The 57671-nt window shown below is 73.8% G+C and carries 50 protein-coding genes (1 of these 50 cut by a window edge); 32 read left to right on the top strand and 18 right to left on the bottom strand.

The genetic code is table 11. The features are described 5' to 3' along the window. Positions 1–28: 28 nt before the first annotated feature. The 4 genes from AB0L29_RS14500 to AB0L29_RS14485 form a co-directional block, all read right to left on the bottom strand. On the bottom strand, positions 29–1003 hold the full coding sequence (locus tag AB0L29_RS14500) for an acyl-ACP desaturase (RefSeq protein ID WP_365826893.1): 975 nt from the start codon (positions 1001–1003) through the stop codon (positions 29–31). 214 nt (positions 1004–1217) lie between these two features. Next, positions 1218–1994, bottom strand: a complete 777-nt coding sequence (gene ddaH, locus AB0L29_RS14495) for a dimethylargininase (RefSeq protein WP_365826891.1) — start codon at positions 1992–1994, stop codon at positions 1218–1220. A gap of 376 nt (positions 1995–2370) precedes the next feature. Next, a complete protein-coding gene (locus AB0L29_RS14490; RefSeq protein ID WP_365826889.1) occupies positions 2371–4662 on the bottom strand; it encodes an excinuclease ABC subunit UvrA in 2292 nt (763 codons plus the stop codon). 10 nt (positions 4663–4672) lie between these two features. Continuing rightward, complete coding sequence (locus tag AB0L29_RS14485) at positions 4673–6298, bottom strand: ABC-F family ATP-binding cassette domain-containing protein (protein ID WP_365826887.1); 1626 nt, start codon at positions 6296–6298, stop codon at positions 4673–4675. Between the two features lie 311 nt (positions 6299–6609). On the opposite strand from AB0L29_RS14485, the gene AB0L29_RS14480 reads away from it, so the two are divergent. Both AB0L29_RS14480 and AB0L29_RS14475 read left to right on the top strand, forming a co-directional pair. After that, complete coding sequence (locus tag AB0L29_RS14480; RefSeq protein WP_365826885.1) at positions 6610–7281, top strand: GPP34 family phosphoprotein; 672 nt, start codon at positions 6610–6612, stop codon at positions 7279–7281. Positions 7282–7342: 61 nt separating this feature from the next. After that, positions 7343–8182 carry an isocitrate lyase/phosphoenolpyruvate mutase family protein gene (locus AB0L29_RS14475; RefSeq protein ID WP_365826883.1) on the top strand — a complete coding sequence of 280 codons (840 nt, stop codon included), beginning with the start codon at positions 7343–7345 and terminating at the stop codon, positions 8180–8182. A gap of 81 nt (positions 8183–8263) precedes the next feature. On the opposite strand, the gene AB0L29_RS14470 is transcribed toward AB0L29_RS14475, so the two are convergent. Continuing rightward, positions 8264–8680, bottom strand: coding sequence for an SsgA family sporulation/cell division regulator (locus tag AB0L29_RS14470; protein ID WP_365826881.1), 417 nt, complete (start codon positions 8678–8680; stop codon positions 8264–8266). A 627-nt stretch (positions 8681–9307) separates the two neighbouring features. On the opposite strand from AB0L29_RS14470, the gene AB0L29_RS14465 reads away from it, so the two are divergent. The 3 genes from AB0L29_RS14465 to AB0L29_RS14455 all read left to right on the top strand — a co-directional run bounded on the left by AB0L29_RS14465 (position 9308) and on the right by AB0L29_RS14455 (position 11132). Then, the gene (locus AB0L29_RS14465; protein ID WP_365826879.1) at positions 9308–9634 is read left to right on the top strand and encodes a plasmid stabilization protein; all 327 of its coding nucleotides are present in this window, start codon (positions 9308–9310) and stop codon (positions 9632–9634) included. Between the two features lie 362 nt (positions 9635–9996). Continuing rightward, positions 9997–10734 carry an endonuclease V gene (locus AB0L29_RS14460; protein ID WP_365826877.1) on the top strand — a complete coding sequence of 246 codons (738 nt, stop codon included), beginning with the start codon at positions 9997–9999 and terminating at the stop codon, positions 10732–10734. A gap of 251 nt (positions 10735–10985) precedes the next feature. After that, positions 10986–11132, top strand: a complete 147-nt coding sequence (locus tag AB0L29_RS14455; RefSeq protein ID WP_365826875.1) for a hypothetical protein — start codon at positions 10986–10988, stop codon at positions 11130–11132. A gap of 25 nt (positions 11133–11157) precedes the next feature. Here the strand turns inward: AB0L29_RS14455 and AB0L29_RS14450 are convergent, their stop codons facing one another. Beyond that, positions 11158–12336 carry a saccharopine dehydrogenase NADP-binding domain-containing protein gene (locus tag AB0L29_RS14450; protein ID WP_365826874.1) on the bottom strand — a complete coding sequence of 393 codons (1179 nt, stop codon included), beginning with the start codon at positions 12334–12336 and terminating at the stop codon, positions 11158–11160. Between the two features lie 353 nt (positions 12337–12689). Between AB0L29_RS14450 and AB0L29_RS14445 the strand changes: the two genes are divergently transcribed. From AB0L29_RS14445 to AB0L29_RS14435, 3 genes are read left to right on the top strand one after another with little or no spacing between them, the layout of a single operon-like run. Continuing rightward, positions 12690–13832: a CaiB/BaiF CoA-transferase family protein gene (locus AB0L29_RS14445; protein WP_365826872.1), complete on the top strand. Its 1143-nt coding sequence runs from the start codon at positions 12690–12692 to the stop codon at positions 13830–13832. A gap of 34 nt (positions 13833–13866) precedes the next feature. Further along, the gene (locus AB0L29_RS14440) at positions 13867–15081 is read left to right on the top strand and encodes an acetyl-CoA C-acetyltransferase (protein WP_365826870.1); all 1215 of its coding nucleotides are present in this window, start codon (positions 13867–13869) and stop codon (positions 15079–15081) included. Positions 15082–15122: 41 nt separating this feature from the next. Next, positions 15123–17306 (top strand): 3-hydroxyacyl-CoA dehydrogenase NAD-binding domain-containing protein, encoded by a 2184-nt coding sequence (locus tag AB0L29_RS14435; RefSeq protein WP_365826868.1) that lies wholly within the window; start codon positions 15123–15125, stop codon positions 17304–17306. Here the strand turns inward: AB0L29_RS14435 and AB0L29_RS14430 are convergent. Further along, on the bottom strand, positions 17292–17996 hold the full coding sequence (locus AB0L29_RS14430) for a MerR family transcriptional regulator (protein WP_365826867.1): 705 nt from the start codon (positions 17994–17996) through the stop codon (positions 17292–17294). The two genes, AB0L29_RS14435 and AB0L29_RS14430, sit on opposite strands and share 15 nt — an antisense overlap. Positions 17997–18283: 287 nt before the next feature. Between AB0L29_RS14430 and AB0L29_RS14425 the strand changes: the two genes are divergently transcribed. After that, positions 18284–19750: an amino acid permease gene (locus AB0L29_RS14425; protein WP_365826865.1), complete on the top strand. Its 1467-nt coding sequence runs from the start codon at positions 18284–18286 to the stop codon at positions 19748–19750. A gap of 272 nt (positions 19751–20022) precedes the next feature. Here the strand turns inward: AB0L29_RS14425 and AB0L29_RS14420 are convergent, their stop codons facing one another. Together AB0L29_RS14420 and AB0L29_RS14415 are read right to left on the bottom strand one after the other, a co-directional pair. After that, positions 20023–20928 carry an arginase family protein gene (locus AB0L29_RS14420; protein ID WP_365826864.1) on the bottom strand — a complete coding sequence of 302 codons (906 nt, stop codon included), beginning with the start codon at positions 20926–20928 and terminating at the stop codon, positions 20023–20025. A gap of 215 nt (positions 20929–21143) precedes the next feature. Beyond that, positions 21144–22637, bottom strand: a complete 1494-nt coding sequence (locus AB0L29_RS14415) for a M1 family metallopeptidase (protein ID WP_365826862.1) — start codon at positions 22635–22637, stop codon at positions 21144–21146. Positions 22638–23335: 698 nt separating this feature from the next. On the opposite strand from AB0L29_RS14415, the gene AB0L29_RS14410 reads away from it, so the two are divergent. Continuing rightward, a complete protein-coding gene (locus AB0L29_RS14410) occupies positions 23336–25060 on the top strand; it encodes a BCCT family transporter (RefSeq protein WP_365826860.1) in 1725 nt (574 codons plus the stop codon). Between the two features lie 13 nt (positions 25061–25073). Here the strand turns inward: AB0L29_RS14410 and AB0L29_RS14405 are convergent, their stop codons facing one another. Continuing rightward, the gene (locus AB0L29_RS14405) at positions 25074–26024 is read right to left on the bottom strand and encodes an FAD-dependent oxidoreductase (protein ID WP_365826858.1); all 951 of its coding nucleotides are present in this window, start codon (positions 26022–26024) and stop codon (positions 25074–25076) included. A gap of 66 nt (positions 26025–26090) precedes the next feature. Between AB0L29_RS14405 and AB0L29_RS14400 the strand changes: the two genes are divergently transcribed. Then, positions 26091–27113: an oxidoreductase gene (locus AB0L29_RS14400; protein ID WP_365826856.1), complete on the top strand. Its 1023-nt coding sequence runs from the start codon at positions 26091–26093 to the stop codon at positions 27111–27113. 60 nt (positions 27114–27173) lie between these two features. After that, positions 27174–28814: an ABC-F family ATP-binding cassette domain-containing protein gene (locus AB0L29_RS14395; protein ID WP_365826854.1), complete on the top strand. Its 1641-nt coding sequence runs from the start codon at positions 27174–27176 to the stop codon at positions 28812–28814. Positions 28815–28965: 151 nt separating this feature from the next. Here AB0L29_RS14395 and AB0L29_RS14390 read toward each other — a convergent pair whose 3' ends face one another. The 4 genes from AB0L29_RS14390 to AB0L29_RS14375 all read right to left on the bottom strand — a co-directional run bounded on the left by AB0L29_RS14390 (position 28966) and on the right by AB0L29_RS14375 (position 33168). Next, a complete protein-coding gene (locus AB0L29_RS14390; protein ID WP_365826852.1) occupies positions 28966–29535 on the bottom strand; it encodes a putative glycolipid-binding domain-containing protein in 570 nt (189 codons plus the stop codon). Positions 29536–29601: 66 nt separating this feature from the next. Next, the gene (locus AB0L29_RS14385; protein WP_365826850.1) at positions 29602–31962 is read right to left on the bottom strand and encodes a Tex family protein; all 2361 of its coding nucleotides are present in this window, start codon (positions 31960–31962) and stop codon (positions 29602–29604) included. A 103-nt stretch (positions 31963–32065) separates the two neighbouring features. Then, the gene (locus AB0L29_RS14380; protein ID WP_365826848.1) at positions 32066–32197 is read right to left on the bottom strand and encodes an LPFR motif small protein; all 132 of its coding nucleotides are present in this window, start codon (positions 32195–32197) and stop codon (positions 32066–32068) included. A gap of 101 nt (positions 32198–32298) precedes the next feature. Then, entirely contained in the window at positions 32299–33168 is an 870-nt protein-coding gene (locus AB0L29_RS14375; RefSeq protein WP_365826846.1) for a hypothetical protein, read from the bottom strand. A 113-nt stretch (positions 33169–33281) separates the two neighbouring features. On the opposite strand from AB0L29_RS14375, the gene AB0L29_RS14370 reads away from it, so the two are divergent. Continuing rightward, on the top strand, positions 33282–34241 hold the full coding sequence (locus AB0L29_RS14370; RefSeq protein ID WP_365826844.1) for a GlxA family transcriptional regulator: 960 nt from the start codon (positions 33282–33284) through the stop codon (positions 34239–34241). 11 nt (positions 34242–34252) lie between these two features. Continuing rightward, positions 34253–34888, top strand: coding sequence for a DJ-1/PfpI family protein (locus AB0L29_RS14365; RefSeq protein ID WP_365826842.1), 636 nt, complete (start codon positions 34253–34255; stop codon positions 34886–34888). Here the strand turns inward: AB0L29_RS14365 and AB0L29_RS14360 are convergent. Beyond that, positions 34875–35654, bottom strand: coding sequence for an enoyl-CoA hydratase-related protein (locus AB0L29_RS14360; protein WP_365826840.1), 780 nt, complete (start codon positions 35652–35654; stop codon positions 34875–34877). The genes AB0L29_RS14365 and AB0L29_RS14360 overlap by 14 nt on opposite strands. Positions 35655–35805: 151 nt before the next feature. Here AB0L29_RS14360 and AB0L29_RS14355 point away from each other — a divergent pair, with 151 nt between their 5' ends. Continuing rightward, a complete protein-coding gene (locus AB0L29_RS14355; RefSeq protein ID WP_365826838.1) occupies positions 35806–36387 on the top strand; it encodes a DUF308 domain-containing protein in 582 nt (193 codons plus the stop codon). Positions 36388–36618: 231 nt separating this feature from the next. Beyond that, the gene (locus AB0L29_RS14350; RefSeq protein ID WP_365827036.1) at positions 36619–37125 is read left to right on the top strand and encodes an ATP-binding protein; all 507 of its coding nucleotides are present in this window, start codon (positions 36619–36621) and stop codon (positions 37123–37125) included. 517 nt (positions 37126–37642) lie between these two features. Here the strand turns inward: AB0L29_RS14350 and idi are convergent. From idi to galE, 3 genes are all read right to left on the bottom strand, one after another. Beyond that, positions 37643–38236 (bottom strand): isopentenyl-diphosphate Delta-isomerase, encoded by a 594-nt coding sequence (gene idi / locus AB0L29_RS14345; protein ID WP_365826837.1) that lies wholly within the window; start codon positions 38234–38236, stop codon positions 37643–37645. A 280-nt stretch (positions 38237–38516) separates the two neighbouring features. After that, positions 38517–39455, bottom strand: a complete 939-nt coding sequence (locus AB0L29_RS14340; RefSeq protein WP_365826835.1) for a cation diffusion facilitator family transporter — start codon at positions 39453–39455, stop codon at positions 38517–38519. A 157-nt stretch (positions 39456–39612) separates the two neighbouring features. Next, entirely contained in the window at positions 39613–40584 is a 972-nt protein-coding gene (galE, locus tag AB0L29_RS14335) for a UDP-glucose 4-epimerase GalE (RefSeq protein WP_365826834.1), read from the bottom strand. 286 nt (positions 40585–40870) lie between these two features. Between galE and AB0L29_RS14330 the strand changes: the two genes are divergently transcribed. The 16 genes from AB0L29_RS14330 to dxs form a co-directional block, all read left to right on the top strand. After that, complete coding sequence (locus AB0L29_RS14330; protein ID WP_365826832.1) at positions 40871–42685, top strand: DUF5941 domain-containing protein; 1815 nt, start codon at positions 40871–40873, stop codon at positions 42683–42685. After that, complete coding sequence (locus tag AB0L29_RS14325; protein WP_365826831.1) at positions 42682–43443, top strand: phosphocholine cytidylyltransferase family protein; 762 nt, start codon at positions 42682–42684, stop codon at positions 43441–43443. The genes AB0L29_RS14330 and AB0L29_RS14325 overlap by 4 nt, the downstream gene beginning before the upstream one ends. After that, positions 43431–44492: an iron-containing alcohol dehydrogenase family protein gene (locus AB0L29_RS14320; RefSeq protein ID WP_365826829.1), complete on the top strand. Its 1062-nt coding sequence runs from the start codon at positions 43431–43433 to the stop codon at positions 44490–44492. Before AB0L29_RS14325 ends, AB0L29_RS14320 begins: the two co-directional genes overlap by 13 nt. Further along, the gene (locus AB0L29_RS14315; protein WP_365826827.1) at positions 44470–45249 is read left to right on the top strand and encodes a CDP-alcohol phosphatidyltransferase family protein; all 780 of its coding nucleotides are present in this window, start codon (positions 44470–44472) and stop codon (positions 45247–45249) included. Before AB0L29_RS14320 ends, AB0L29_RS14315 begins: the two co-directional genes overlap by 23 nt. After that, positions 45246–46142 (top strand): glycosyltransferase, encoded by an 897-nt coding sequence (locus AB0L29_RS14310; RefSeq protein WP_365826825.1) that lies wholly within the window; start codon positions 45246–45248, stop codon positions 46140–46142. The genes AB0L29_RS14315 and AB0L29_RS14310 overlap by 4 nt, the downstream gene beginning before the upstream one ends. Before the next feature lie 99 nt (positions 46143–46241). Then, positions 46242–47171, top strand: coding sequence for an ABC transporter permease (locus AB0L29_RS14305; protein ID WP_365826823.1), 930 nt, complete (start codon positions 46242–46244; stop codon positions 47169–47171). Then, complete coding sequence (locus AB0L29_RS14300) at positions 47164–47940, top strand: ABC transporter ATP-binding protein (protein WP_365826821.1); 777 nt, start codon at positions 47164–47166, stop codon at positions 47938–47940. Before AB0L29_RS14305 ends, AB0L29_RS14300 begins: the two co-directional genes overlap by 8 nt. A gap of 360 nt (positions 47941–48300) precedes the next feature. Further along, positions 48301–49203: a squalene synthase HpnC gene (gene hpnC / locus AB0L29_RS14295; RefSeq protein WP_365826819.1), complete on the top strand. Its 903-nt coding sequence runs from the start codon at positions 48301–48303 to the stop codon at positions 49201–49203. Beyond that, positions 49200–50153 carry a presqualene diphosphate synthase HpnD gene (hpnD, locus tag AB0L29_RS14290; protein WP_365826817.1) on the top strand — a complete coding sequence of 318 codons (954 nt, stop codon included), beginning with the start codon at positions 49200–49202 and terminating at the stop codon, positions 50151–50153. The genes hpnC and hpnD overlap by 4 nt, the downstream gene beginning before the upstream one ends. Next, entirely contained in the window at positions 50153–50299 is a 147-nt protein-coding gene (locus tag AB0L29_RS14285; protein WP_365826815.1) for a DUF6380 family protein, read from the top strand. Before hpnD ends, AB0L29_RS14285 begins: the two co-directional genes overlap by 1 nt. Beyond that, the gene (hpnE, locus tag AB0L29_RS14280; RefSeq protein WP_365826813.1) at positions 50299–51726 is read left to right on the top strand and encodes a hydroxysqualene dehydroxylase HpnE; all 1428 of its coding nucleotides are present in this window, start codon (positions 50299–50301) and stop codon (positions 51724–51726) included. Before AB0L29_RS14285 ends, hpnE begins: the two co-directional genes overlap by 1 nt. 74 nt (positions 51727–51800) lie before the next feature. After that, positions 51801–52865 (top strand): polyprenyl synthetase family protein, encoded by a 1065-nt coding sequence (locus AB0L29_RS14275; RefSeq protein WP_365827034.1) that lies wholly within the window; start codon positions 51801–51803, stop codon positions 52863–52865. A gap of 143 nt (positions 52866–53008) precedes the next feature. Further along, a complete protein-coding gene (gene shc, locus AB0L29_RS14270; protein WP_365826811.1) occupies positions 53009–55033 on the top strand; it encodes a squalene--hopene cyclase in 2025 nt (674 codons plus the stop codon). Beyond that, positions 55034–55675, top strand: a complete 642-nt coding sequence (locus AB0L29_RS14265; RefSeq protein ID WP_365826809.1) for a 1-hydroxy-2-methyl-2-butenyl 4-diphosphate reductase — start codon at positions 55034–55036, stop codon at positions 55673–55675. 5 nt (positions 55676–55680) lie between these two features. Further along, positions 55681–56703, top strand: coding sequence for an adenosyl-hopene transferase HpnH (hpnH, locus tag AB0L29_RS14260; RefSeq protein WP_365827032.1), 1023 nt, complete (start codon positions 55681–55683; stop codon positions 56701–56703). Between the two features lie 144 nt (positions 56704–56847). After that, positions 56848–57671, top strand: partial view of a 1-deoxy-D-xylulose-5-phosphate synthase gene (gene dxs, locus AB0L29_RS14255; RefSeq protein ID WP_365826807.1) — the beginning only. It continues 1072 nt past the right edge of the window; the window shows 824 of its 1896 coding nt (coding positions 1–824); it begins with the start codon at positions 56848–56850; the stop codon falls past the right edge of the window.

The raw sequence follows: 57671 nt of genomic DNA, 5'->3' as shown, positions 1-57671 counted from the left end.
GGCCGCTCCGCCCCGCCCCTGCCGGAGGTCAGTTGCCGGCGCGGGCCGCCATCCGGGCCTTGCGCGCGGCCAGCTTCTCGTCGAACTTCGCCGCCTCGGCGTCCAGCCCGCTCATGTACAGGCCGAGTTCCTCCTGGGCCTGGCGGCCCTCGGGGCCCAGCCCGTCGATCTCCATGACCTTCAGGAAGCGCAGCACGGGCTGGAGCACGTCGTCGTGGTGGATCCGCAGGTTGTAGACCTCGCCGATCGCCATCTGCGCGGCGGCCCGCTCGAAGCCGGGGATGCCGTGGCCGGGCATCCGGAAGTTCACCACGACGTCCCGCACCGCCTGCATCGTCAGGTCGGGCGCGAGCTCGAACGCCGCCTTGAGCAGGTTCCGGTAGAAGACCATGTGGAGGTTCTCGTCGGTGGCGATGCGGGCCAGCATGCGGTCGCAGACCGGGTCGCCGGACTGGTGCCCGGTGTTGCGGTGCGAGATGCGGGTGGCCAGTTCCTGGAAGGCGACGTAGGCGATCGAGTGCAGCATCGAGTGCCGGTTGTCCGACTCGAAGCCCTCGCTCATGTGCGCCATGCGGAACTGCTCCAGCTTGTCCGGGTCGACCGCGCGCGAGGTGAGCAGGTAGTCCCGCATCACGATGCCGTGCCGGCCCTCCTCCGCCGTCCAGCGGTGCACCCAGGTGCCCCAGGCGCCGTCCCGGCCGAAGAGGGTGGCGATCTCGTGGTGGTAGCTGGGGAGGTTGTCCTCGGTGAGCAGGTTCACCACCAGCGCGATCCGGCCGATCTCGGTGACCTTGGACTGCTCCTTGTCCCAGGCCTCGCCGTCCTCGAAGAAGCCGGGGAAGTTGCGGCCGTCGCTCCACGGCACGTACTCGTGCGGCATCCAGTCCTTGGCGACCTGCAGATGTCGGTTGAGCTCCTTCTCGACCACTTCCTCCAAGGCGTACAGCAACCGGGCGTCGGTCCAGACGGAGGGGCTGCCGAGGTGCGGGGAAGCGATCGTCATGGGAACTCCAGGGGGACGAGTGACAGGGAACGGCCCGGCGAGCGGCGCCGGGAACCTACGCAATCGTAGGCTACGAATCCGTAGGTTACGAGTCCGTAGGTTAAGGGTGTCGTAAAGACCGCTGATCAGCCGGTATTGCGCGGAGAGTCGCCCGATGCGCCACCGGCCCCGGACCCGCAGGTCTCAAGGGCCGGACGGGGCGGGGACCGGCCGGTCAGGCGTACAGCTCCCGCAGTCGCACCGAGAGACATGTCACACAGCCCTCGAGCTTCTCGAACTCGCTGATGTCCACGACGACCGGCTCGTACCCGAGGTCCGTGAACAGTTCGGCGGTCCTCGGCGCGCTCGCCGCCATCAGCAGCTTGCCACCGCCGAGCAGCACGACGTGGGCCCCCGACTCCTCGGGCACCGGCAGGAAGCGCGCGAACAGCGACGGGGCGTCCAGCTTCGGGAGGTGCCCGATGACCGTCCCGTCCGGCAGCGCCGTGACCGCCGTCTTCAGGTGCAGCACCTTGCCGACGGGCACGGGGACGACCCGCGCGCCCAGCGGTTCGAAGGCCGCCCGCAGCTGCTGGACGCCGGCCGCGTTGGTGCGGCCGCCGCGGCCGACGTAGACCGTGTCACCGACCTTCAGCACGTCACCGCCGTCCAGCGTGCCGGGCTCCCGGATCCGGTTCACCGAGCAGCCGAGACCGGCCACGACCTCCTCGACCCCCGCGGTCTCCGCGCGCCGGGACCCGGCACCGGGCCGCGCGATCAGCGCCACGTTCCTGTACATCACCACCGTGTCCTCGACGAACACCCCGTCGGGGCAGTCGTCGGCCGGGCCGACCTCGATCGTCTCCCAGCCGTGGGCGCGCAGCGCCGCCACGTACGCCTCCCACTGCGCCACCGCGAGGCCGGTGTCGACCCCCGTCCGTTCGATGTGTGTCACCAGGCCTTCGGCCAGGCGGGGACCGGGGCGGCGGACGAGGGCCTTCTTGCTGGGCACGGGCGGGACTCCGTATCGACGGGATTCAAAGGGAATCGACGGGACAGGTCGGGGACGGCGCCGACGGTGCCTGCGTCACCGGCCGGACCCCGTCGACGGTCGGCGGACCATCATGCAGGGCCGTTCCGGTCGAGGCCACCTCCGGGGGACGCGGCCGGGGGCGCGGCCGGGGCCGGCGGGCGGGGAGCGGCGGCGCACGGGGCGCCGGCCGGGACCGGGACGCGCGGGCGGGCGCGTCCCGGTCCGCCGGGGACACGGGTGTCCGGATGCCCCCGGCGGACACCTGCGGACCGGACCGGGCTGGGCCGGACCGGGCCGGGCTCGACGCGGCGCGGCGCGCCCGTGCGGCCCGGCCCCGGTGCCCGCGGGGGCCGTCTCACCGGCCGGGGCCGGCGGCGGTGCCCGTCACGGCCCGCCTCAGGTGCTCACCCGTGAACGACCCCTCGGCGTCGAGGAGCCGGCGGGGCGTCCCCTCGAACACCACGCGTCCGCCGTCCCTGCCGCCGCCCGGGCCGAGGTCGATCACCCAGTCGGCCCGGGCGACGACATCGAGGTTGTGCTCCACGACGACGACGGTGTTGCCCGCGTCCACGAGCCGGTCGAGCAGCGCGACGAGCCCTTCCACGTCGGCCATGTGCAGACCGGTGGTGGGTTCGTCGAGGACGTACACGGCGCCGGTGCGGTGCAACCGGGTGGCCAGTTTGATGCGCTGCCGCTCGCCGCCGGAGAGCGTCGACAGGGGCTGGCCGAGCGTGAGGTACGCGAGGCCCACGTCCCGCAGGGCCTGCAGCCGGCGCCGCACGCCCGGGTCGTCGAAGAAGCCGAGCGCCTGCCCGGCCGTCATCTCCAGCACGCCGGCGACGGAGTGGCCGCCCACGGTCAGGCGCAGCACCTCGTCCTTGAAGCGCCGCCCCTCGCAGGCGTGGCACGTCGTGGTGACGGGGTCCATGAAGGCGAGGTCGGTGTGGATGACGCCGCGCCCCTCGCAGGTGTCGCAGGCACCGGCGGAGTTGAAGCTGAACAGGCCCGGCTCCGCCCCCGTCTCGCGGGCGAAGATCTTCCGTACCGTGTCCATGATCCCGAGGTACGTCGCCGGGGTCGAGCGGGCCGAGATGCCGATCGAGGACTGGTCGACGACCACCGTGCCGGGGTGGGCGGCGGTGAACTCCGTGACCAGGGTGCTCTTTCCCGACCCGGCGACCCCGGTCACGGCGGTGAGCACCCCGGCCGGGAAACACACGGTCACGTCCCGCAGGTTGTGCCGGCCGGCGCCCTTCACCCACAGCTCGCCCGTCGCCCGGCGCACCTCCTCCTTCACGGCGGTGCGGCGGCGCAGGCACCGCCCGGTCGGGGTGTCCGACGCGGCCAGTTCCCCGGGCGTCCCCTCGAACACCACCCGGCCGCCCTCGGAGCCCGCGCCCGGACCCATGTCGACGACGTGGTCGGCCAGCGCGATGACGTCCGGGTCGTGCTCGACCACCAGCACGGTGTTCCCCTTGTCCCGCAGCCGCAGCAGCAGGTCGCCCAGGCGGCCCACGTCGCGCGGGTGCAGGCCGACGCTGGGCTCGTCGAAGATGTACGTCATCCCGGTCAGGCTGGAGCCCAGGTGCCGCACGGTCTTCAGCCGCTGCCCCTCGCCGCCGGAGAGGGTGGCGGTCTCCCGGTCGAGGCTGAGGTAGCCCAGACCGATCGCCTCGATGCGTTCGAGCGCGGCGACGGCGGCCCCGGCGACCGGCCGGGCGACCGGGTCGTCGATCTCCCTGAGCACGGCGATCAGGTCGGTGACCTGCATCCGCACGCAGTCGGCGATGGACAGGCCGTTGATCCGGGTGGCCAGCGCCGCCGCGTTGAGACGTGCCCCGCGGCAGACCGGGCAGACGCCCTCCACCAGGAACGCGCGGACCAGGTCGCGGGTCTTCTGGCTCATGGCCGACAGGTCCCGCTTCAGGTACAGCCGTTCGAAGCGGTCGGCGAGCCCTTCGTACTCGGTGGTCCAGGTGCCGCCGCTGCCGCTGACGGTGACCTTGCTGCCGGGCCGCCCGTGCAGGAGGAATTCCCGCTCGGCGGCGGTGAACCGCCCGACCGGCTTGTGCGGGTCGAGGTCGGCGCTGTTGGTGTACGCCTGCCCCTGCCAGGTCCCCACGGCGAACGGCGGGAACCGGACCGCCCCGCCGGCCAGGGAGCGGTCCGGGTCCAGGATGCGGTCCCAGTCGGGCCGCACCGTGCGCCCGAGCCCGTCGCACTCGGGGCACATGCCCGACGGGTCGTTGAACGAGTACGCGGTCGCCGGCCCGGCGCTCGGGGTGCCGTGCCGGGAGAACAGCACCCGGATCACCGAGTAGACGTCCGTCATCGTGCCGACCGTGGAGCGCGAGTGGCCGCCGACCGGCCGCTGGTCGACGACGATCGCGGGGGAGAGGTCCTCGATGCCGTCCGCGTGCGGCCGCTCGTACTTGGGCAGCCGGTTGCGGACGAACCACGGATACGTCTCGTTCAGCTGGCGCTGCGACTCCACCGCGATCGTGTCGAAGACGATCGACGACTTGCCCGATCCCGAAAGGCCGGTGAACACGGTCAGCCGGCCTTTCGGGATGCGGAGGGTGACGTCCTTGAGGTTGTTCTCCCGGGCTCCGGTGAGGGTGATGGCATCGTGCGTGAACTCGGTCATGCCGCCGACGCTAGGCGGGAAACCCGACAGCTTCTGGCGTGATTTCCTTCAGTTCCCCGTCCTCCAGCAGCAGCCAGCGGGTGATCCCGAGCGACTCCAGGAACGGCAGGTCGTGGCTGGCCACGATCAGCGCCCCCTCGTAGGAGTCCAGCGCCGTGGTGAGCTGGCGGACGCTCGCCATGTCGAGGTTGTTGGTGGGCTCGTCCAGCATCAGCAGCTGCGGTGCCGGTTCGGCCAGCATGAGGGCGGCCAGCGCGGCCCGGAAGCGTTCGCCGCCGGAGAGCGTCGCCGCCTTCTGGTCGGCGCGGGCGCCCCGGAACAGGAAGCGGGCCAGCCGCGCCCGGATCCGGTTGGCGGTGGCGCCCGGCGCGAACCGGGCCACGTTCTCGGCGACCGTCAGCTCGCCGTCCAGGACGTCGAGCCGCTGCGGCAGGAACCGCAGCGGGACGTGCGCCCTCACCTCGCCCGCCACCGGCGCCAGCTCCCCGCAGACCGTGCGCAGCAGCGTGGTCTTGCCCGCGCCGTTGCGCCCGATCAGCGCGATCCGCTCCGGACCGCGCAGCTCGAAGCCGCCGCGCACCCGCGCCCCGTACGCCGGCTCCAGGTCCTGGAGCGTGAGGACGGTACGGCCCGGCGGCACGGCCGTGTGCGGCAGGTCGACGCGGATCACGTCGTCGTCGCGCACGGCCTCCACCGCCTCGTCCAGGCGCTCCCTGGCCTCGGCGAGCTTCTCCTCGTGCATGACGCGGTGCTTGCCCGCGGACTCCTGCGCCGCCCGCTTGCGCGCCCCCATGACGATCTTCGGTTCACGCTTCTGGTCCCACATCTTCTGCCCGTACCGCCTGCGGCGGGCCAGCTTGACCTGGGCGTCGGCCAGTTCGCGCTTCTGCTTGCGCAGGTCCGCCTCGGCGACGCGCACCATCCGCTCGGCGGCCTCCTGCTCGACGGCGAGGGCCTCCTCGTAGGCCGAGTAGTTGCCGCCGTACCAGGTGATCTCCCCGGAGCGCAGGTCGGCGATCTGGTCGACCAGTTCGAGCAGGTCGCGGTCGTGGCTGACCACGACCGTCACGCCCGGCCAGGACCCGACGGCCGCGTACAGCCGCCGGCGGGCGTACAGGTCGAGGTTGTTGGTGGGCTCGTCGAGCAGCAGGACGTCCGGGCGGCGCAGCAGCAGCGCCGCCAGACGCAGCAGCACCGACTCGCCGCCCGACACCTCGCCGACGGTGCGGTCCAGGCCGAGGTGGCCCAGGCCGAGTTCGCCCAGGGCCGCCAGGGCGCGCTCCTCGACGTCCCAGTCGTCGCCGACGGTCTCGAAGTGCTCCTCGGCCGCGTCGCCCGCCTCGATGGCGTGCAGCGCGGCCCGCCGCCCGGCGATGCCGAGCGCCTCGTCGACCCGCAGGGCGGTGTCGAGGGTGACGTTCTGCGGGAGGTAGCCGACCTCGCCGGCGACGCGGACGGCGCCCTCGGCCGGGAGGAGCTCCCCGGCGATCAGTTTCAGCAGGGTCGACTTGCCCGACCCGTTGACGCCGACGAGCCCGGTCCGGCCCGGGCCGAAGGAGACGTCCAGGCCCTCGAAGACGGGAGTGCCGTCGGGCCAGGCGAAGGAGAGGGACGTGACGGTGACGGAAGTGGACATACGGCCTCGCGGTTGCTCGGTGCGGTCAGGGGCAGACGCGTATCGAGACACCGCGCGGCGGTGACCGACGGCCGGAGGGAGAGGTCCTGGACAGTACCGGGCATGAGAAAAGCCCCGTTCCGCAAGGACGGCTCGAACGCCGAGGTCGCACACGACATCCACACCCCACGGGTGTGACGCGGTGTCTCAGGACCTCAGACGAGCAACGTCCTTCTCCAATCGGCGGCAACAGGACCGCTCTACACCGTAGGAGGGGCCGGTGCGGCTGTCAACGGATTACCGCAGCCCGGCCCGACCGCTAAGGAGGCCCCGTGCCCAACGGCCCGCTCTCGCTGCCGGCCCGGCTCTACCTGCTGGCCTGGGACACCGCACGGCGGGAGGTCACCGGCACCGCCCACCTCCACCACCTGGTGCGGGCCGGCGCGCTCACCGAACTGGCCCAGCGCGGCCTGCTCGTCGACGACGACGGCGTCGTCACACCGGTCGACCTGGACTCCCGCACCGGGGACACCGTCCTCGACGGACTCCTGGAACTGATCAGCGAGTCCCGTCCGCGCCGCTGGCGCACCTGGGTGACACTGCGGGCGCGGGTCACCCTGGACGCCGTCCGGGAGCAGCTCGTGGCCGAGGGGTACCTGCGCGCGGAGAAGAAACGGGTGCTCGGGGTGTTCCCGTCCGTGGAGCACGTACTGGACCGGGCCGGTGCCGTGGAGGCGCTGCGCGAGGAGGCGCGGGTCGTGCTGGAGGGGCCCGGGCCGGTCGCGGACGTCTCCGACCGGGACGCGGCGCTGGTCGCCCTCGCCGCCGCGGCCCAGCTGCGCACCGTGCTGCCCGCCAGGGACCGCGCCCGCCACAAGGAACGCCTGGAACGGCTGACCGAGCGCAGCGGGGCGGCGGCACCGGCGCTGCGGCAGGTCGTGCGCGAGGTGCGGACGGCGGTGATCGCGGCGGTGACGGTGCCGGCCGGGGCGGCCCGCGGCTGACGGACGATCCTGTCGCATTCCCGCCAGCCACCGCCCGCGCCCGGCTGGTTGGGTGAACGGCATGACGAACCCCGCGACCGTCCTTCGCGACCGCGCCCTGGCCTTCCGCTCGCTGCACGTGCCGGGCCGCCCGCTCGTCCTGCCGAACGCCTGGGACACCGCCGGCGCCCGCCTGGTCGAGGACGCCGGCGCCGCCGCCGTGGCGACCACCAGCGCCGGGCTCGCCTGGGCGCTCGGCGCGGCGGACGGGGACCGGCTGGACCGCGACGGGGCCCTGGCCGCCGTCGCGCGCATCGCCGGCGCGGTCCGGGTGCCCGTCAGCGCGGACGTCGAGAGCGGTTACGCCGGGGACCCGGCGGGCGTCGCCGGCACCGTCCGCGCGGTGCTCGCCGCCGGCGCGGTGGGGGTGAACATCGAGGACGCCCTGCACGACGGCGGGGACCGGCCGCTGCGGTCCGTCGCCGAGCAGGCCGAGCGGATCGCCGCCGCCCGCGAGGCGGCCGACGCGGCACGGGTGCCGCTGTTCGTCAACGCCCGCATCGACACCTTCCTGCGGGGCGCCGGGGGAGTGGACCTCACCCTGGAGCGGGCCGCCGCCTTCCTCGCCGCGGGCGCCGACGGCGTCTTCGTACCCGGGGCCGTCGACCCGGGGATCGTGAAGGTGCTCGCCGACGGCGTGGACGGGCCGCTGAACGTGATGGCGGGACCCGGCGCACCGCCGGTCGCCGAGCTGGCCGCCCTGGGCGTCGCGCGCGTCAGCGTGGGCTCGGGCCTGGCGCAGGCCGCGCACGCCCTGGTCCGCCGCGCCGCGCGGGAGCTGCTGGACGCGGGGACCTACGGGTCGCTGGCCGGCGGGCTCGACTACGGGGAGCTCAACACCCTGCTGGGGCAGTCGCGTTAGCGGACGTACCGCGGCGGTTCCGGCGGGCCGTGCCCGGCTCGCGCCCGGCGGGCGTCCCGGCCGGGGCCGGGCCGCCCGTGCTCAGCGGGCGTCCCGCATCAGCTCCGCCAGGCCGTGGTCCAGGTCGAGCTGCAGGTGCTCCAGGCCGGCGGGCACGAGCTCGCCGGTGGCCTCCAGGAAGCGGCGCACCTCGCCCGAGCGGACGTGCACGACGGCGGTGCCCTCGGGCGCGTGGAACTCCAGGACGGTGCGGTCGTAACCGTACGGCCGCACCCGCACGTCGCCGTCTCCCTCGGGCCCCCGCAGCCCCGCGGCGAGCAGCTCGCGGGCGAAGGTCCAGCAGACCTCGACGCCCTCCAGGGTGGCGGGGGCGGGGAAGGTCATGCGGACGGCGAACGGGTCGCGCCGGTCGTAGTGCAGCGTGGCGGGAATGCTCGGCATCCGCGGCGCGGCGGCGACGAGGCGGGCCTCAACGGGCTGCTCGATGACGGTGGACAACACCTTGCTCCCTCGTGACGGCTGGACGGACTTCCGGGGCGGATGCGGCCGGGCACTGGAAGAGACGACGGAATCAGCCAATCCGTGCACACCGGGGGCGAGTGACCTCTGTCACCGCGTTCATGCACGGCGGTGACGCGGTTCTTCTCACGCGCCCCGCAGGGCGTGCAGGGCGCGTGACGCACCGTCCGCCCGCCGCCTGCCGCCCGCCGGACGGCACACCTGGCCCGCCACGAGGCGCTCGGGGAACACGCGACGGACGGGACGGACGCGGCACGGCGGCGGCGGTGCTGTGCGCGGTGGCCGTGGCCGCCCCGGCGGCCGCACCCGTCCGGGCGGGGAACCCGCGCGCCCGGCGCCTCGACGGCACGCCCCCGTCCGCCACCGCCGCCCTCGCGGCCGGCCCCGCCGGCACCGGCCCCACCACGGACGCCGGCCGCGCCCGGCGCACGATCGGCACGGGTTCGTACGGCACCGCCGACCGCGCCCCCACCTCGGCTGCCGGCCCGCCGGGCGGGAAGGACCGGGCGGCACGGCCGAGGCACCGGGCAGGCGGCGGATCCGGAGGGTGGCGTCCGCCGGCGACGTGGGTACCCGTGCACGGAACGGGAGAGGAAGGGAGCGGACATGCCACGCGGTTCGAGCTCCAAGAGGGAGCGTCAGTACGAGCACATCAAGAAGAGCGCGCAGGACCGGGGCGAGAGCACCGGGCGCGCCAAGGAGATCGCCGCACGGACGGTGAACAAGGAGCGCGCCCGCTCCGGCGAGTCGAAGACCGCCAGCCGCAGCTCCACCCAGGACATGTCGTCCGGCGAGCGCGGCGGCCGGCGGTCCGGCCAGGGTTCCCAGGGGCCCACCTACGACCAGCTGTACGAGGAGGCCAAGCGCCGTGACGTGCAGGGGCGTTCGAGCATGAACAAGAGCGAGCTGCAGCGGGCGCTCGGCGGCAAGTGAGGCGTCCGCCCCGGAACGTCCCGCGGAACGTCCCGCGGGAGCGCTCCGGCGCGGGCACCGCCTCGTCGCCGCGAACTCCGCGCCGCGGTACGCGCACACGCCGGCCGTGACGAACGGACCCCCGGCCGTGGCCTTCCCGCTGCGCGCGTGGTCTTCCGCTACGGCGGTGACCACCCCGCCGTCGCGGGGGCTCTCGCGCCCGGACGCCGGGAACACGCCCTGGGCGCACCACTCTTCGAGCCGGGTCGCGCGTTCCTCCGGCAGGACGCCGAGCGGGGCGGCGCGACCCGGCTCCGGGACGGGCACGGGCCCGCCCCCGGCGCCGCCGCGGCGGTCCGCCGCCCCGTAGGCTCGTGACCACCATGACGACCGTAGGCATTCCCGCGGGCTGGCCCGCGACCGAGGAGCGGGCCCGCGCGGTCCAGGACGAACTGCGCGAGCGGGTGGTGCTCGGCGAGCCGGGACCGCCGCCCGGCACGGGCCGCGTCACCGGCGTCGACGTGGCCTACGACGACGAGCGGGACCTCGTCGCCGCGGCGGCCGTCGTCCTGGACGCGGCCACCCTCGACGTCGTCGCCGAGGCGACGGCCGTGGGCCGGATCAGCTTCCCCTACGTCCCCGGGCTGCTCGCCTTCCGGGAGATCCCCGCCGTCCTCGCCGCCCTGGAGGCGCTGCCCTGCCCGCCCGGCCTGGTCGTCTGCGACGGCTACGGCCTCGCCCACCCGCGCCGCTTCGGCCTCGCCAGCCACCTCGGCGTCCTCACCGGCCTGCCCACGATCGGCGTCGCCAAGAACCCCTTCACCTTCACCCACGACGACCCGGACGCGCCGCGCGGCAGCACCTCCCCGCTCCTCGACGGCAGCGAGGAGGTCGGCCGTGCCCTGCGCACCCGGGACGGCGTCAAGCCGGTCTTCGTCTCCGTCGGCCACCGCGTGAGCCTCGCCAACGCCTGCGCCCACACCCTCGCCCTCACCCCGCGCTACCGCCTGCCGGAGACCACGCGCCGGGCGGACGCGCTGTGCCGCGGGGCGCTGCGCGAGGCGGCCCGGGCGAACGAGCCCGGCGTTCCCGCCGGCCGCGGGCGACCGGGGGTGGTTTGACCCCGGCGCCGGTGCTCCGGCGCGGCGGGGCCGTCCGGGACCGCACCGCGCGGAGGTCTGCGTGCCCCGCCGCACGGCCCGGCCGGCCGGTCACGGCGGGCGGCCGCTCGTCGGGCGGCCCCGGGGCCCGGCCCGGTTCCCCGCCGCGGCGGCAAGGCCGCGGCCGGGCGGTCTGAGTACGGGCTCTGAGTACCGGCTCTGAGTACCCGTACGGATGCCGGGCCGCCGCCCCGCCCGGCAGGCTGGGGCCCATGACGACGCACCGTGCTCCCAAGCCAGTCACCGGCCCCGGCCGGCCCGTCGAGCGGGCCGTGACCATCGGGCTGGTCCTCGCCGTGCTCGCCGGACTCGGCTGGATCGCCGGGATGATCTACACCCTCGCCGGGTGGCCCCTGTAGGGCACCGGGGCCGTACGGCGCCCGCTCAGCGCGCCGCCGCCACGCGGAACCGGATCCCCGCCGCACGCAGCCGCTCGATCAGCGCGTCGCCCATCGCCACCGCCGTGGTGACCTGCCCGGCCGTCGGCGGGAGGTCGTCCAGGGCCAGGGACAGGGCCGACTCGGCGAACATCTTCGCCGTCTCGTCGTACCCGGGATCGCCGCCGGCGACCTCCGTGCACACCCGCCGGCCGCCGCCCTCACCCACGAACCGCACGGAGAACCAGCTCCTGGCGCGCTTCTCGGCACTCGGCCCCTGCCCGGGCCTGAACCGGTCGGACAGCCAGCGCCGCGCGGGCGGCAGCTGGGCCGCCACGGCCAGCGCGCCCACGGCCGCCGCACCGCCCACCGCGACGGGCAGGTGCCGGACGGCCGCGTAGTGCCGGTAGCGGAAGTCGGGCCCGTACCGCTGGAGGGCCTTCGCCGAACGCCGCACGATCTGCGGGTCGATGGTCGGCAGCGGCAGCGCCCAGGCGCCGACCTCCGCCGCGAAGCGGGGCGCGCCCGTGGGCGCCGAGGCCCGGCGGCCCATCAGGCGCGGCTCGTGCCGCCGCCGGTCCCGCGCGGCGGCCCGCATCTGCCGGTGCCGGGCGAGCTGGCCCAGGGCCGAGGCGAGGGTGCCGCCCGAGAAGGCCGCGTCCGCGGTCACGAAACCGTCCACGGTCAGCGGCACCCCCTCGGGCAGGTGCCGGACGGTGAAGTACACCCCCAGATCGTGCGGGACGGAGTCGAAACCGCAGGCGTGCACCAGCCGCGCGCCGGTCTCCCGCGCGCGTGCGTCGTGGCGGACGTACACCAGGTCCACGAATTCCGGCTCACCGGTGAGGTCGAGGTAGTCCGTGCCGGTGTCCGCGCAGGCCGCGGCCAGTTCCTCGCCGTACGTCACGTAGGGGCCCACCGTCGTGGCCACCACGCGCGCGTGCTCGGCGAGGGCGCGCAGCGAGGCCGGATCGGACACGTCCGCGTGCACCACCCCGATCCCGGGGCCGCCGGGCAGCCGCTCCCGCAGCCGCCGGAGCTTCTCGCGGCTGCGGCCCGCGACCGCCCAGCGCAGCCCCTCGGGCGCGTGAGCGGCGAGGTACTCCGCGGTGAGCGTCCCGACGAAACCGGTCGCCCCGAAGAGCACGATGTCGTACGGACGGTCCGTCCTGTTCAGCCTGCTCATGACACCCCTTGGTCGTGCGGCCGCGCCGCTGTCGCTGGCTGAGGCTAGCGTGAGGGGAGCGGAGCCCGACGACGACTCGGGCGGAACGCGATGACGGTACCCGGCCAGGCCCGGAAGAAGCGGGAGAAAGCACGCGGGTCCGGCCGGGCGCGGGAGGACCACCGGGCCGTCGCGTCCGGACGGCTGGCGGCGGAGCCGGCCGGGCGCCGAGCCCGCGGCGCCGCGCGCGGACGGCCCGGAGCCCGCACAATGGACTAAGCGCTTGCTCGCCCAGGTCTTGTGCCGGGTGGAACGCGTTCCTAGCATCACCGGTGTTACATCGGTCGTGTCACAGTCACAGCGCTGGGGGCTGGATGGCAACGGCAAGGACGCCGGGGGACGGCCCGCTCGCCGGCGTACGCGTGGTCGAACTCGCCGGCATCGGGCCCGGCCCGTTCGCCGCCATGCTCCTCGCCGACCTCGGCGCCGACGTCGTCCGGGTGGACCGGCCCGGCGGCCCCGGACTCGCGATCGACCCGGCGTACGACGTCACCAACCGCAACAAGCGCTCGGTGGTCGTCGACCTGAAGGACCCGGACGGCCCCGCCCGCGTCCTCGGCCTCGCCGCCCGCGCCGACATCCTCGTCGAGGGCTACCGCCCCGGTGTCGCCGAGCGCCTCGGCGTCGGCCCGGACGCCTGCCACGCCCGCAACCCGCGACTCGTCTACGGCCGCATGACCGGCTGGGGCCAGGACGGACCGCTGGCCCGGCGCGCCGGACACGACATCGGCTACATCGCCCTCACCGGCACCCTCGGCATGATCGGCCGGCCGGACGCGCCGCCGCCGCCCCCGGCCAACCTGGTCGGCGACTACGCGGGCGGCTCCCTGTACCTCGTCGTCGGCGTCCTGGCCGCCCTGCACCACGCGCGCGCCACCGGCACCGGCCAGGTCGTCGACGCCGCCATCGTCGACGGCACCTCCCACCTCGCGTCGGCGATCCACGGCATGCTCGCCGCCGGCGCCTGGCAGGACCGGCGCGCCGCCAACCTCCTCGACGGCGGCTGCCCCTACTACGGCACGTACGAGACGGCCGACGGCGGGTACATGGCGGTGGGGGCGCTGGAGCGGCGGTTCTACGACGAGTTCCTCGGCCTGCTCGGCATCGAGGACCAGGCCGCCGCCCACCAGGACGTCACCCGGTGGGACGAACTGCGCGCGCGGGTCGCGGCCCGCTTCAGGACCCGCACGCGCGAGGAGTGGACCGCCGTCTTCGAGGGCTCCGACGCGTGCGTGGCGCCCGTCCTGTCGCTGGGCGAGGCCCCGCGCCACCCGCATCTCGCCGCCCGCGGCACCTTCACCGACCACGACGGCATCGTCCAGCCCGCCCCGGCCCCCCGTTTCTCCGCGACCCCCACCACGGTCCGCACCGGCCCCGCGCGACCGGGTGCCGACACACGGGAGGTGGCCCGAGACTGGGACGTGCCCGCGCTCCTGCCGTCCCGGGACCCACAGTGACCCCGTCCCGACCCCCTCAGCGAAAGGCCTCCTCGTGAGCACCGAAGCGTACGTGTACGACGCGATCCGCACCCCGCGCGGGCGCGGCAAGGCCGACGGCGCCCTGCACGGCACCAAGCCCATCGACCTGGTCGTCGGGCTCATCCACGAGATCCGCGCCCGCTTCCCGGACCTGGACCCGGCCGCCGTCGACGACATCGTCCTCGGCGTCGTCGGCCCGGTCGGCGACCAGGGCTCCGACATCGCCCGGATCGCCGCGATCGCCGCCGGACTGCCCGACACGGTCGCGGGCGTGCAGGAGAACCGCTTCTGCGCCTCCGGTCTGGAAGCCGTCAACATGGCCGCCGCCAAGGTGCGGTCGGGCTGGGAGGACCTCGTCCTCGCGGGCGGGGTGGAGTCGATGTCCCGGGTGCCGATGGCCTCGGACGGCGGCGCCTGGTTCAACGACCCGATGACCAACCTCGCCGTCAACTTCGTCCCCCAGGGCATCGGCGCCGACCTGATCGCCACCATCGAGGGCTTCTCCCGGCGGGACGTCGACGAGTACGCCGCCCTGTCCCAGGAGCGGGCGGCCACGGCGTGGAAGGAGGGCCGCTTCGAGAGGTCCGTCGTGCCGGTCAGGGACCGCAACGGGCTCGTCGTCCTCGACCACGACGAGCACATGCGCCCCGGCACCACCGCCGACTCCCTGGCCAGGCTCAAGCCGTCGTTCGCGGACATCGGTGAGCTGGGCGGCTTCGACGCGGTGGCGCTCCAGCAGTACCACTGGGTCGAGAGGATCGACCACGTGCACCACGCGGGCAACTCCTCCGGCATCGTCGACGGCGCCGCGCTCGTCGCGATCGGCTCCCGGGAGGCCGGCGAGCGCCACGGACTCACCCCGCGCGCCCGGATCGTCTCCGCCGCCGTGTCCGGCTCCGAGCCCACCATCATGCTCACCGGCCCCGCCCCGGCCACCCGCAAGGCGCTCGCCCGGGCCGGGCTGACCATCGACGACATCGACCTCGTCGAGATCAACGAGGCGTTCGCGGCGGTCGTCCTGCGCTTCGTCAAGGACATGGGCCTGTCCCTGGACAAGGTCAACGTCAACGGCGGCGCGATCGCGCTGGGCCACCCGCTCGGCGCGACCGGCGCCATGATCCTCGGCACGCTCGTCGACGAACTGGAGCGCCAGGACAAGCGCTACGGCCTCGCCACGCTGTGCGTGGGCGGCGGCATGGGCATCGCGACCGTGGTCGAACGCATCTGAACCCCCGGCGGAACCGAGCGACTTCTTTCTACGGAGACCCCATGACCGAGAGCACCGCCATCCGCTGGGAACAGGACGACACCGGCGTCGTCACCCTCGTCCTCGACGACCCCGGCCAGTCCGCGAACACCATGAACCGGGCGTTTTGCGACTCGCTCGCCGCGGTCGCCGACCGCCTGGAGGCCGAGAAGGACACCGTCCGGGGCGTGATCCTCACGTCCGCCAAGAAGACCTTCTTCGCCGGCGGCGACCTGCGCGACCTCATCCGGGTCACCCCCGAGACCGCCCAGGAGCTGTTCGACGGCGGCATGGCCGTCAAACGCGACCTGCGCCGCATCGAGACCCTCGGCAAGCCGGTCGTCGCCGCGATCAACGGCGCGGCCCTCGGCGGCGGTTACGAGATCGCCCTGGCCTGCCACCACCGGATCGCGCTCGACGCGCCCGGCTCCAGGATCGGCTGCCCCGAGGTCACCCTCGGCCTGCTGCCCGGCGGAGGCGGCGTCGTGCGCACGGTCCGCCTGCTCGGCATCGCCGACGCCCTGCTCAAGGTGCTCCTGCAGGGCACCCGGTACACCCCGCGCCGCGCCCTGGAGAACGGCCTGGTCGACGAGGTCGCCGAGACGCCGGACGAACTCCTCGCCAAGGCCCGCGCCTTCATCGACGCCCACCCCGAGTCGCAGCAGCCCTGGGACAGGCCGGGCTACCGCATCCCCGGCGGTACGCCGTCCCACCCGAAGTTCGCCGCCAACCTGCCCGCCTTCCCGGCCACCCTGCGCAAGCAGACCAACGGCGCGCCCTATCCGGCGCCGCGCAACATCCTGGCCGCCGCCGTCGAGGGCGCCCAGGTCGACTTCGAGACCGCGCAGGTCATCGAGGCCCGCTACTTCGTCGAACTGGCCGCCGGGCAGACGTCGAAGAACATGATCCAGGCGTTCTTCTTCGACCTCCAGGCCGTCAACTCCGGCGCCGGCCGCCCCCGGGGCATCGAGCCCCGCAAGGTCTCCAGGGTCGCCGTCCTCGGCGCCGGCACGATGGGCGCCGGCATCGCCTACGCGTGCGCCCGCGCGGGCATCGACGTCGTCCTCAAGGACGTCTCCCTGGAGGCGGCCGTCAAGGGCAGGGGCCACTCCGAGGAGCTGTGCGCCAAGGCCGTCGCCAAGGGCCGGACGACCCGGGAGAAGGCCGACGCCCTGCTCGCCCGGATCACGCCCACCGCCGAGGTGGCCGACCTCGCGGGCTGCGACGCGGTCATCGAGGCCGTCTTCGAGGACACCTCCCTCAAGCACAAGGTCTTCCAGGAGGTGCAGAACGTCGTCGCCCCCGACGCCCTGCTGTGCTCCAACACCTCCACCCTGCCCATCACCACGCTCGCCGAGGGCGTCGAACGCCAGGCCGACTTCATCGGGCTGCACTTCTTCTCGCCGGTCGACAGGATGCCGCTCGTCGAGATCGTCAAGGGCGAGCGCACCGGCGAGGAGGCCCTGGCCCGCGCCTTCGACCTGGTCCGGCAGATCGACAAGACCCCGATCGTCGTCAACGACTCGCGCGGCTTCTTCACCTCCCGCGTCATCGGCCACTTCATCAACGAGGGCGTCGCCATGGTCGGCGAGGGCATCGAGCCCGCGTCGGTCGAGCAGGCGGCGGCCCAGGCCGGCTACCCGGCCAAGGTGCTCTCCCTGATGGACGAGCTGACGCTCACCCTGCCCCGGAAGATCCGGGACGAGACGAGGCGGGCGGTGCAGGAGGCGGGCGGCACCTGGACCCCGCACCCGGCCGAGGCCGTCATCGACCGCATGGTCGACGAGTTCGGCCGCACCGGCCGCAGCGGCGGCGCCGGCTTCTACGACTACGGGCAGGACGGCAGGCGCACCGGGCTCTGGCCGGGCCTGCGCGAGCACTTCACCAGGCCCGGCCACCGCATCCCCTTCGAGGACATGCAGGAGCGCATGCTCTTCTCCGAGGCGCTGGACACCGTCCGGCTGTTGGAGGAGGGCGTGCTGACCTCCGTCGCCGACGCCAACATCGGCTCCGTCCTCGGCATCGGCTTTCCCGGCTGGACCGGCGGCGTCCTGCAGTACATCAACGGCTACGACGGCGGCCTGCCCGGTTTCGTGGCACGTGCGCGTGAGCTCGCCGAACGCTACGGCGAGCGGTTCACCCCGCCCGCGCTGCTGGTGGAGAAGGCGCGCAAGGGGGAGGTCTTCGCCGACTCAGCCCGTTCCTGACTCCGTGAGCCACCGGCCCAGCTCTTCCTTCAGCGACCGCTGGAACGTCGTGAGGAGCGCCTGCACCACCAGCGGGTGCACGTGCGCCGACAGGGACTTCACGTCCCGCGCGTCCCGCTCGGACACCTCGCCCCGCAGGAGCCGGGAGAGCTCGTGAGCCGCGGCGCGCGAGTGTGCGACCAGGACCTCGCGCGCCGCGAGGATCGTCTCCTCGGACAGGGGGACGTCGAGCAGTTCGACACCGAGCCGCAGCAGGCCGGTGTCGACGCGGAAGGCGTCACCCTCCGGCCGGACCACGCTCATCGCCGCCAGCCGCTCCACGTCCCGCTCGCCGAGCGGGCGGCCCGCCCGCCGCTGCAGCTCCTCGCGGGTCACCGTCTCCACCGTCCTCGGCGTCCAGGACGCCACCACCGCCCGGTGGACCGCCAGGTCGTGCGGGCCCAGATCCGGCGGCAGCCGCCGCAGATGCCGTTCGATGGCCGCCAGCGTCATGCCCTGGTGCTGCAGTTCCTCGATGAGCGCCAGCCGCGCCAGGTGCTGCGGCCCGTAGTGCCCCACCCGCCGCGGACCGATCACCGGCGGCGGCAGCGGGCCCCGGGTGCCGTAGAAGCGGACCGTGCGCACCGTGACGCCGGCCCGTGCGGCCAGCTCGTCGATCGTGAGGGCCGGCTGCCCGGTGTCGGTCGTCATGCGCAGCAGTATCGCTGTCACACCGGTGCTGTGAAACCTGTCGCCACCGTGCCGCGCGCCCCCGTGCGCACCCGTGCGCGACCATGACGTGAACGACCGGTGACCTTGGTGGACACACCCGGTGGATCGTGTGAGAAGTGACGCTCTGTGACGTGCGCCACCGCGTGGGGGCGGATCGCTGTGGGAAGGTGCTGCCTCGGTCTGTGCCTGCATCCAGAGCGCCGGCCGAGGCACATCCGGACACCCGGGCGAAATCCGCCCGGGCGCACCAGAGAGTGGAACCACCCGTGAGCAAGGACGCCGTGAACACGGCTGCGGCCGCGCCGCGCACCGATGCGGCCCGAGTGCCCGCGGACGCGGGCGACGCCGGCTACAGCAAGGACCTCAAGGCCCGCCACGTCAACATGATCGCCATCGGCGGCGCCATCGGCACCGGCCTCTTCCTGGGCGCCGGCGGCCGCCTGCACAACGCGGGCCCGGCGCTCGCGCTGGCCTACCTGGTCTGCGGAGTCTTCGCCTTCTTCGTCGTCCGCGCGCTCGGCGAGCTGGTCCTGTACCGGCCCTCCTCCGGCTCCTTCGTGTCGTACGCGCGCGAGTTCCTCGGCGAGAAGGGCGCCTACGTCGCCGGCTGGATGTACTTCCTGAACTGGTCCACGACCGGTATCGCCGACATCACCGCGATCGCGCTCTACACGCATTACTGGAGCCTGTTCACCGACATCCCGCAGTGGGTGCTCGCCCTGGCCGCCCTCGCGGTGGTCCTGGCCGTGAACCTGATCTCGGTGAAGATCTTCGGCGAGATGGAGTTCTGGTTCGCGATCATCAAGGTCGCCACGCTGGTCGGCTTCATGTGCGTCGGCGTCTTCCTGCTCGCCACCCAGCACGAGGTGGGCGGCCGGACGCCGGGCCTGAGCGTCGTCACGGACAACGGCGGCGTCTTCCCGCACGGCGTGATGCCCGTGGTCCTGGTCATGCAGGGCGTGATCTTCGCGTACGCCGCGCTGGAGCTGGTCGGCGTCGCCGCCGGCGAGACCGCCGAGCCGGAGAAGATCGTCCCGCGCGCGGTGAACTCGATCATGTGGCGCGTGGGCCTGTTCTACGTCGGCTCGGTCGTCCTGCTCGCCCTGCTGCTGCCCGGCTCGGTGTACTCGGCCGACGAGAGCCCCTTCGTCACGGTCCTGTCGAAGATCGGCGTCCCGGCGGCGGGCGACGTGATGAACCTGGTCGTGCTGACCGCCGCGATGTCGTCGCTGAACTCCGGCCTGTACTCCACCGGCCGCATCCTGCGCTCCATGGCGATGGCCGGCTCGGCGCCGAGGTTCACCGCCCGCATGAACCGCAGCCAGGTGCCCTACGGCGGCATCCTGCTGACCTGCGCGGTGTGCGTGCTCGGCGTCGGCCTGAACTACCTCGTGCCGAGCCAGGCCTTCGAGATCGTGCTGAACGTCGCCTCCCTCGGCATCGTCAGCACCTGGGTGATCATCATGATCTGCCACCTGGTCTTCGTGCGCCGCGCCAAGGCCGGCCTGGTCGACCGGCCGCACTTCCGGCTGCCCGGCAGCCCGGTCACGGAGATCGCCACGATCGCCTTCCTGCTGGCGTGCCTCGGCATGATGGGCAACGACCCGGAGGTGGGCCGCAAGACGCTGCTGCTCGTCCCGGTGATCGCCGTCCTGCTGGTCGCGGGCTGGTTCGGCGTCCGCCGCCGGGTGGCGCGGAACACGGACCGGGAGCTGTCGCAGCTCACGAAGTAGCGGGCCGGGACCACTGGCCGGGGCGGCGCCGCGGGCCGGGGCGGCGTCCGCGGGGGACTCGTGCCGGGGGCGCGTACGCCCGGGGTGACGCCACCGCTCCGCCGGTGAAGGGGGACGAGACCGTCCGCTGGGCCGGGGACACCGGGACGGCCTGCGCCCCCGGCGGCCGGCGACCGGCGGCCCGGAGCACGGCCGCTGCCGGTCCGGTCCCGCCCAGTCCGTTCCGGTCCCGGGAGGCGCGGGGCCGGCGAGCCGCGCGGCGGGCGGGCCGGTCAGTCCCGCGACGCGAACGCCCGCAGCAGGCACTCGGTGAAGCGCGCGGCGACGCCCCCGCCGGGATCCAGCCGAGGGTTGAAGACCGTGACGTCGAGGCCGGCGGCCCCGGCACCGGCCAGGGCCGTGCGCAGGACGGTCTCCAGCTCCTGCGGGCCCAGTCCGCCGGGCAGCCGGTAGTCGACCGCCGGCATGACCGCGTCGTCCAGTACGTCCGCGTCGAGGTGAACCCAGTACCCGGCGTACCCGGCACCTCCGGCGTCCGGGCCGCCGCCCGTCAGCAGGCCGACCGCGCGGCGCGCCGCCTCGTCCGGGCCCAGCGCCCGCACGGTGTCCAGGTCCATCGCGTGCAGCCCGGGCGGCAGCGGCTGCATCCCGGCCTCCGCGGACTCCCGCGCGTCCCGGAAGCCGAGCGCGACCACGTCCTCGTCCCGCACCAGCGGACCCAGGCCGTCCAGATCGGCCAGCACCCGCGGCCCGCGGCCGGTGGCCAGGGCGAGCTCCATGGACGCCACCTCGCCGGCCGGCTCCGCCGACGGCTGGTAGAAGTCGGTGTGGCCGTCGAGGAAGAGCAGCCCGGGCCGGCCCCGGCGGCGCAGCGCCAGCAGGTTCCCGAGCAGGATGCTGCAGTCGCCGCCCAGCACCACCGGGAACCGGCCCCGCTCCAGGACCTCGCCCACCGCGCCGGCCAGCGCCACCGCGTAGGCGGCGATGCCGTCCGGGTTGAGGACCCCGGTCACCGGATCCCGCCGCGGGTCGTACGCGGGCGGCTCGACGCGGCCCGCCCGCACCGCCCCGAGCCCTTCGGCCAGCCCGGCCCCGAGCAGGGCCCCGGGCAGGTCCTCCACACCGGTCGGCCGCAGCCCCAGCACGGACGGGGCCTCGACGATCACCACGTCCCGCATGTCCGACCCCCTCGCCGGCCCGCCGGCGCCGGCCGGCCCACGCGCCCGGCGCCCATGGGGCCACGGTAGACCGCCGTACCGGCCGGGGCGCGCCGGCGCCGCACCCGCGCCCGCCGGCGGCGGCGCACCCGGGGACGGCGCACACGGGGACGGTACCGGCGCGGGCCCCGGGCCCGCTCCCGCCGCCGGGGCGGGAGCGGGCCCGGCGGCGGCCGTCAGTGCTCGTGCGCGCCGTTCGTCGCGGCGATCTTCTTCCACGACTTCGGCTGCGCGGCGGCACCCCGCGTCTTCCCCACGGACACCCCGCGCGCCGCCGGAGCGTCCGGCTTGGAGGGCTGGAACAGCCAGGTGTCGAACAGGGCCGCCAGCGGCTGCCTGGACACCTCCTCGGCGTACCGCAGGAAGTCGGCGACGGAGGCGTTGCCGTGGGCGTACGCGCGGGGCCAGCCCTTCAGGACGGCGAAGAACGCCTCGTCACCGATCTCGTTCCGCAGCGCCTGCAGGGCCAGCGCGCCCCGGTCGTAGACCGCGAGGTGGAACTGGTTCTCCGGTCCGGGGTCACCGGGCCTGACCGTCCAGAACGGGTCGTCCGCGGGGTGCGAGGCGTACACGTGGTCGGCGAGCTCCTGCGCCGTGCCCTCGCCCTCGTGCTCGGACCACAGCCACTGCGCGTACCGTGCGAAGCCCTCGTTGATCCAGATGTCCTTCCAGCCCTTGACCGACACCGAGTCCCCGTACCACTGGTGCGCCAGCTCGTGGACGACGAGGGAGACGTTGGAGCCGTTCGCGAACTGCCGCGGGCTGTAGAAGGGACGTGTCTGCGTCTCCAGCGCGTACCCGGTGTCCGTGTTCGGCACGTACCCGCCGAGCGCGTCGTACGGGTACGGCCCGAAGATGCCGGCCAGCCAGTCGGCGATCTCCCCGGTGCGCTCCACGCTCGCGCGGGCCGCGCCGTAGTGGACGCCGAGGTCCTTGCTGTAGGCGTTGACGACGGGGATGCCGCTCTCGCTCGTCCCGGTGGTGATGTCGAACCGTCCCACCGCGAGGGTGGCCAGATACGTCGCCTGCGGCTTGCCGGAGCGCCAGTTCCAGCGGGTCCAGCCCAGCCGTGAGCTCGTGGACTGGAGCGTGCCGTTGGAGATGGCCTGGCTGCCGTCGGGCACCAGCACCGACACGTCGTACGTCGCCTTGTCGAGCGGGTGGTCGTTGCTGGGGAACCACCACCAGGCCGCCTCGGGCTCGTTGGCCGCGACGCCGCCGTCCGGGGTGCGGTGCCAGCTGGTGAAGCCGTACGCCTGCTCGGACGACGGGACGCCGCGGTAGCGGACGACCAGCGTGAACGGTGTGCCCTCGGCCAGCGGCGTGGCCGGCGTGATCTCCAGCTCGTGCTCGCCCGACGTCGTGAACGACGCCTTCGCACCGTCGACGCGCACCTCGGAGACGTCCAGCAGGAAGTCCAGGTCGAGACGGGAGAGGTCCTGCGTGGTGCGGGCCAGGAGGGTGGCCGTGCCCTCGAGCTCGTCCGTGGCCGGCTGGTACTTCAGCCTGAGGTCGTAGTGGGAGACGTCGTATCCGCCGTTTCCGTAGGCCGGGTAGTAGGGGTCGCCGATGCCCGGCGCGCCGGGGGAGTGGCTCGCCGCCGACGCCGGGATCGCCAGCAGGAGGACGGCCGAGGCCAGTGCGCCCGGCACGATGATTCTGCGGTGCACGAAGGGCTCCAAGTCATAGGTGCGGGAAGTCTGTCGGAGCCTATTGACCCCCCGTGCCGCGGGCGTGTCCATGACCACCCCTGTCACACGATCGCCATTCGGCCGTCACGCGGCGCCCGGCCCCGGGGAGCGCTTCCGGCCGCGGACCACGCCACGGGGCGCCGGCCGCCCCCTTCCGCGGGGAACTCCCCGTGCCGGACGCCGGTCGGCAGGACGAGACGCTCGGCCACCGGCGGCACGTGCCCCCGCACCCGACGGCCCCGAAGGGCCTGCCCGGGGCCGCGGACGACCGCCGTGGCCGGATCGCGGCGGCGAGGGGTGCGGCCCGGCCCACGGGCCGCCGGAACACCGGCCCGGCGCGCGCCGGCGGCGCCGCCGACGACCCGCCCGGGGAACCGGAGCCCCTTTGCAGGGGCTGCCCTGCGGCCACCGGCGCGCCTGTGCCCCGTGTGCGGAGGTCGGGGGCGGGTTCGCCCCGCACGGCGTACGCGTGCACCGGGACCGTGACGCCGTGCCGTCCCGCCGCGCCGGTCCCCGCGCGCCCCGGTGCCGCCGCTGCTCGCCGCGCGCGTCCCGTACCGCCCGACGGCGGGGAAACCCGATGTGAGCTATTCGAGGGTCTATTTTGCGCCACGCGTGGTAGGGGCGTAGCGGAGGTACCTCCTCCGTGTCCATCGCCCCGACGAAAGGTGCCGCCTGTGACGCACGACGAACACAGTGACAGGGAACGCCACGCGGGAAGCGCGCTACCGGGTTCGGAAGCGGGCCTCCCGGGTCGGCGACGGCCTCGGACCGACCGGATCGTGTTCGGTGTCACCGCCGTTCTGACCCTGGCGTTCGTCACCTGGGGAGCCGTCGCCACCGACTCCCTCGAAAGCGTCTCCGGCAGCGCGCTCAGCGGACTGATGCACAACGGCGGCTGGGCGTTCATGCTGGCCGCGTCCGGGTTCGTCGTCTTCGCCCTCTGGCTCGCCGCCAGCCGCTACGGCCGCATCCGCCTCGGCGCCGAGGGCGAGGAACCGGAGTTCCGCACGGTGTCGTGGGTGGCCATGATGTTCAGCGCCGGCATGGGCATCGGCCTGATGTTCTACGGCGTGAGCGAGCCGCTCGCGCACTACACGACGGCCCCGCCCGGCACCGACCCGGCCGACTCCGGCGAACGCATGGAGACGGCCATGGCCACCACCCTCTTCCACTGGACGCTCCACCCGTGGGGCATCTACGCCGTGGTCGGCCTCGCCATCGCCTACAGCACCTTCCGCCGGCGCCGCCGCCAGACCATCAGCGCCGTGTTCACCCCGCTCATCGGCGAGAAGCACGCGAACGGGGCCGGCGGCCGCCTCATCGACGTCCTCGCGATCGTCGCGACCGTCTTCGGCTCCGCCGCCTCGCTGGGGCTCGGCACGCTGCAGATCGGCTCCGGAGTGCGGGAGCTGGGCTGGATGGACGAGGTGAGCACCGGGCTCCTCGTCACCATCATCGCGGTGCTGACCGCGGCGTTCGTCGCCTCCGCGGTCTCCGGCGTGGAACGCGGCATCCAGTGGCTGTCCAACACCAACATGGTGCTGGCGCTGGTGCTCGCCCTGTTCGTGTTCGTGGCGGGCCCCACCATCATCGTCCTGGACCTGCTGCCCACCTCCGTCTTCGCCTACCTCGGCGACCTGCCCCAGCTCGCCGGCCGCACCGAGGCCAGCGGCGGCGACGGGGTCGCGGACTGGCTCGGCAACTGGACCGTCTTCTACTGGGCGTGGTGGATCTCCTGGACACCCTTCGTCGGCATGTTCATCGCCCGCATCAGCCGGGGCCGGACCATCCGGCAGTTCGTCGGCGGTGTCATCCTCGTGCCCAGCACGGTCAGCCTGGTGTGGTTCGCGATCTTCGGCGGCTCGGCGATGAAGATGCGGGAACAGGGCCGGCTCGCCGACGAGTCGACCCCCGAGGGCCAGCTCTTCGCCGTGCTGCGCGAGTTCCCCTTCGCCACCGTGACCTGCCTGATCGTGATGATCCTGGTCGGCATCTTCTTCGTCTCCGGCGCCGACGCCGCCTCGATCGTGATGGGCAGCCTCTCGCAGCGGGGCGCGCTCGAACCGGGCCGCACGGTGGTGGTGTTCTGGGGCGTGGTCACCGGTGCGGTGGCCGCCGTCATGCTCCTGGTCGGCAGCGGCCAGGGCGACGCGCTGACCGGTCTGCAGAACCTCACCATCCTCGCGGCGGCCCCGTTCGTCGTCGTGATGCTCCTCATGTGCGTCGCCCTGCTGCGCGACCTGCGCCGCGACCCGCTCGTGGTGCGCGAGCGGATGGGCTTCGAGGCCGTGGAACTGGCCGTCATCGAGGGCCACAAGAAGTACGACGGCGAGTTCGAGCTCCGCGTCGGCCCGGGGCGCGGCCCGGACGTGGAGGGCGACCCGATCGGCAGGCACTGACCGGGGCGCGCCGTCAGCGGGAGGCGAGGCGGGCCGCCTCCCGCGCACAGCCCCAGGCCACGGTCACGCCCGCGCCGCCGTGGCCGTAGTTGTGCACCAGCAGCCGCCCGTCCGGGAGCGGTTCGCGCTCCAGGCGGACCGCGTCCCGCGCGGGCCGCAGCCCCACCCGGTGCGCCAGGACCCGCGCCCCGGCGATCTGCGGCAGCAGCGCCGCGCACCGCGCGACGATCGCCTCGGCCACCGCCGGATCCGGCTCCGTCGACCAGACGTCCTCCTCCGCCGTGCCGCCCAGCACCAGCCGGCCGGGCTGCGGGAAGACGTACGCCATCTCCCCCTCGGCGGTGGTGGAGACGAGCCAGGTGCGGATCCCGGGGTTCTCCACCACGACCAGCTGGCCCCGCACGGGCCGCACGGACGCGTCCGGCACCAGGCTCCGCGCGCCCAAGCCCGTGCAGTTGACCACGACCGGCGCGTCGACCTCCGCGAAGGAGGACACCGCACGCGTCTCGATCACCCCGCCCGCCGCCAGGAACCGCTCCCGCAGCCACGGCAGATGGACCGGCATGTCGATCAGCGGCAGCCGGGCCCGGACCCCCGTCCCGCCGTACTCGCCGGCCGTGGCCGCGCGCAGCCCCGGCACCCGGGCCGCCACCCACCCGGCGACCTCGTCGAGGCCGGTCTCGCCCAGTACCCCTTCGACCGTGCGTACTCCGGTCGTCTCCGGCCGCCGGGCCAGTTCCCCGTACACCTCCAGGGACCGCAGCGCCCACGTGCGCGCGAGCGCGAGCGGCTCGATGCGGTACGGCCACCACAGCGCCCCCGCGACCGCCGAGGTGGTCGCCTCCGGCGGGTCCCGCGTCCACACCCGTACCCGGCTGCCGCGCTCCGCGAGGACGAGGGCGGTCGTCAGCCCGACGACGCCGCCCCCGACCACCACGATCCGGTCCCCCGATGCCTCTGCCACGCGAGGACCGTAGCGGAATGTGTCATGCTGCGCTCAGATCACGTCCCGTGCGGGGATACTCACCGTATGTGTGCCGAGTACGCGACTTTCGGCCTGGCGCCGGCGATGCGGGCCGGCGGAGTCCTCACCGGCGGCGACTACCGGGTCCACCGGGACTTCGTGGACTTCGTCGTCGACGGGCGTCCGCTGCTGTTCCGGCTCTCCGACCTCGACGCCGTCTCCCCGCTGGCCTCCGACGTCCCGCCCGCCCTCTTCACCGCACAGGTCCGCAGCCTGCTGCTGGAGACGGACCCGCCGCTGCCCGGCGGCCGGTACGTCATCTACGGCTGCCCCGAGTGCGAGGACCTGGCGTGCGGCGCCGTGACCGCCGTCATCCGGCGCGACGGCGACGACTTCGTCTGGCGGGACTTCGCCTGGCAGACCGGCGAACACGCCGACCTGGAACTCAACGGCTACCACGGCATGGGACCGTTCCGCTTCCGGGGCGCGGAGTACCGGGCGGCGCTCGGCTCCCTGCTGGACGGCCCGGCCGCGGGCGAGCGGCGCCGCGTCCTGCTCATCGGCGCCCGCGTCGCCGTCCTGGCCAGGCTGGCCGCCGCCCTGCGCACCATCGGCATCGGCGCCGACATCACCCACGACGCCGACGACGTCCCCGCCGACGAACTGCGCGGCTACGGCGCCGTCGCCTTCGGCCGGGCCGTCGGCGCGGAGCAACGGGCCGCCGTGCGCCGCGCCTTCGAACGCGCCGGGGCCAGCGTGACCCACGTCGACGGCCTCGCCCCGATCGTCCCCCTCCTCGTCGCCCAGATCGAACACGCCCTGGACCGCAGCCCGGCCGAGCGGCGCCGGCTGGCCGGCCTGTCCGCCGCGGGCGGCGCCGCGCACGTCGAGGTCACCTCCCCGTGCCGGGTCCGCCTCACCGCCTACCGCCTCGACCGCCTGCACCGCACCCACGCCCACGAGCTGTTCGACGGCGTCCTGGAACCGGGCCGGCACCGCATCCCCCTGGACGCCAAGGCGGTGCGGGGGCAGGCCTACCTCCTGGCCCGTACGACGGGAAGCGTGCTGGCGGCGGCCGTGCAACGGTGAGGAACCCGGGGAGAAACGGGACGCGGGCGATCCGGTGCGGCCGTTAGGATCTGCGGTCTGATGACTGCCACCCTCGTCGCCAAGAACCTCGCCGCCGGCCACGGCGACCGCTCCCTGTTCTCCGGGCTCGACCTCGTTCTCGCCCCGGGCGACGTGATCGGGCTGGTCGGAGCCAACGGCGCGGGCAAGTCCACCCTGCTCAGGATGCTCGCCGGCCTGGCCGCGCCGGAGCAGGGCGAGCTGCGGCTGTCCCCGCCGACCGCGGCCGTCGGCCACCTGCCGCAGGAGCCGGAGCGCCGCCCCGGCGAGACCGTACGGGCGTTCCTGGCCCGCCGCACCGGGGTCACCGACGCCCAGCGGGCGATGGACGAGGCCACCCAGGCCCTCGTCGACGGCGCGCCCGGGGCCGACGACGCCTACGCGACGAGCCTGGAGCGGTGGCTCGCGCTGGGCGGCGCCGATCTCGACGAGCGCGCCGAGGAGGTCGCCGGTTCCCTGGGCCTGGCCGTGGACCTGGACCAGCCCATGACCTCCCTCTCCGGCGGCCAGGCGGCCCGGGCCGGCCTGGCGTCCCTCCTGCTCTCCCGCTACGACGTCTTCCTGCTCGACGAGCCGACCAACGACCTCGACCTGGACGGCCTGGAGCGCCTGGAGCGCTTCGTCGGCGGTCTGCGCGCCGGGACGGTCGTCGTCAGCCACGACCGCGAGTTCCTCGCCCGCACCGTCACCAAGGTCCTCGAACTCGACCTCGCCCAGCAGCGGACCACCCTCTACGGCGGCGGCTACGAGGCCTACCTGGAGGAACGGGAGGTCGCCCGCCGGCACGCCCGCGACGAGTACGAGGAGTACGCCGACAAGAAGGCCGCGCTCCAGGACCGCGCGCAGACGCAGCGCGCCTGGATGGACAAGGGCGTCAAGAACGCGCGCCGCAGGGCGGGCGCCGACAACGACAAGACCGGCCGCAAGTTCCGCAGCGAGGCCAGCGAGAAGCAGGCCGCCAAGGCCCGCCAGACCCAGCGCATGATCGAGCGGCTGGAGGTCGTGGAGGAGCCCCGCAAGGAGTGGGAGCTGCGCATGGAGATCGCGGCGGCCCCGCGCTCCGGCGCGGTCGTGGCGACCCTGCGGGACGCCGAGGTGCGGCGCGGCGACTTCGTGCTGGGCCCGGTCACCCTGCAGATCGACTGGGCGGATCGGGTGGCGGTGACGGGCGCGAACGGCTCCGGCAAGTCCACGCTGCTGGGCGCCCTGCTCGGCCGCGTCCCGCTCGACGCCGGACACGCCTGCCTCGGCTCGGGCGTCCTGCTCGGCGAGGTCGACCAGGCCCGGGGGCTCTTCCACGGACCACAGGCCCTGCTGGACGCCTTCCACGCGGCGGTCCCCGGCCTCGAACCGGCCGACGCGCGCACCCTCCTGGCCAAGTTCGGCCTGAAGGCGGACCACGTCCTGCGCCCGGCGGCGACGCTCTCCCCGGGCGAACGCACCCGCGCCGCCCTCGCCCTCCTGCAGGGCCGGGGCGTCAACCTGCTCGTCCTCGACGAGCCGACCAACCACCTCGACCTGCCCGCCATCGAGCAACTGGAGGCGGCCCTGGACTCCTACGAGGGCACGCTCCTCCTGGTCACCCACGACCGGCGGATGCTGGACGCGGTCCGTGTCGACCGCCGCCTGGAGGTGGCCGACGGCAAGGTGACGGAGCGCTGAACCCCGGCCGCCGGCCGGCCGCCGCCGGAGCCGCGGTCCTCGCCGGGCCGACCCGCACCCCGGGGAGCTCCCCCGGCTCCCGGCTCGAAGCCCCCGGAGGCCTCCGGCCGACTCCCTTCCCCGAGCTCGACGATCCCGGCGGGAACAGGCCCTAGGAGGACGTCAGACGCCGGGCCAGCCCGGGGTAGTCGACGACGACGCCGTCCGCGTCGAACTCCAGGTCGCTGCGGAAGGTGCCCGAGGCGAAGCGGACCCGGCCGCCGCCGTCGGTCCGCTCCAGGTGGGTGTAGGTCTGCCGGGACCTCCGCACCGTCAGACTCGGCACCGCCACCCAGGCCATCAGGAACTCCTGCTCCCCGGGGCTCCGGTGCAGCCCGTGGCGCAGCACCGGCATGGTGTTGGTCAACGGGCACAGCCCCAGGTCGCAGTCGAGGGCCCCGCTCATGTCGGGCAGCCGCTCACCGTCGGCCGTCCACCCGCCCCGGCCGTCGTGCCGCAGGTCCAGCGTGCGGGTGCGCGCCGTCGTCTCGGCCGTCACCAGCAGCCTTCGCGTCACGAACCCCTCACCGGTGTGCAGCTCGTAGGAGATCCAGTACGGCTCCGGTACCGTCCCGACCGCCCGGCCGCGGGCCCGGAGGGCGTCGCCGTCGAAGTCGGCCCAGGCGGTCTCGTAGCCACGGCTCGCCGTGACGTCCCAGGTGAGTACCCGCGAAGTGGTCATGCCGCCACCCTACGAGCGGAACCGGGCCCGGGCCCCGACGGCGTCAGGGGTCCGGGCCCGGACGGGTCAGCGCCGGCCGTTGCCCGGATCGAGCAGGCCGGCGCGGCGCAGGGCGTCGGCCATGGCGCCGTTGGCGGGCGGGGGCGCCTGGCGCGCACCGCCACCGCCGCCACGGCCGCCCTGGCGCTGCTGCGGCGGGCGCCCGCCGCGCTGCCGGCGCTCGCCCGGGGCCTGCCCCTGCGGGGCGGCCTCGTCGTCCAGCCGCAGCGTCAGCGAGATCCGCTTGCGCGGGATGTCGACGTCGAGGACCTTCACCCGGACGATGTCACCGGGCTTGACCACGTCCCGCGGGTCCTTCACGAACGTCTTCGACATCGCGGAGACGTGCACCAGGCCGTCCTGGTGGACACCGACGTCGACGAACGCGCCGAACGCCGCCACGTTCGTCACGACGCCCTCCAGGACCATCCCCGCCGACAGGTCGGAGATCTTCTCCACGCCCTCCTTGAAGGCGGCCGTCCTGAACGCGGGCCGCGGGTCGCGCCCCGGCTTCTCCAGCTCCCTGAGGATGTCGGTGACGGTCGGCAGACCGAACGTCTCGTCCACGAAGTCCTGCGGCCTGAGCGACCGCAGCACCGAGGTGTTGCCGATGAGGGCGGCCACCTCCTGGCCGGTGGTCTTCACCATGCGGCGGACGACCGGGTACGCCTCCGGGTGCACGCTGGAGGCGTCCAGCGGGTCGTCGCCGCCGCGGATCCTGAGGAAGCCCGCGCACTGCTCGTACGCCTTCGGGCCGAGCCGCGGCACCTTCTTGAGCTCGGAGCGGGAGGTGAACGGGCCGTGGGCGTCCCGGTGCGCCACGATGTTCTCGGCGAGACCGGAGGTGATGCCGGAGACCCGGGCGAGCAGCGGCGCGGAGGCCGTGTTGACGTCCACGCCCACGCCGTTCACACAGTCCTCCACCACCGCGTCCAGGGAACGCGACAGCTTCACCTCGGACAGGTCGTGCTGGTACTGGCCGACCCCGATCGACTTCGGGTCGATCTTCACCAGTTCGGCCAGCGGGTCCTGCAGGCGCCGGGCGATGGAGACCGCGCCGCGCAGCGACACGTCCAGGTCGGGCAGCTCCTGGGAGGCGAAGGCGGAGGCCGAGTACACCGAGGCGCCCGCCTCGGACACCATCACCTTCGTGAGGTTCAGCTCCGGGTGCCTGGCGATGAGTTCACCGGCGAGCTTGTCGGTCTCGCGGGAGGCCGTGCCGTTGCCGATCGCGATCAGCTCGACCGCGTGCTCCTCGGCCAGCCGCGCCAGCCTGGCGATGGCCTCGTCCCACCTGTTCGCCGGGACGTGCGGGTGGATGACGTCCGTCGCCACCACCTTGCCGGTCGCGTCGACCACGGCGACCTTCACACCCGTGCGGAACCCCGGGTCCAGGCCGAGGGTCGCGCGCGTGCCGGCGGGGGCGGCGAGCAGCAGGTCGCGCAGGTTCGCCGCGAACACCTTCACGGCCTCGTCCTCGGCGGCCGTGCGCAGTCGCGTCCTGATGTCGATACCGAGGTGCACCAGGATGCGGGTGCGCCAGGCCCAGCGGACCGTGTCCGCGAGCCACTTGTCGGCGGGCCGGCCCCGGTCGGCGATCCCGAACCGGCGCGCGACGATCCCCTCGTACGACGACCGGCCCTCCGTCGGCTCCTCCGGCTCCAGGACGAGGTCGAGGACCTCCTCCTTCTCGCCGCGCAGCATCGCCAGGACGCGATGGGAGGGCAGTTCGGCGAACGGCTCGGCGAAGTCGAAGTAGTCGGCGAACTTGGCGCCCGCCTCCTCCTTGCCCTCGCGCACCTTGGCCACCAGCCGTCCGCGCGCCCACATGCGCTCGCGCAGCTCGCCGATCAGGTCGGCGTCCTCGGAGAACCGCTCGGTGAGGATGGCCCGGGCGCCGTCCAGGGCGGCCTGCGGATCGGGCACGCCCTTGTCGGCGTCGACGAACGCGGCGGCCGCGGCCAGCGGTTCGACCCCCGGGTCGCCCAGCAGCCCCTCGGCCAGCGGCTCGAGGCCCGCCTCGCGCGCGATCTGCGCCTTGGTGCGCCGCTTGGGCTTGTAGGGCAGGTAGATGTCCTCAAGGCGCGCCTTGGTCTCGGCGCCCCTGATCCGGGCCTCCAGCTCCTCGGTGAGCTTGCCCTGCTCGCGCACCGACTCCAGGACCGCCGTGCGCCGCTCCTCCAGTTCCCGCAGATAGCGCAGCCGCTCCTCGAGCGCGCGCAGCTGCGCGTCGTCGAGCATCCCGGTGGCTTCCTTGCGGTAGCGGGCGATGAAGGGCACCGTCGAACCGCCGTCGAGCAGCTCGACCGCGGCCTTCACCTGCCGCTCCGCTACGCCGAGCTCCTCGGCGATCCTGCCTTCGATGGACCCTGTGAGGGGTGTCGTCACGATCCCGTACCGCCTTCTCCGCTTCAGGTTGCGCGGCAATTGTGGCAGGTGGCACCGACACCCGGGGATCAGGGCGGCACCCCGGCGGGCCGGGGGAGCGCGGTCACGCCCGGCGGCTCCGGGCAGTGGACGAGGCGCCGCCGAACAGGCGGGCCAGGGCCCGGAACGGCAGGGTCACGACGGTGGCGACGGCACCGCCGATCTGGCGCAGGACATCAGCGACAGCACGGAACACGATTTTCCCCTTTCCGCGTTCACGGTTCACGCGTCGTTCGAGCGTCGTCCGGCCACGACGGCCGGGCGAGGTCCGGGTACCACGCTGCCGCGTGTACATGCTCAGCCTTTGCCGATCAGGTCCGCGGGAAAGGCCCCGGCGGCGGACGCGGTGCGCGCGAACGCCGTGCCCAGCTCCGTCAGCCGCGTAACGCCCTCGGCGCCCAGGTGCTCGTAGGGGGCCGCGTCGAGCCGGTCCGTCTCCCGCTCGATCTCGTCGCGCAGCGCGGCACCCCGCTCGGTCAGCTCGCCGGTGCCGTCCAGCAGCCCGCGCTCGCGCAGCCGCGCCACCGCCGCGTCCCACTCCTGCGCGCTCCAGCCGCGGGTGCCGAGCACCCACTTCGGCGCCATGCCGCGGCCGGTCGCCGTGTGGGTCACCAGCGCCTCCAGGCCGTCGAGGCCGGCGGAGACCAGCACGGTCAGGTGCCCGTCGCCCCGGTGTTCGCGCAGCAGGGTCGCGGCGTGCCAGAACGCCAGGTGGGGCGCGTCCGGGACGGGCAGGTCGGCGTGGGCCGCGTACAGCGGCCGGGCGCCGCGCGAGCAGGCCTCGGCGGCGCGCAGCGCGAGCCGCGCGGCCTCGGCCATCTCCGCGGACGCCACCGCCTCCTCGCCCAGCAGACGGCGCAGCGTCGCGTCGACGGCACGCACGCGGGCCGCCAGCACCCGCTCGGGCGGGGCGGTCCGCCACACGGCGGGCACGTGCCGGGCCACGAGCTCGTACTTGTAGTTGTAGAACGTCGCCGCCACCGTGCCCGGTCCGACCGGCCCCAGCGCGGCCGCCCGCACCGCGAAGTTGACGGCGCGGGGGTGCGTGACCCCGATGCCGCCCAGCTCCCGCCCGAGGTCGGGCGAGAAGTAGTGCGTGGAGTGCAGGGAGTTGAGCGCGTTGTGGCAGCGGCGCCCGGCGCGCGGCTCGATGGCGGCAGTCGTCATGACCGGGAGGTTACCAACCGCTTGGTACGTCCTCCAGGGCCGCAGAGCGCATGGCAGGAAAGGTGGGGAACTCGTCATTGCGGCCGTCCCCGGGCCCGCGAAGAATCGTCGCCATGGCGCAGCGCACCGTCCTCGTCGTCCTCTTCGAGGGCGTGCAGAGTCTCGACGTCACCGGTCCCGTGGAGGTCTTCGCCGGGGCGGAGCGGCACACCCCGGGCACGTACCGGCTCCTCACGGCCTCCCTGGACGGCGCTCCCGTCCGCACCACCAGCGGCCTGACCCTCGTTCCCGACCTCTCGCTGGCCGCCGCGCCCCCTCCGCACACCCTGCTCGTGCCGGGCGGGCAGGGCGCCCGCCGCCCCGATCGGCGCCTGGTCGGCTGGGTGCGCGACCACGGTCCGCGCGCCGCGCGCCTGGTCTCCGTGTGCACCGGCGCGCTCCTGCTCGCCGAGGCCGGCCTGCTGGACGGCCGCCGTGCCACCACCCACTGGGCGTACTGCGACCGGCTCGCCCGCGACCATCCGCGGGTGCGGGTCGAACCCGACCCCGTCTACGTCCGCGACGGACACGTCGCCACCTCGGCCGGCGTCACCGCCGGGATCGACCTCGCCCTCGCCCTGGCCGAGGAGGACCTGGGCCGTGACGCCGCCCTCCTCGTCGCCCGCCACCTGGTCGTCTTCCTGCGCCGGCCCGGCAACCAGGCCCAGTTCAGCGCCCAGCTCGCCGCCCAGACCGCCCGGCGCGAACCCCTGCGGGAGGTCCAGCGCTGGATCACCGAGCATCCCGCCGGCGACCTGAGCGTGGAGTCCCTCGCCGCCCGCGCCCGCCTCTCGCCCCGCCACTTCGCCCGCGCCTTCCGCGCCGAGACCGGCGTGACGCCCGGCCGCTACGTCGACCGCGTCCGCCTCGAACACGCCCGCCGCCTGCTGGAGGACACCGCCGACGGCGTCGAGGAGGTCTCCCGCGCCAGCGGCTACGGCACCCCCGAGGCCATGCGCCGCGCGTTCGTCAGGGCGCTCGGCACACCGCCGGCCGAGTACCGCCGCAGGTTCCGCCCGGCACCCGCCCACTGAAGGGAAAACCCATGCAGATCGCGATCGTCCTCTACGACCGCTTCACCGCGCTCGACGCCGTCGGCCCGTACGAGACCCTCGGCCGCCTCCCGGGCGCCGAGACCGTCTTCGTCGCCGAGCGGTCCGGGCCCCTGCGCGCCGACACCGGAGCCCTGGCGCTCACCGCCGACCGGACCCTGTCCGAGGTGCCGGGCCCCGACATCGTGGTCGTCCCCGGCGGCCCCGGCCAGTCCGCGCTGATGGAGGACGCCGCGTTCCTGGACTGGCTGCGCACCGCCGACGCCACCAGCACCTGGACGACGTCGGTGTGCACCGGCTCCCTGCTGCTGGCCGCCGCCGGACTCCTGCGGGGCCGCCGCGCGACCTCCCACTGGCTGGCCCTGGACCAGCTCGGGCGGTTCGGCGCCGAACCGACGGGGGAGCGGGTGGTCACCGACGGCAAGTACGTCACCGCCGCCGGCGTCTCCTCCGGCATCGACATGGGCCTCACCCTGCTCGGCGCGATCGCCGGCGACGACCACGCACGGACCGTCCAGCTCGCCGTCGAGTACGACCCGCAGCCGCCCTATGACGCCGGGTCGCCCGAGAAGGCGCCCGCGCACCTGGTCGACCTGCTCCGGTCGCGCAGCCGCTTCATCCTGACGTAGGCCCGCCCGCGGCGTCCGGCGCGGGCACGCTCCAGGTGAAGCGCGGCTGCCTGCGCTCCAGGAACGCGGCGACGCCCTCCGCGGTGTCGCCGCTTGCGCGCGCCTGCTCGGCCCAGTGGGCCTGCCGGTCCGCGCGTCCGTGCACGAACTCCTTGGCCGCGGCCTGCGTCAGCTGCGAGCGGGAGACCAGGATCCGCGTGAACCGCGCGACCCGCCCGCCGAGTTCGTCCCCGGGCAGCACCTCGTCGACCAGGCCGGTGCGCAGCGCCCGCCCCGCGTCGATCAGCTCACCGGAGAACAGCAGGTACTTGGCGGTGGCCGGGCCGACCAGCGACACCAGCCGCCGGGTGGCGGAGGCCGGGTACACGACCCCGAGCCTGGCCGGCGTCACCCCGAACAGCGCGCCCTCCTCGGCGAACCGCAGGTCGCAGGCGACCGCCAGCTGTGCCCCGCCGCCCACGCAGTGCCCGCGCACCACGGCCAGCGTCGGCTTCGGGAACGCGGCGAGCGCCTCCTCGGCCCGTACGGAGAGCTCCTGGGCCTCCTCGGCGGAGCCCCGCAGCGTCGCGATGTCGGCCCCGGCGCAGAACGTGCCGCCCTCACCGGTGAGCACCAGCGCCCGGACCCCGGCGTCCCCCGCCAGCGCGTCGAGCAGCGGCGGCAGGGCGCGCCACATCGCGGCCGTCATCGCGTTGCGCTTGGCGGGGTTGCGCACGACGACGGTGGCGACCGAGTCGGTGACGCTGTGCAGCAGCTGCGGCTCCATGCGGCGGATGCTATCCGCCCCGGTCGCACGGCCGTCCGGCAGGAGCCGGCGGGGGTGTCAGCCGCACGGCCGTGCGGCAGGAACCGGCGAGGGCGTTAGGAGACGGCGGCAGAGGGGACTGGGAGGGGGGAACGCGCGTGAGGAGACGCCCATGGTCAAGTCCACCGAGCCCCGCGGCGAGGCGGCCGGACTCCGCCGCGACTTCGGCCGGCTCGCCGCCCTGGGCGTGGTCCTGGTCCTCGCGGGTCTCGTCGGCCTCGTCTACACGGCCGTCGCCACCCTGACCTCGATGCTCCTGTTCGGCTGGCTGCTGCTGATCGGCGGTGTCGTCGGGGTGCTGCACGCCGTCCAGTCCCGGGACGGCCACTTCTTCTGGCTGGGCGTGGTGGTCGCGGCCCTGAACTTCGCCGCCGGCGTGGTGGTCCTCAGGATGCCGGAGGCGGCGGCCGAGGCGCTGACCATGTTCGCCGCGCTGCTCTTCCTGACCGGTGGCGTCTTCCGTCTGGTCGGCAGCCTGGTGGTGCGCGGACCCCAGTTCGGCTGGACCCTGGTGCAGGGCGCGTTCGGCCTGTTCCTCGGCGTCCTGGTCCTGCTCTCGTGGCCGAGCGGCAGCCAGTACGCCATCGGCGCCTTCTTCTCCCTCACCCTGCTCTTCGACGGGCTCGGCCTGATCGCCACCGGCTTCGGCGGGCGCAGGATCGTCGGCATGGTCTCCGACCGCCTGCCCGGGTAGTGCCCCCGCCCGCACGTGCCGCCCGGGGCCGCCGTCGAACCCTCAGGGCCCGAAGAGTCTCCCGAGACGGCACAACAGGGACAGGAACAGTCCCACAACTGCCCGTGTCATACGCCGACGATCAGAAGCGTTCGATACCTGCTGACTTGTGTTCAGGTTCGCGGGGCGGAGCGGTTCGTTACCAACACTCGACGTGTGGCGACAATCGAGCGCGAGGGTGGCGACCGGAGGATGGACGACGACGGGCGCGGGGCCGGCCCACGCCCCGAGGGCGACGACGCACCGCACGGCCCGCGGCCCGCCGGCCCGCTGCCGTACGAGGGGGTCTGGCGGTTCACCGCGCCCACCGTCGACGCCTCCGTCCCGCAAGCCCGGCACGCCGTGCGGGACCTGCTGCTGCGCCAGGGCGTGCCGGTCTCGCGGGACCTGGCGCAGACCCTGCTGCTGATCGTCTCGGAGCTGGTCACGAACGCGGTCAAACACGCGGCGGTGCTCTCGCCCACGCTCGCGGTCGAAGTCGCCGTCGGCGCCGGATGGATGCGGGTGTCCGTGGAGGACGGCCACCCCTACCGCCCCACCGCCCTGGAGGCCGACCACGGGCAGACCGGCGGCCGCGGACTGCTCCTGGTGCGCGAGGTCACCCGGGAGGCGGGCGGGACGTGCGACGTCGAGCACACCGCGGCCGGCGGCAAGGTGGTCTGGGCCGCCCTGCCGCTCACCCCCGCGCGAACGCCCTAGCTCGGTCTTTGACGTCCGGCGTCGAATGGCGCCTCGAACTTGATCATCCGGTTCGGTATCCGGCGGACGCGGAGGCGGCCTTCGTCTGAACATGTGCTCCGCCCAAGGAACACGCACGTCCAGCACGAAGGCCGTGAGGATGAGTCCGCTGCAACGCGACGTCCGGCAAGAGGCTTTGGCGCAACTGTCACGCTTCCGGGGCGAGTTCCACTCCCTCGTCTGCGCGCTCGAGCCCGGCCGCAGCGCGTCCAGCGGCGCGGTCCACGAGCTGCGGCCGGGCTCGAGCGCGCCCTGTCGTCAGACTCCCGCCTGCCCCGCGACGCCCTGCACGCCCTCTCGCCGCACCGGGCACGGACCGGGGTACATCCGGTACGAGGGTCCGCGCCCGGCACGCCGGGAGCACGCACCCGACGCCGCGGGGTCCGCCCTCCGGGCGGACGACGGGAGTCCGACGACAGACCCTAGGGGTGCTGTCCCGCCGTCGAATTCCCGTCCGCCCGGCGTCGGCAGGGCCTGGTCACCAGCCCGCGGACGGGCCCGTCAGCTCCCTGATCGCCGGGCGTGCCGCGTCCAGGACGGTCATGAACCAGGCCGAGAAGGTGTCCCGCGCGTGCCGCCGCGCCAGCTCGGCCGGGGTCACGAACGCCGTCGACGCCACCTCGTCCCGGTCGGGCCGCGGCGGGGACTGCACCAGCCCGACGAAGAGGTGGTTGTACTCCTGCTCCACCAGGCCCGAGGCCGGGTCCGGGTGGTTGTAGCGGACCGTGCCCGCCTCGGCGAGCAGCGACGGGGACACGCCCAGCTCCTCGTACGTCCGCCGCGCCGCCGCCGCGAAGGGCGCCTCGCCCGGGTAGGGGTGGCCGCAGCAGGTGTTGGACCACACGCCGGGGGAGTGGTACTTGCCCAGCGCCCGCTGCTGGAGCAGCAGCCGGCCGCGCTCGTCGAAGAGGAACACGGAGAACGCCCGGTGCAGCTGCCCGGGCGCCCGATGGGCCGCGAGCTTCTCCGCGGTGCCGATCGTCACGCCGTCCTCGTCGACCAGTTCCAGCAGGATCGCCTCGGCGGTGCCGTTCGACGGGCTGTGCGTCGCGGTGGCGGGTGTGATCGGCATACGCATCCTTCGCATCGGTCTTCGCGCCCCAAGTGTGCCGTACGAACCCGGCACACCCGGCATTCGCGGGTGCCCGCATGTCCCGCGCGGCGGCGCGGGCCCCGGCCCCCGGACACCGGGAGAGGGGCCCGGTGGGTGATCGTGCCCGGCGCGGCGGACGGGAAATCGTCCCACGGGGATCCGAGGGGCCGGGACGCGGGCGCACGGCCGCGTCCCCCGGTGCGGGCGCGCCCGCCCGCGCCCCGCGGGTCCCCGGCCCGCCCCGGGGTACCCCGCCGTCTCAGTGGCACAGCCGCGCCTCGTGCTCCGCGTGCCCGCCCGGCTCCAGCTGGAAGGTGCAGTGCTCCACGTCGAAGTGGTCGCCCAGGCAGCCCTGCAGCTCGTGGAGCACCTTCTCGTAACCGATGGCGTTCAGGACCTCGGAGCTGACGACGACGTGCGCGGAGAGCACCGGCATGCCGGAGGTGATCGTCCAGGCGTGCAGGTCGTGGACGTCCTCCACGCCGTCCAGCGCGAGGATGTGGGCCCGTACCTGGGCCATGTCGACGTCCTTGGGGGCGGCCTCCAGCAGCACGTCCAGGGTCTCCCGCAGCAGCTTCCAGGTCCGCGGCGCGATCATCAGCGCGATGACCAGCGATGCGATCGGGTCGGCGGCCTGCCAGCCGGTGGTCAGGATCACCACCGCGGAGACGATCACCGCGACCGAGCCCAGCGCGTCCGCCGCCACCTCCAGGAATGCGCCGCGCACGTTCAGGCTCTCCTTCCGCCCGCGCATCAGCAGCGTCAGCGACACCGTGTTCGCGGCCAGGCCGACCGCGCCGAACACGACGGTCAGTCCGCCCTCGGTGCCGGCCGGCGTGACGAACCGCTGGACCGCCTCGTACAGGACGTACCCGCCGACCCCGAGCAGCAGCAGGCAGTTGGCGAGGGCGGCGAGTATCTCGGCGCGGGCGTACCCGAAGGTGCGGCGCTCGCTCGGCGGGCGGCTGGCGAAGTGGATGGCCAGCAGCGCCATGCCCAGGCCCAGCGCGTCGGTGGCCATGTGCGCCGCGTCCGCGACCAGCGCGAGCGAGTCGGCGAGCACCCCGCCCACCACCTCGACGACCATGACGGCGAGCGTGATCGACAGCGCCACCCGCAGCCTGCCGCGGTACGCCGAGGCCGCCGTGGCGCCGGCCCGCGCGCCGTGCGCGTGTCCGTGGTCGTGCCCAGCCCCCATGGGAAAGCCGCCCTCCTGTATCCGTCCGGATCATGCCCGGCCCCCACAGTGAACTACGGGCGGGGGGTATGGGCAACGCGGCACTGAACACCGTTGTCATCTGCTCTGACCTGCGCAAACGATGCGCAGGTCAGAGCGCCGGCGCCGCTGGGCCGGCTCAGCGGCCGTGGTGCAGCAGCCACCCCTGCCACGCCGACTCGACCATCTCGCGCACCCCGCGCCGCGCCGTCCAGCCCAGTTCCCGGGCGGCCAGGGCGGCCGAGGCGACCGCGCGCGGGGCGTCGCCGGCGCGGCGGCCCTCGACCACCGGGGGCCGCCGGTCACCGGTGACCTCGCCGATGACCGTGATCAGCTCGCGCACCGAGACGCCCTCGCCGCGGCCAATGTTGACCGTCAGATCGCCCGTGACGCTCCCGTCGGCCAGCCGCCGCGCCGCCGCGAGGTGCGCCTCGGCCAGGTCGGCGACGTGGATGTAGTCACGGACGCAGGTGCCGTCCGGCGTCGGATGGTCGTCGCCGAAGATGCGCGGGGCCTCGTCGCGGGTGAGCCGGTCGAAGACCATCGGCACGATGTTGAAGACGCCGGTGTCGGCCAGCTCCGGCGCCGCCGCGCCCGCCACGTTGAAGTAGCGCAGGCACACCGTGGCGATGCCGTGCGCCCGGCCCGCCGCCCGCACCAGCCACTCCCCGGCCAGCTTGGTCTCGCCGTAGGGGTTCACCGGCGCGCAGGGCGTGTCCTCCGTGATGAGGTCCACACCCGGGTCGCCGTACACGGCCGCCGACGAGGAGAACACGAACCGCCCGATCCCGGCCTCGGCGACCGCCTCCAGGAGCGTGGCCAGACCGCCGACGTTCTCCCGGTAGTAGTGGGCCGGCCGTTCGACGGACTCGGCGACCTGCTTGCGCGCGGCGAGATGGACCACCCCCGTCACCCCGTGCTCGGCGAACACCCGCTTGAGCAGGTCGCCGTCGTGCGACGAGCCCTCGATCAGCGGGACGTCCGCCGGCAGCCGCGCGGGCACCCCGGCCGAGAGGTCGTCCAGCGCCAGGACGCGCTCCCCGGCGTCGGTCATGGCCCGCGCCACGTGTGCCCCGATGTAGCCGGCTCCGCCGGTGATCAGCCATGTCATGGTTGCCCAGCCTATGCCGCGGCGGCCGGGCGGTGCGCAATATCCCCTATGCCGGTTAGGGCCCGTTCTGGGGGCGCGGTTTGTGGGCCGGGCCCCCGATCCCCGATGATGATCGCGGCACGGGCTTGGCGAACCATGTAGATCGGGCCGTCGAACAGGCGGTGAACACAGCCTTCCCGGCATCCGATAGCCTCTGCCGACATGCCGCCCGGGAATCACCGGAACGGGCGCCTCCACCGTGTACACGACCGGCGCGGACGCGTCGGTGCCCAGGGAGTGAGTTCGGTTGCCGACCGCCATCCTCACCGGTCAGCCGGTCCCCGGTTCGTCGATCGAGGGCGATCTGCGGTCCCTCGGCTTCGACGTGCGGGCCGCGTCCGACCCCGCCGAGGCCGAGACCCTGCTCGCCGCGGTCCCGGCCGGTGAGCGGGTCGCCGTGGTCGACGCCCGCTTCGTGGGCCACCTGCACGCGCTGCGCCTCGGCCTCACCGACCCCCGCTTCCCGCTCGCCGCGGTGCCGGGCGCCGTCACGGCCCAGCCGGCCGGCCGCCGGGCCCTGACCCGGGCGCTGGCCCGCGAGAACTCCGCCGGCGGCGGCACCACCCTGGTCGACAGCCTCGCCGACCGCATCGTCACCGCGCTCGACGCGGACGGCGCCGATGTGCACCGCCCCGAACTGGGCAGCCTCGTCGCCACCGTCCCCACCGACCCGCAGGCCCGCAACGAGGCGCGCCAGGCCGTCGCCGCCGTCGACGACGAGGCGGTACGCCTGAAGTCGGCCGTCAAGGCCCGCGACGGCTTCTTCACCACCTTCTTCATCAGCCCGTACTCCCGCTACCTCGCCCGCTGGTGCGCGCGGCGCGGCCTGACCCCCAACCAGGTCACCACCGCCTCGCTGCTCACCGCGCTCATAGCGGCGGGCTGCGCCGCCACCGGCACCCGCGGCGGCTTCGTCGCCGCCGGCGTCCTGCTGATCCTCTCCTTCGTCCTGGACTGCACCGACGGCCAGCTCGCCCGCTACTCCCTGCAGTACTCCACCCTCGGCGCCTGGCTGGACGCCACCTTCGACCGGGCCAAGGAGTACGCCTACTACGCCGGTCTCGCGCTCGGCGCGGCGCGCGGCGGCGACGACGTGTGGGCCCTCGCCCTCGGCGCGATGGTCCTGCAGACCTGCCGGCACGTGGTGGACTTCTCCTTCAACGAGGCCAATCACGACGCGACCGCCAACACCAGCCCCACCGCCGCCCTCTCCGACAGGCTCGACAGCGTCGGCTGGACGGTCTGGGCGCGCCGCATGATCGTCCTGCCCATCGGCGAACGCTGGGCCATGATCGCCGTCCTGACGGCGGCCACCACCCCCCGGATCACCTTCTGCGCGCTGCTGATCGGCTGCGCCCTCGCGGCGGCCTACACCACGGCCGGCCGCGTCCTGCGCTCGCTGACCCGCAGGGCCCGGCGGACCGACCGGGCGGCCGGGGCCCTGGCGGAACTCGCGGACAGCGGGCCGCTGGCCCAGGGCTTCGCCGGGGTGTTCAAGAAGCCCGCGCGCCGGCTGCCCGGCTTCACGGCCCCCGCCGTCGCCCTGCTCGGCGGCCTCGCCGTGGTCGCCACGGCCGCGCTGACCGACTTCGGCGGACCGTGGCCGGTCGTCGCGGCCCTCGCCCACGCCGTGACCTCGGGCCTGGCCGTCGCCCGCCCCCTCAAGGGCGCCCTGGACTGGCTGGTCCCCCCCTTCCTCCGCGCCGCCGAGTACGGCACCGCCTTGGTGCTGGCGGCCCGAGCGGAGGTGAACGGAGCGCTTCCGGCGGCTTTCGGGCTGGTGGCGGCCGTCGCCTACCATCACTACGACACGGTCTACCGGATCCGCGGCAACGCGGGCGCGCCCCCGCACTGGCTGGTGCGGGCGATCGGGGGGCACGAGGGCCGCACGCTGGCGGTCACCGTACTCGCCGTGTCGCTCACCGCCCCGCAGTTCGCGGTCGCGCTCACGGTCCTCGCCGTGGCCGTGGCCCTGGTGGTGCTCGTCGAGAGCATCCGCTTCTGGGTGTCCGCCCACCGGGCCGGGGCACCCGCCGTACACGACGAAGGAGAACCCGCATGATCGGCCTCGTGCTGGCGGCCGGCGCCGGACGGCGTCTTCGCCCCTACACCGACAGCCTTCCCAAGGCGCTGGTGCCGGTGGGGCCCGCGGGCATAGAGGGCGATCCCGACGGGATCACGGTCCTGGACCTGACCCTCGGCAACTTCGCCGAGATCGGCCTGACCGAGGCCGCGGTCATCGTCGGCTACCGCAAGGAGGCCGTGTACGCGCGCAGGGAAGCGCTGGAGAGGAAGTACGGCCTCAAGCTGACCCTCATCGACAACGACAAGGCCGAGGAGTGGAACAACGCCTACTCCCTGTGGTGCGGCCGTGACGCCCTCAAGGACGGCGTGATCCTCGCCAACGGCGACACCGTGCACCCGGTCTCCGTCGAGCAGACGCTGCTCGCCGCCCGCGGCGACGGCAGGCGGATCATCCTCGCGATCGACACGGTCAAGCAGCTCGCCGACGAGGAGATGAAGGTCGTCGTCGACCCCGAGCGGGGCATGACGAGGATCACCAAGCTGATGGACCCCGCCGAGGCCACCGGCGAGTACATCGGCGTCACCCTCATCGAGGGCGACGCGGCCCCCGAGCTGGCCGACGCCCTGAAGACCGTGTGGGAGACCGACCCGCAGCAGTTCTACGAGCACGGCTACCAGGAGCTCGTCGACCGCGGCTTCCGTATCGACGTCGCCCCGATCGGCGACGTCCAGTGGGTGGAGATCGACAACCACGACGATCTCGCCCGCGGACGGGAGATCGCGTGCCAGTACTGACCCGGCTCATCCCCTCGCCGCTCGTCGTGGACATCCGTCCGGGTGCCCTCGACGACCTGGCGTGCGTGCTCGCCGACGAACGCATCTCGCACTCCGGCCGCCTCGCGGTCGCCGTCAGCGGCGGCTCCGGCGCCAGGCTGCGCGAGCGCATCTCGCCGGGCATGCCCGGCGCCACCTGGTACGAGGTCGGCGGCGGCACCCTCGACGACGCGGTCCGGCTGGCGAGCGACATAAAGGCCGGCCACTACGACGCGGTCGTCGGACTCGGCGGCGGCAAGATCATCGACTGCGCCAAGTTCGCCGCGGCGCGCGTCGGCCTGCCGCTGGTCGCGGTGCCCACGAACCTCGCCCACGACGGCCTGTGCTCGCCGGTCGCCACCCTCGACAACGACGCGGGCCGCGGCTCCTACGGCGTGCCGAACCCGATCGCGGTCGTCATCGACCTGGACGTCATCCGCGAGGCTCCGGTGCGTTTCGTCCGGGCCGGCATCGGCGACGCCGTCTCCAACATCTCCGCGATCGCGGACTGGGAGCTCGCCAACCGCGTCAAGGGCGAGCGCATCGACGGTCTCGCCGCCGCGATGGCCCGCCAGGCCGGCGAGGCCGTGCTGCGGCACCCGGGCGGCATCGGGGACAACGGCTTCCTCCAGGTGCTGGCCGAGGCGCTGGTCCTCAGCGGCATCGCCATGTCGGTGTCCGGCGACTCGCGGCCGTCCTCCGGGGCCTGCCACGAGATCAACCACGCCTTCGACCTGCTGTTCCCCAAGCGGGCGGCCGCCCACGGCGAGCAGTGCGGCCTGGGCGCGGCCTTCGCGATGTGGCTGCGCGGCGCCCACGAGGAGTCGGCGTACATGGCCGCGGTGCTGCGCCGTCACGGGCTGCCGGTGCTGCCCGACGAGATCGGCTTCACGACGGACGAGTTCGTCAAGGTCGTGGAGTTCGCCCCGGAGACCCGGCCCGGCCGCTACACCATCCTCGAACACCTCGACCTGAACACCGACCAGATCAAGGACACCTACGCCGACTATGTCAAGGCCATCGGTAGCTGAACTCCGCCCCGTCGTTCACCCCGCAGGGGTGAAGGACCGGCGCAGCGGTGAGCACTGGGCGGGACGCCTCTACATGCGTGAGGTCTCCCTGCGCGTCGACCGCTACCTGGTGAACACCAGGGTCACGCCCAACCAGCTCACGTACCTGATGACCGTCTTCGGCGTGCTCGCGGCCCCGGCCTTGCTGGTGCCGGGGATCGCGGGCGCCGTGCTCGGCGTGGTGATGGTCCAGCTGTACCTGCTGCTGGACTGCGTCGACGGCGAGATCGCCCGCTGGAAGCAGCAGTTCTCCCTCGGCGGCGTCTACCTGGACCGGGTCGGCGCCTACCTGACCGACGCGGCCGTCCTGGTCGGGCTCGGCCTGCGCGCCGCCGACCTGTGGGGCCCCGGCCGGATCGACTGGCTCTGGGCCTTCCTGGGCACCCTCGCCGCCCTCGGCGCGATCCTGGTCAAGGCCGAGACCGACCTGGTCGGCGTCGCCCGCCACCAGGGCGGGCTGCCGCCGGTCAAGGAGGCCGCGTCCGAGCCGCGCTCCTCCGGCATGGCGCTGGCCCGCCGGGCCGCCGCCGCGCTCAAGTTCCACCGGCTCATCCTCGGCATCGAGGCGTCCCTGCTGATCCTGCTCCTGGCGATCCTGGACGCGAGCCGGGGCGACCTGTTCTTCACCCGGCTCGGCACCGCCGTCCTGGCCGGGATCGCCCTGCTGCAGACCCTGCTGCACCTGGTGTCCATCCTCGCCTCCAGCAGGCTGAGGTGACCGCCGTGGGCTCCTCCTCCCTCAAGGTCGGCGCGGTCGTCATCACCATGGGCAACCGCCCCGACGAGCTGCGCGCCCTACTCGACTCGATCGCCAAGCAGGACGGCGACCCGGTCGAGGTCGTGGTCGTCGGCAACGGCTCGCCGGTCCCGGAGGTCCCCGAGGGCGTCCGCACCATCGAGCTGCCCGAGAACCTCGGCATCCCCGGCGGCCGCAACGTCGGCATAGAGGCCTTCGGCCCCAGCGGCCGCGACGTCGACATCCTGCTCTTCCTCGACGACGACGGCCTGCTCGCCCACCACGACACCGCCGAGCTGTGCCGCCAGGCCTTCGCGGCCGACCCGAAGCTCGGCATCATCAGCTTCCGCATCGCCGACCCGGACACCGGGGTCACCCAGCGCCGCCACGTCCCCCGGCTGCGCGCCTCGGACCCGATGCGCTCCTCGCGCGTGACCACCTTCCTCGGCGGCGCCAACGCCGTGCGCACCCAGGTCTTCGCCCAGGTCGGCGCACTCCCGGACGAGTTCTTCTACGCCCACGAGGAAACCGACCTGGCATGGCGGGCCCTCGACGCGGGCTGGATGATCGACTACCGGTCCGACATGGTGCTGTACCACCCGACGACCGCGCCCTCGCGGCACGCGGTCTACCACCGCATGGTCGCCCGCAACCGCGTCTGGCTCGCCCGCCGCAACCTGCCCGCCCCCCTCGTGCCGGCCTACCTCGGCGTGTGGCTGCTGCTCACCCTCGTGCGCCGGCCCTCGCGCCCGGCGCTCAAGGCGTGGTTCGGGGGCTTCCGGGAGGGCTGGACCACCCCGTGCGGACCCCGCCGGCCCATGAAGTGGCGTACGGTGTGGCGGCTGACCCGACTGGGCCGGCCCCCCGTCATCTGACAAGCTCGTGTCCGGGAGCACCGGGTCCGGTCCCCGGCTCCGGCAGGTCCATGCCGGGCCGCACAGGCTGCGCATCTCGAAGACGAAAGTTTCCAACTGGTGAGTGAGACAACGCACGACGGCACGGTCGCGGTGAGCGCGCCCGCGTCGCCCGACGAGGGCCTCACGGCGGCGCAGCTGGCCGCCAAGTACGGGCTGACCGTGAGCGGTGCCCGGCCGTCCCTGCCGGAGTACGTCCGGCAGCTGTGGGGACGGCGGCACTTCATCCTCGCCTTCTCCCAGGCGAAGCTGACGGCCCAGTACAGCCAGGCCAAGCTCGGCCAGCTGTGGCAGGTGGCGACGCCGCTGCTCAACGCGCTGGTGTACTACCTGATCTTCGGGCTCATCCTGGACGCTGGCCGGGGCATGCCGAAGGACGTGTACATCCCGTTCCTGGTCACGGGCGTCTTCGTGTTCACCTTCACCCAGAGCTCGGTCATGGCGGGCGTCCGCTCGATCTCGGGCAACCTGGGCCTGGTGCGCGCGCTGCACTTCCCGCGCGCCTCCCTGCCGATCTCCTTCGCGCTGCAGCAGCTCCAGCAGCTGCTGTTCTCGATGATCGTCCTCTTCGTCGTGGCGATCGCGTTCGGCAGCTACCCCGGCCTGTCGTGGCTGCTGATCGTCCCGGTCCTGGCCCTGCAGTTCCTCTTCAACACCGGCCTCGCGCTGATCATGGCCCGCCTGGGCTCGAAGACCCCGGACCTCGCCCAGCTGATGCCGTTCGTGACGCGGACCTGGATGTACGCCTCGGGCGTCATGTTCTCCATCCCGGTGATGCTCGAGGACCACCCCGGCTGGATCGCGGACGTCCTGCAGTGGAACCCCGCCGCGGTCTACATGGACCTGATGCGCTTCGCCCTGATCGACGGCTACGGCTCCGAGAACCTCCCCCCGCACGTCTGGGCGGTCGCCGGCGGCTGGGCCGCGCTCGTGATGCTCGGCGGCTTCGTGTACTTCTGGAAGGCGGAGGAGAGGTACGGCCGTGGCTGAGGCACGTGTTCCCACCGTCATCGCGGACGACCTGCACATCGTCTACCGCGTCAACGGCGCCAGGACCGGCAGGGGCAGCGCGACGGCCGCCCTCAGCCGCATCCTGAGGCGGGGCTCCGACGACGCGGCGCGGGGGGTGCGCAGGGTGCACGCCGTGCGCGGCGTCTCCTTCGTCGCCTACCGCGGCGAGGCCATCGGGCTGATCGGCTCCAACGGCTCCGGCAAGTCCACCCTGCTGCGCGCCATCGCCGGGCTGCTGCCCGCCGAGCGGGGCAAGGTCTACACCGACGGCCAGCCCTCCCTGCTCGGCGTGAACGCCGCCCTGATGAACGACCTGACCGGCGAGCGCAACGTCATATTGGGCGGGCTCGCCATGGGCATGTCCCGCGAGCAGATCAAGGCCCGCTACCAGGACATCGTCGACTTCTCCGGCATCAACGAGAAGGGCGACTTCATCACGCTGCCGATGCGCACCTACTCCTCCGGCATGGCGGCCCGGCTGCGCTTCTCCATCGCCGCCGCCAAGGACCACGACGTCCTGATGATCGACGAGGCGCTGGCCACCGGTGACCGCAAGTTCCAGAAGCGCTCCGAGGACCGCATCCGGGAGCTGCGCAAGGAGGCCGGCACGGTCTTCCTGGTCAGTCACAACAACAAGTCGATCCGCGACACCTGCAACCGGGTGCTGTGGCTGGAGCGCGGCGAGCTGCGCATGGACGGCCCGACCGACGAGGTGCTCAAGGAGTACGAGAAGTTCACGGGGAAGTGACCCGGTGTGCACCGGGCCCCGCCGGAACCGCCCCGGCGGGGCCCCGCGTCGGCAAAGGAAACGTCAACTCCGGCCCGGCGAAGGAATCTTGACGCCGACCGGTGTGTTGTCGTGGGGTGCGGGACACCCTGGCGAGCCCCGCTGCGTTGTACAACGTAAGCTGTACCGGTCCCCAAACGCGGCAAGTGGGGCGATAATGCGCGGCGCCGTACGCCGGGGCCGTCGCGTGGACGGCTGGGCGGCGTGTCCGAAATGATCTATATTGGGTCGGCAGTGTAGAACGGGAGATGTGACGGCAATGGCTACGGAAACTCCCCTGCTCCGCGCAGCATGTGCCGTCCCCGCCCCGGGCAGTCCGCGATGACGCGAACCGGCACGGCACACGCCGTCGATCCCGAGCACCGCACGCTCGGCAAGGCCGCGGGCGAGAACTTCCCCGTGGCCCCCTTCTTCCTGCCCCGGGCCTGGCGCGAGGACCTCATGGCCGTCTACGGCTTCGCCCGTCTCGTCGACGACATCGGCGACGGCGACCTGGCCCCCGGCGGCGCCGACGCGCGCCTGCTCGGCGTCGGTCCCGAGGGGGCCGGGGACCGGCTGGTGCTGCTGGACGCCTTCGAGGCCGACCTGCGCAGGGTGTTCGACGCGACCCCGCGCCATCCGCTGCTGCGCCGCCTTCAGCGGACCGTCCGCCGCCGCTCGCTCACCCCTGGGCCCTTCCTCGCCCTGATCGCCGCCAACCGCCAGGACCAGCTGGTCAAGCGGTACGAGACCTACGACGACCTGCTCGCCTACTGCGAGCTGTCCGCCAACCCCGTCGGCCGTCTCGTCCTCGCCGTCACCGGCACCTCCACCCCGGAGCGGATCCGGCGCTCCGACGCCGTCTGCACGGCCCTGCAGATCGTCGAGCACCTCCAGGACGTCGCCGAGGACCTCGGGCGCGACCGCGTCTATCTGCCCGCCGAGGACATGAAACGCTTCCACGTCCGCCAAGCGGATCTCGCCGCGCGGACCGCCGGCGCGTCGCTGCGCGCGCTGATCGCGTACGAGGCGCAACGCGCCCGCGATCTGCTGAATGAAGGCACCCCCCTCGTGGGTAGCGTCCACGGCAGGTTGAAGCTGCTGCTCGCAGGGTTCGTGGCGGGGGGACGGGCGGCCGTCCGCGCGATCGCGGCCGCCGAGTACGACGTACTTTCCGGCCCGCCCAAGCCCGGCAAGGTCCAGCTGCTGCGTGAGGTGGGCGTGACTCTGCGAGGAGAGGGGTGATCCGGAGCGTGGAGCCCGCACCGCCGCCCACGTCCGCACCGGTACTCGCCGCCTACCGCTACTGCGAGGCCGTCACCGGACAGCAGGCCCGTAACTTCGCCTACGGCATCCGGCTGCTGCCGGCGCCCAAGCGGCGCGCGATGTCCGCGCTGTACGCGTTCTCGCGGCGCGTCGACGACATCGGCGACGGGGCGCTGCACGACGACGTCAAGGCCGCCCGGCTCGAGGAGACCCGGGGGCTGCTCGCCCGGATCCGCGAGGGCGGGGTCGGTGAGGACGACACCGACCCGGTCGCGGTCGCCCTCGCCCACGCCGCCGCGCACTTCCCGATCCCGCTGGGCGGTCTGGACGAGCTCATCGACGGCGTCCTGATGGACGTCCGCGGCCAGACCTACGAGACCTGGGACGACCTGAAGGTCTACTGCCGCTGCGTGGCCGGCGCCATCGGGCGGCTCTCGCTCGGCGTGTTCGGCACGGCCCCCGGGGCGCGCGGCGCCGAGCGCGCGCCGGAGTACGCCGACACGCTCGGGCTCGCGCTGCAGCTCACCAACATCCTCAGGGACGTCCGCGAGGACGCCGAGGACGGCCGTACCTACCTGCCCGCCGACGACCTGGCCAAGTTCGGCTGCTCGGCCGGGTTCGACGGGCCGACCCCACCGGAGGGCTCCGACTTCGCGGGCCTCGTGCACTTCGAGGTGCGCCGGGCCCGCGCCCTCTTCGCCGAGGGCTACCGGCTGCTCCCCATGCTCGACCGGCGCAGCGGCGCCTGCGTCGCCGCCATGGCCGGCATCTACCGCCGCCTGCTGGACCGCATCGAGCGCGACCCGCAGGCCGTGCTGCGCGGCCGGGTCTCGCTGCCCGGGCGCGAGAAGGCGTACGTCGCCGTGCGGGGCCTGTCGGGTCTGGACGCGCGGCACGTGTCGCGACGGGCCGTCAGGAGGCGCGCCTGATGGGGTGGTCGGTCCGGCCGGTCCGGGGCGGTGACACCGGCGGGAACCGGCGGGCAACCCTCCGGTCCGGGACGGCGTCCCTGACCAAGACGGCCGTTCGCGCACCGTTCGAGCAGCGGGGCGGCCGCGCAGGGGAGGGAGCGTGATGACCCACGGCACGCGGTCCGGGGGGCCGGCCGCGGACGGCACCGGGCCGGGCGGCAGGCACGCCGTCGTGGTGGGCGGCGGGCTCGCCGGCGTCACCGCCGCGCTCGCGCTCGCCGACGCCGGTGTGCGCGTCACCCTGCTCGAGGGCCGGCCGCGCCTGGGCGGGCTCGCCTTCTCCTTCCGGCGCGGCGACCTGACCGTCGACAACGGACAGCACGTGTACCTGCGCTGCTGCACCGCCTACCGCTGGTTCCTCGACCGCATCGGAGGGACGGCACTGGCACCGCTGCAGGACCGTCTCGACGTGCCCGTCCTGGACCTCGCGCGACCCGAGGGAAGGCGGCTCGGCAGGCTGCGGCGCGACGCGCTGCCCGTCCCCCTGCACCTGGGACGCAGCCTCGCCACGTATCCGCACCTGTCGCCGGCCGAGCGGGCGAGGGCGGGGCGTGCCGCGCTCGCGCTCAAGAGGCTCGACCCGGCCGATCCGGCCCTGGACACCCAGGACTTCGGCAGCTGGCTGGCCGCGCACGGCCAGTCGGCCCGGGCCGTCGAGGCGCTGTGGGACCTGGTCGGGGTGGCCACCCTCAACGCGGTCGCGGGCGACGCCTCCCTGGGGCTGGCCGCGATGGTGTTCAAGACCGGTCTGCTGTCCGGCCCGGGCGCGGCCGACATCGGCTGGGCGCGCGTCCCGCTGGGCGACCTGCACGACCGGCTGGCCCGCAAGGCGCTCGACTCCGCGGGCGTGCGCACCGAGGTCCGCACCCGCGTCACCTCCGTCCGCGCCGAGGGGGACGGACGGTGGAGCGTGCGGGTTCCCGGCGAGAGGCTCCGGGCGGACGCGGTGGTGCTCGCCGTACCGCAGCGCGAGGCGCACGCCCTGCTGCCCGCCGGGGCGCTCGACGCGCCCGAGCGGCTGCTGGAGATCGGCACCGTGCCCATCCTCAACGTCCACGTCGTCTACGACCGCAAGGTGCTCGCCGCGCCCTTCCTCGCGGCCCTGGGCACCCCCGTGCAATGGGTGTTCGACCGCACCGAGGCGTCCGGGCTCCGCCGAGGGCAGTACCTCGCGCTGTCCCAGTCGGCCGCGCGGGAGGAGATCGACGCGCCCGTGTCCGTGCTGCGCGAGCGCTACCTGCCCGAGCTGGAGCGGCTGCTGCCCCTGACGCGCGGCGCCGCGGTGAAGGACTTCTTCGTGACCAGGGAGCGCACCGCGACCTTCGCTCCCGCCCCCGGCGTCGGGCGCCTCAGGCCCGGCGCGCGCACCAAGGCACCCGGCCTCTACCTGGCCGGAGCGTGGACCGCCACAGGGTGGCCCGCGACCATGGAGAGTGCGGTCCGCAGTGGAGTCGGCGCGGCGGACGCCGCGCTGAGCGCCCTGGGCCGGCCCCGCCCCCGCCGCCTCTTCGAGTTCGAGGAGGCGGCCTGATGCCCGGCCGGCGCAGCACGGCGGGCGGCCCCCGCACCCCCGGTACCGCAACAAGAGGAGAGACTGTGCCCACTGTGCCCCCGGCCTCGAAGGCCGCTCGAGAGACCGCGGTGGACGTGACCGCGCTCCTGGAGCGTGGCCGGACCCTGGCCGCACCGGTACTGCGGGCGGCCGTCGACCGCCTGGCCCCTCCCATGGACACGGTCGCCGCCTACCACTTCGGATGGATCGACGCCCAGGGCAGGCCCGCGGACGGCGACGGCGGCAAGGCCGTACGCCCCGCCCTCGCCGTACTGTCCGCCGAAGTCACCGGGGCCCCGCCCGAGGCCGGCGTCCCGGGCGCCGTCGCCGTGGAACTGGTCCACAACTTTTCCCTCCTGCACGACGACCTGATGGACGGCGACGAGCAGCGCCGCCACCGCGACACGGTGTGGAAGGTGCACGGCCCCGCCCAGGCCATCCTGGTCGGCGACGCCCTGTTCGCCCTGGCCAACGAGGTGCTGCTGGAACTCGGCACCGTCGAGGCCGGCCGCGCCACCCGCCGTCTGACCACCGCCACCCGCGCCCTGATCGACGGGCAGGCGCAGGACATCTCCTACGAGCACCGCGACCGCGTCAGCGTCGAGGAGTGCCTGGAGATGGAGGGCAACAAGACCGGCGCCCTGCTGGCCTGCGCCAGCTCCATCGGCGCGGTGCTCGGCGGCGCGGACGACCGCGCCGCCGACCTGCTGGAGAAGTACGGCTACCACCTCGGCCTGGCCTTCCAGGCGATCGACGACCTCCTCGGCATCTGGGGCGATCCGGAGTCCACCGGCAAGCAGACCTGGAGCGACCTGCGCCAGCGCAAGAAGTCGCTGCCGGTGGTGGCCGCACTCGCGGCGGGCGGATCCGCCTCCGAGCGGCTCGGCGAGATCCTCGCCGCCGACGCCAAGAGCAGCGACTTCGCGGCCTTCTCCGAGGAGGAGTTCGCGGCCCGTGCCGCCCTCATCGAGGAGGCGGGCGGCCGCGAGTGGACGGCCGAGGAGGCACGCCGTCAGCACGTCCTCGCCCTGGAGGCCCTCGACGCCGTCGACATGCCCGACCCGGTGCGGGCGAGGTTCGCGGCGCTCGCCGACTTCGTCGTCGTACGGAAGAGATGATCACCAGCGCGCGAAAAGAGATGATCGTTATCGGTCGAATAGCCCTCGCGTAGTCGCCGGCCGGTGTTGCGGGGACACGGACACCGGCCGACGGCGGACCCACAGCAGATGCACGCCTTGCAGGACTGCACGAAGGGGAAGCCATGACAGCGACGACCGACGGAAGCACCGGGGCCGCACCGCCGCCCCGCGCTGCCGCGGCCAGCGACACCGACACCGATGTTCCCGGCGCGGCCGGGGTACCCGACGCGGCCGCACACGCCGTGCGGCGTGCCACCGACTTCCTGCTCGCCCGGCAGGACCCGCAGGGCTGGTGGAAGGGCGATCTCGAGACCAACGTCACGATGGACGCCGAGGACCTGCTGCTCCGTCAGTTCCTGGGCATCCGCGACGAGAGGACCACCGAGGCCGCCGCACTCTTCATCCGCGGCGAGCAGCGCGAGGACGGCACCTGGGCCACGTTCCACGGAGGACCCGGCGAACTCTCCACCACCGTCGAGGCGTACGTCGCCCTCCGCCTGGCCGGCGACGCGCCCGACGCCCCGCACATGGCCAGGGCCTCCGCCTGGGTCCGCGAGCAGGGCGGCATCGCCGCCTCCCGCGTCTTCACCCGGATCTGGCTCGCCCTGTTCGGCTGGTGGAAGTGGGAGGACCTGCCCGAACTCCCGCCCGAGCTGATCTACCTGCCCGGCTGGATGCCCCTCAACATCTACGACTTCGGCTGCTGGGCCCGCCAGACCATCGTCCCGCTGACGATCGTCTCCGCGAAGCGGCCGGTGCGCCCCGCGCCCTTCCCGCTCGACGAGCTGCACACCGACCCCGCCGCTCCCGTCCCGGCCAGGACCCTTGCCCGCGTGGCCAGCTGGGACGGCGCCTTCCAGCGCGTGGACCGGTTACTGCACGCCTACCGCAGGATCGCGCCCCGCCGGCTGCGCAGGGCCGCCATGAACACCGCCGCCCGCTGGATCATCGAGCGGCAGGAGAACGACGGCTGCTGGGGTGGCATCCAGCCGCCCGCCGTGTACTCGATCATCGCCCTGCACCTGCTGGGCTACGACCTGAAGCACCCCGTGATGCGGGCGGGGCTGGAGTCCCTCGACCGGTTCGCGGTGTGGCGCGAGGACGGGGCCCGGATGATCGAGGCCTGCCAGTCACCGGTGTGGGACACCTGCCTCGCGACCATCGCGCTCGCCGACGCGGGACTGCCCGCGGACCATCCGCAGCTCGTCAAGGCCGCGGACTGGATGCTGGGCGAGCAGGTCGTGCGGCCGGGCGACTGGTCGGTGCGGCGCCCCCACCTCACGCCGGGCGGCTGGGCGTTCGAGTTCCACAACGACAACTACCCCGACATCGACGACACCGCCGAGGTGGTCCTCGCGCTGCGCCGGGTCAAGCACCACGACCCGGAGCGGGTGGAGAAGGCCATCGCGCGCGGGGTGCGCTGGAACCTCGGCATGCAGTCGAGGAACGGGGCGTGGGGCGCCTTCGACGTCGACAACACCAGCCCGTTCCCCAACCGGCTGCCGTTCTGCGACTTCGGCGAGGTGATCGACCCGCCCTCCGCCGACGTCACCGCGCACGTCGTCGAGATGCTCGCCGTGGAGGGCCTCGCCCACGACCCGCGCACCCGGCGCGGCATCGAGTGGCTGCTGGCCGAACAGGAGCCCGACGGCTCGTGGTTCGGGCGCTGGGGCGTCAACTACGTCTACGGCACGGGGTCCGTCGTCCCCGCCCTGGCCGCGGCCGGGATCCCCGCCTGGCACCCGGCGATCCGGCGGGCCGTGGCCTGGCTGGAGAAGGTCCAGAACGACGACGGCGGCTGGGGGGAGGACCTGCGCTCCTACCAGGACGTGAAGGGGTGGAGCGGCCGGGGCGCCTCCACCGCCTCGCAGACGGCCTGGGCGCTGATGGCCCTGCTGGCCGCGGGGGAGCGGGACTCCAGGGCCGTCGAACGCGGCGTCGCCTGGCTCGCGGCCACCCAGCGCGAGGACGGCTCCTGGGACGAGCCCTACTTCACCGGCACCGGCTTCCCCTGGGACTTCTCCATCAACTACCACCTCTACCGGCAGGTCTTCCCGCTCACCGCCCTCGGCCGGTACGTGCACGGCGAGCCCTTCGCGAACCGGCCGCCCGCCCGGCAGTCCCTCGCCGGGGCCAAGGGGAGCTGAATGGGCACCCAGCCCGCCCGGGCCCCGCTGCTGATCGCCTGCGCGCTCGGCATCGAGCAGCTCGCCCTGCGCACGGGCGGCCGCGCCGGCGCCGACGGGCCGGTCACCGTGCTGCGCACGGGCATGGGACCGGCGGCGGCCGGGCGCTCCGTCGCGCGGGTGCTGGCCGATCCGGCCCTGCGGGACGCCGCCGTGCTGGCCACCGGCTTCTGCGCGGGGCTCGCGCCCGGCATGCACCCCGGCGACCTCGTCGTCGCCGAGGAGACCCGGGACCCGCGCGGTGCCGTCCGGTGCGTGGGGACCGGTCTGCTCGTCGAGGAGCTGGGGCGGGCCGTGCCCGGGCGCACCGTCCACACCGGGCCGCTCACCGGATCCGACCACGTCGTGCGGGGTCAGGAGCGGTCCGGCCTGCGGGCGACCGGGGCGATCGCGGTCGACATGGAGTCGGCGGCCACGCTCCTGAGCGCCGTGCGCACGGGCGCGCGTCCGGTTGCGGCCGTCCGGGTGGTCGTGGACGCTCCGGAACATGAGCTCGTCCGGATCGGCACGGTGCGCGGTGGAATATCGGCTTTCCGCGTTCTTCGTTCCATCCTGCCCGCTTTTTTCGAATGGCACCGTTCTTCGCTGCTCCCCAGGAGGTGAGCCAGATGGCCATGCCGCTGCGCCAGTCCATCAAGGTCGCTACATACTTGGCCGAACAAAAGCTCCGCGGGCGGGAGAAGTTTCCGCTCATCGTCGAACTGGAACCGCTCTTCGCCTGCAACCTCAAGTGCGAGGGCTGCGGCAAGATCCAGCACCCGGCCGGGGTGCTCAAACAGCGCATGCCGGTCGCGCAGGCCGTCGGCGCGGTGCTGGAGTCCGGGGCACCGATGGTGTCCATCGCGGGCGGCGAGCCCTTGATGCACCCGCAGATCGACGAGATCGTGCGCCAGCTGGTGGCCAGGAAGAAGTACGTCTTCCTGTGCACCAACGCCGTGCTGCTGCGCAAGAAGATGGACAGGTTCACGCCGTCCCCCTACTTCGCCTTCGCCGTGCACATCGACGGGCTGCGCGAGCGGCACGACGAGTCGGTGGCCAAGGAGGGCGTCTTCGACGAGGCGGTGGCGGCCGTCAAGGAGGCCAAGCGGCGGGGCTTCCGGGTCACCACCAACTCCACCTTCTTCAACACCGACACCCCGCAGACCGTCATCGAGGTGCTGAACTACCTCAACGACGACCTGAAGGTCGACGAGATGATGATCTCGCCCGCCTACGCCTACGAGAAGGCCCCCGACCAGGAGCACTTCCTGGGCGTGGAGCAGACCCGCGAGCTGTTCAGGAAGGCCTTCGCGGGCGGCAACCGCCGCCGCTGGCGGCTGAACCACTCCCCGCTGTTCCTGGACTTCCTGGAGGGCAGGGTCGACTTCCCGTGCACCGCGTGGGCGATCCCGAACTACTCGCTCTTCGGCTGGCAGCGCCCCTGCTACCTGATGAGCGACGGGTACGTGCCCACGTACCGGGAGTTGATCGAGGAGACCGACTGGGACGCGTACGGCCGGGGCAAGGACCCGCGCTGCGCCAACTGCATGGCGCACTGCGGCTACGAGCCCACCGCCGTCCTGGCCACCATGGGGTCCCTGAAGGAGTCCCTGCGCGCCATGCGCGAGACCGTCGCGGGAAGCAAGGGGTAGTGCCGTGACCGCCGTCTCCCCGGGCGTCCCCGGGGCGCCGGCCCGGCCGGCCGGGGAGGCCGCCGCCGGGCCGGAGGGCACGGAGGTGCCCTTGCGCGCCGCGGTCGCGGGGTGTGGGGTGAACGGACCGAGAGGGGGCCCGACGTGACGATTCTGGAGACCATCCGCGGACCGCGCGACCTGAAGGCGCTGTCCGAGGCGGAACTCGGCGAACTGGCCGGTGAGATCAGGGAGTTCCTGGTGCACGCGGTCGCCAGGACCGGAGGCCACCTCGGGCCCAACCTGGGCGTGGTGGAGCTCACGATCGCCCTGCACCGCGTCTTCGAGTCGCCGGTCGACCGCATCCTGTGGGACACCGGCCACCAGAGCTACGTGCACAAGCTGCTGACGGGCCGCCAGGACTTCTCCAAGCTGCGCGGCAAGGGCGGGCTGTCCGGCTATCCCTCGCGCGAGGAGTCCGAGCACGACGTCATCGAGAACAGCCACGCCTCCACCGCGCTGGGCTGGGCCGACGGTCTCGCCAAGGCCCGCCGGGTGCGGGGGGACGGGGGGCACGTCGTCGCGGTGGTCGGCGACGGCGCGCTCACCGGCGGCATGGCCTGGGAGGCGCTGAACAACATCGCGGCCGCCAGGGACCGGCCGCTGATCATCGTCGTCAACGACAACGAACGCTCCTACGCCCCCACCATCGGCGGCCTCGCCGACCACCTCGCGACACTGCGCACGACGGACGGCTACGAGCGGGCGCTGGCCTGGGGCAAGGCCGCGCTGCAGCGCACGCCGCTCATCGGCAACACCCTCTACGAGGCGCTGCACGGCGCGAAGAAGGGCTTCAAGGACGCGTTCGCCCCGCAGGGCCTGTTCGAGGACCTGGGGCTGAAGTACGTCGGCCCGGTCGACGGGCACGACACCGGGGCGGTGGAGTCCGCGCTGCGGCGCGCGAAACGCTTCCACGGACCCGTGCTGGT

Source organism: Streptomyces sp. NPDC052701 (assembly GCF_040678355.1).
Lineage (GTDB): Bacteria > Actinomycetota > Actinomycetes > Streptomycetales > Streptomycetaceae > Streptomyces.
Note: the sequence above shows the minus strand (reverse complement) of the source record. Positions and strands in the feature narration are given on the sequence as shown.

Bases quoted from the DNA above. Each gene is read 5' to 3' on its own strand.
- AB0L29_RS14500 (WP_365826893.1), bottom strand. From the start codon at position 1,003: ATGACGATCGCTTCCCCGCACCTCGGCAGCCCCTCCGTCTGGACCGAC.
- AB0L29_RS14490 (WP_365826889.1), bottom strand. From the start codon at position 4,662: ATGACCGAGTTCACGCACGATGCCATCACCCTCACCGGAGCCCGGGAG.
- AB0L29_RS14485 (WP_365826887.1), bottom strand. From the start codon at position 6,298: ATGTCCACTTCCGTCACCGTCACGTCCCTCTCCTTCGCCTGGCCCGAC.
- AB0L29_RS14475 (WP_365826883.1), top strand. From the start codon at position 7,343: ATGACGAACCCCGCGACCGTCCTTCGCGACCGCGCCCTGGCCTTCCGC.
- AB0L29_RS14465 (WP_365826879.1), top strand. From the start codon at position 9,308: ATGCCACGCGGTTCGAGCTCCAAGAGGGAGCGTCAGTACGAGCACATC.
- AB0L29_RS14460 (WP_365826877.1), top strand. From the start codon at position 9,997: ATGACGACCGTAGGCATTCCCGCGGGCTGGCCCGCGACCGAGGAGCGG.
- AB0L29_RS14455 (WP_365826875.1), top strand. From the start codon at position 10,986: ATGACGACGCACCGTGCTCCCAAGCCAGTCACCGGCCCCGGCCGGCCC.
- AB0L29_RS14450 (WP_365826874.1), bottom strand. From the start codon at position 12,336: ATGAGCAGGCTGAACAGGACGGACCGTCCGTACGACATCGTGCTCTTC.
- AB0L29_RS14445 (WP_365826872.1), top strand. From the start codon at position 12,690: ATGGCAACGGCAAGGACGCCGGGGGACGGCCCGCTCGCCGGCGTACGC.
- AB0L29_RS14435 (WP_365826868.1), top strand. From the start codon at position 15,123: ATGACCGAGAGCACCGCCATCCGCTGGGAACAGGACGACACCGGCGTC.
- AB0L29_RS14430 (WP_365826867.1), bottom strand. From the start codon at position 17,996: ATGACGACCGACACCGGGCAGCCGGCCCTCACGATCGACGAGCTGGCC.
- AB0L29_RS14420 (WP_365826864.1), bottom strand. From the start codon at position 20,928: ATGCGGGACGTGGTGATCGTCGAGGCCCCGTCCGTGCTGGGGCTGCGG.
- AB0L29_RS14400 (WP_365826856.1), top strand. From the start codon at position 26,091: ATGTGTGCCGAGTACGCGACTTTCGGCCTGGCGCCGGCGATGCGGGCC.
- AB0L29_RS14395 (WP_365826854.1), top strand. From the start codon at position 27,174: ATGACTGCCACCCTCGTCGCCAAGAACCTCGCCGCCGGCCACGGCGAC.
- AB0L29_RS14390 (WP_365826852.1), bottom strand. From the start codon at position 29,535: ATGACCACTTCGCGGGTACTCACCTGGGACGTCACGGCGAGCCGTGGC.
- AB0L29_RS14375 (WP_365826846.1), bottom strand. From the start codon at position 33,168: ATGACGACTGCCGCCATCGAGCCGCGCGCCGGGCGCCGCTGCCACAAC.
- AB0L29_RS14370 (WP_365826844.1), top strand. From the start codon at position 33,282: ATGGCGCAGCGCACCGTCCTCGTCGTCCTCTTCGAGGGCGTGCAGAGT.
- AB0L29_RS14365 (WP_365826842.1), top strand. From the start codon at position 34,253: ATGCAGATCGCGATCGTCCTCTACGACCGCTTCACCGCGCTCGACGCC.
- AB0L29_RS14360 (WP_365826840.1), bottom strand. From the start codon at position 35,654: ATGGAGCCGCAGCTGCTGCACAGCGTCACCGACTCGGTCGCCACCGTC.
- AB0L29_RS14355 (WP_365826838.1), top strand. From the start codon at position 35,806: ATGGTCAAGTCCACCGAGCCCCGCGGCGAGGCGGCCGGACTCCGCCGC.
- AB0L29_RS14350 (WP_365827036.1), top strand. From the start codon at position 36,619: ATGGACGACGACGGGCGCGGGGCCGGCCCACGCCCCGAGGGCGACGAC.
- idi (WP_365826837.1), bottom strand. From the start codon at position 38,236: ATGCCGATCACACCCGCCACCGCGACGCACAGCCCGTCGAACGGCACC.
- AB0L29_RS14340 (WP_365826835.1), bottom strand. From the start codon at position 39,455: ATGGGGGCTGGGCACGACCACGGACACGCGCACGGCGCGCGGGCCGGC.
- galE (WP_365826834.1), bottom strand. From the start codon at position 40,584: ATGACATGGCTGATCACCGGCGGAGCCGGCTACATCGGGGCACACGTG.
- AB0L29_RS14325 (WP_365826831.1), top strand. From the start codon at position 42,682: ATGATCGGCCTCGTGCTGGCGGCCGGCGCCGGACGGCGTCTTCGCCCC.
- AB0L29_RS14315 (WP_365826827.1), top strand. From the start codon at position 44,470: ATGTCAAGGCCATCGGTAGCTGAACTCCGCCCCGTCGTTCACCCCGCA.
- hpnC (WP_365826819.1), top strand. From the start codon at position 48,301: ATGACGCGAACCGGCACGGCACACGCCGTCGATCCCGAGCACCGCACG.
- AB0L29_RS14285 (WP_365826815.1), top strand. From the start codon at position 50,153: ATGGGGTGGTCGGTCCGGCCGGTCCGGGGCGGTGACACCGGCGGGAAC.
- hpnE (WP_365826813.1), top strand. From the start codon at position 50,299: ATGACCCACGGCACGCGGTCCGGGGGGCCGGCCGCGGACGGCACCGGG.
- shc (WP_365826811.1), top strand. From the start codon at position 53,009: ATGACAGCGACGACCGACGGAAGCACCGGGGCCGCACCGCCGCCCCGC.
- AB0L29_RS14265 (WP_365826809.1), top strand. From the start codon at position 55,034: ATGGGCACCCAGCCCGCCCGGGCCCCGCTGCTGATCGCCTGCGCGCTC.
- hpnH (WP_365827032.1), top strand. From the start codon at position 55,681: ATGGCCATGCCGCTGCGCCAGTCCATCAAGGTCGCTACATACTTGGCC.